We start from the raw sequence: 56202 nt of genomic DNA, 5'->3' as shown, positions 1-56202 counted from the left end.
CGGGACAGTTCCGTGCCGGCAAAGCCAGCCACCGTGAGCGGGTACGCCACCGGCACCTTCTTCAGGAAATCCTGGATATTGCTGGCCGAATCGATACCGATGCCGACGAATTCCACGTTGCGGGGGGCATATTCGCCGTGCAGCGCGGTCAGCTCGGGCATTTCCTCGACGCAGGGGCCACACCAGGGTGCCCAGAAATTGACCACCAGAGTCTTGCCACGGAACTTCGACAGATCGACCTCCGCACCAGCCGGGTCCGGCATCTTGGTATGGAACAGCGTTTCCACTGCCTGATCCGAAACGGCCTTCGGCGCCAGCGCGAAGTGGGCCACCAGCGCGCCGGCGGCCGCTGCGACGATGGCGATGATGATCCACAAGACAAAGGGCGAACGGCGGGTGGGAGCAGATGCGGTCATGTTCGGGCGGCGAAGAGGACAGTTCTAATTAGATAACGGGCGATTGAGGCGATAGGCCAGGGCTGACACCGGGGCCGGATGCTCATTCCCCGGCGTCGGTCGAGGCAATGAGCGTGCGTACGGCGTCGGCATCGGCGCGGGCCACGCGCCCGGAAGCGTCGGCCTTGACCGCGCCGCGTGCATCGTCGGCATCATACAGCGCAAGGTGAATTCCGACTGGGGCACCCAATGTGGCGCGAACTTCTCCTGCGAGCGTGCGGGCCTCGCGAGTGGCCGGCCACTGGCCGCGCCACAGAAAGCTGAGCGTTTCGACATCCCCACGGCCGGCAAAGTGCCGGCTTTCGCTGGTGTCGAAATCCACGCCGGCATTGAGCAGGTGCAGCGCCACATCCTTGGGGCTGTCGCAGAAGCACTGTATATAGACGTCCGAGTGCTCGGTGGCCGTGCCGTTTAGTACCGCGCCCACCAGATAGGGGCGAAATGCGGCCAGGTCGTCCATCGCCAGCAGCGCCAGCTGGCGCATCAGCGCCAGGATGCGCGGCTGGTGGTCGCCGTGGAACAGCGCCTGGTAGGCGCGCACCTCATCTTCGATCATCTCGTTGTCAGGCAGCCATTCGCCGGCCACGCGCACGTCGCCCAGGATCTGGCGGGCGGCCTTGCGTTTGGCCGTGGCGTAGTCGGCGCCATCTTCGGCGATCATGCGGGCTGCGGCCTGGGCGATTTCCTCGCGCAGACGGATGGGGTCGGAAGGCATACGTCGGGACATGCTGCGATGATACCCGCGCGGACGCAGTCGGGGCCTTCGACCCACGCGGTACAATCGGGACCTTGTTCAGTTGCCGCGCCACGCATCGCGCCCGGCGCGGCCCCACGCATTTTCCCGAGCTTCCATGCATATTCATATCCTTGGCATCTGCGGTACGTTCATGGGCGGCCTGGCTGTCCTGGCCCGCCAGGCGGGGCACCGCGTGACTGGCTGCGACGCCAATGTCTATCCGCCCATGAGCACCCAGCTCGAAGCCCAGGGCATCGACCTGATCGAGGGGTTCGACCCCGACCAGCTTTCGCTGAAGCCGGACCTGTTCGTGATCGGCAATGTGGTCTCGCGCGGCAATCCGCTGATGGAAGCGATCCTGAACCGCAACCTGCCGTACGTTTCGGGGCCGCAATGGCTCGGCGAGCACGTGCTCAATGGCAAGTGGACGCTGGCCGTGGCTGGCACGCATGGCAAGACCACGACCACGTCGATGCTGGCGTGGATTCTGGAAGACGCCGGCTACAACCCCGGCTTTCTGGTGGGCGGGGTGCCGCAGAACTTCGGCATTTCGGCGCGCCTGACGGAATCGGACTTCTTCGTTATCGAGGCCGACGAGTACGACACCGCGTTCTTCGACAAGCGCAGCAAGTTCGTCCACTACCGTCCGCGTACGGCGATTCTCAACAACCTTGAGTACGATCACGCCGACATCTTCCCGGATCTGACCGCGATCGAGACCCAATTCCATCATCTGGTGCGTACCGTGCCGGGCGAGGGGCGGCTGGTCGTCAACGGCCAGGAGCCCGCACTGGCACGCGTGCTGGAGCGCGGCTGCTGGAGCGAGGTGGAGCAGTTCGGCGTGGGCGACTGGAGCGAGACCGATCCGAAGACCGCCGCGCCAGAGGGCAAGGATGCCTTCGACATCTGGTTCCGCGAGGCGCTGCAGGGCACGCTGGTCTGGGACCTTCAGGGTACCCACAACCGCCTGAACGCCATTGCCGCGATTGCCGCCGCGCGCCACGTGGGCGTGCCGCCGGCGCAGGCGATCGAGTCGCTTGGCCGTTTCTCCAACGTCAAGCGCCGGATGGAAGTACGCGGCGTGGCGGGTGGTGTGACGGTCTACGACGACTTCGCGCACCATCCCACGGCCATCCAGACCACGGTCGACGGGCTGCGCCGCCGGGTGGGCGACGCACGCATCCTCGCCGTATTGGAGCCGCGTTCGAACACCATGAAGCTTGGCGTGATGGCTGCCCAATTGCCGGCCAGCCTGCGCGAGGCTGACCTTGTGTTCGGATATGGCGCGCCCTCTGGCAAGGACGCGCTGGGGTGGAACCTGGCCGAAGCGCTGGCCCCCCTCGGCGAGAAGGCCGCGGCGTTCCAGGACCTCGGCACGCTGGTGGAAGCCGTGCGCGCTGCCGCCCAGCCCGGCGACCAGGTGCTCGTGATGAGCAACGGCGGCTTCGGCGGGGTACATCAGAAACTGCTCGACGCGCTCGGCGCGAAGTCCTGACCGGGAATCCACATGCTGCTGTACCTGCACGGTTTCCGTTCCTCGCCGCAGTCGTTCAAGTCGCGGGTCGTGCAGGACCGGATGCGCGCCTGGGGCGTGGAGAAGTATTTCGCCTGTCCGATGCTCAATGTCTCGCCCTCGCTGGCGATTGCCCAGGCTGAAGCCGCGATCCGTGGCGCGCGTGCCGGCGGCGAAACCGACATCGCCATCATCGGTTCGTCGCTGGGCGGGTTCTACGCGCGCTGGCTGGCGGAAAAACACGGCTGCCGCGCCGTGCTGCTGAATCCGGCGGTTCACCCGTGGACCGATCTGGAGCGCTATCTGGGCGAGCAGCCGCTTTATCACGGCGGCGGCTCGGTGGTGGTCGAACGCAAGCACCTGCAGGAACTGCTGGACCTGCGGGTGGACGCGATCACCAGACCCGAGCGCTACTACCTGTTGGCCGCCACCGGCGACGAAGTGCTCGACTATCGCGAGATGATCGCGGCCTGTCCGGGCGCGCGCATCCGGGTCATCGAGGGCAGCGATCACGGCATCAGCGAGTTCGAGGAATACGTCGACGACGTACTGGCTTTCTGTGGCTATACCCCCAACGGAAAGACCGTGGCATGAGTGGCGTAACAGGGATGCAAAAGCTGCGTGCGGCATGGCACGCGCATCTGCCGTATGACGCGTCGATTCCGCTGAACCAGCGCCGCTGGATCACTGGTGAAGGCTCACTGACGGCTCGGCTGATGTCGGCGTCCGCCGCCTTCCGCGTGCGGCGACTGGCGCAGGCGCCGCAGTTGCCGCTCGCCGACGAATGGCGGGCGCTCGGCCTGATCCGTCCGCTGCCGGCCATCACGCGCGAAGTGCTGCTGATCTGCGACGAGACGCCAGCCGTATTCGCTCACACGATCGTCGACCCCCGGTATGCGCGGCGCGACTGGCCGTTCTTGCGCGGGCTCGGCAACCGGCCGCTCGGCGGCGCGCTGTTCGTCGATCCGCGCGTGCGGCGCGACCCATTCCAGTTTGCACGGCTGACCCCGTGCCACCCGCTGCGTCAGGCGCTGCAGCGGGTATTGCCGGCGCTGTCGTCGGAGCCGATGTTGCCCGCGCGGCGGTCGGTGTTCCGGCGTGGCGGCGGCGCCATGCTCGTGACGGAGGTCTTCTTGCCGGACCTGCTGACACGGGCAGCGCCTGAGAACACCGGCGCGGGCGGCACCAGACTGCCCCGCCGTATCGACACACATCACACACCATCCAAGCAGGAAGAGAGACCCGAATCATGAAATTGCAGGGACGCGTAGCGATCATCACCGGCGCCGCCGCCGGCATCGGTTTTGCCACCGCCGAACGTTTCGCCGCCGAAGGCGCGAAGCTCATCATGTGCGATGTGCAGGAGGCCCGCGTGCGCGAGGCCGCCGAGCGGCTGGCCGCCAAGGGCGCGCAGGTCGAGGCGCACAAGGTCGACGTCACGCGCCGCGACGAGGTCGATGCCATGGTGGCAGCCACGCTGGCCCGCCACGGTCGCATCGATGTTCTCGTCAACAACGCCGGCATCACCAAGGACGCGCGCCTCGCCAAGATGACCGAGGCACAGTTCGATGCGGTCATCGACGTCAACCTGAAGGGCGTGTTCAACTGCTCACAGGCCGTGGCCAGCATCATGTCCGAGCAGGGCAGCGGCGTGATCCTGAACGCATCGAGCGTGGTTGGCCTGTATGGCAACTTCGGCCAGACCAATTACGCGGCTTCCAAGTTCGGCGTGATCGGCTTCACCAAGACCTGGGCGCGCGAACTGGGTCCGAAGGGCGTGCGCGTGAACGCGGTATGCCCGGGCTTTGTCAATACCGAGATCCTGCAGACCGTGCCGGAGAAGGTGCTCGACGGCATGAAGGAACATTGCTGGATGCGCCGCCTGGCCGAGCCGTCGGAGATCGCCGCGATCTACACGTTCCTGGCCAGCGACGACGCCAGCTACGTCAACGGCACGACGATCGAAGCCAGCGGCGGCATGTCGCTGTAATCTGGCTCCGAAATCGCATTGACCTGAAGCACCCCGTCAGATGCGGCCACGGCGGCCGCGGTGGCGGGGTGCGGTATCATCCCCGGTCGAGTATCCGTCCGGGCATTCCTCATGCCTTGCCCGGCACTTCTGAAAGTCCAATCCAATGCAGTTGCTGTTCGAAGAAGGCGGCGAAATCCGCGCCGGCACCGTGCTCGCCCAGCAGGGCGAGGCCTACCAGGTCGAGTTGCCTGCGGGCAAGCGCACCAAGGTCAAGGCCAAGGATGTGCTGCTGCAGTTCGCCCAACCGTCGGCAATGGAGATGGTGCGGCAGACCGGCGAAATGACCGCCGAGATCGATCTCGACTTCCTCTGGGAATGCGCGCCGGCCGAGGAATTCGGCTTTGCCGAACTGGCCGCCGAATACTATGGCGCCGACGCGGGCCCGGTGCAGCAGGCCGCGCTGGCGATGGCGCTGCATGGCAATCCGATCTATTTCCGCCGCAAGGGACGGGGCCGCTACATGCGCGCGCCGGAAGACCAGCTCAAGGCCGCGCTGGCCGCGGTGGAGCGCAAGAAGCAGCAGGCGCTGGTGCAGGGCGAGTACGAGGAGCAACTCAAGGCGCTGACTCTGCCCGAAGCGTTCCGCGGCAAGGCGCTGCAACTGCTGTTCAAGCCTGACAAGAACAGTCTCGAATACAAGGCCATGGATGCCGCCTGCACCGCGCTCGGCATGACGCCGATGCGGCTGATGGTGGCTGTTGGCGGCGTGGAAAGCCCGCGCGCGCTGCACGAGGCCAAGTTCCTGGCCGATTGTTTCCCGAAGGGCACCGGTTTCCCGGACGTCGATGTGCCGGAGCCGCCCGCCGACCTGCCCGTGGCCGATGTGCAGGCGTTCTCGATCGACGACGTTACGACGACCGAGATCGACGATGCGCTGTCCGTGACGCGTCTGGGCGACGGCAAGCTGCGCGTGGGGATCCATATCGCTGCGCCGGGGCTCGGCATCCGCCGCAGCGAGCCGCTCGACGCCATCGCGCGCCATCGACTGTCCACGGTCTACTTCCCCGGCGACAAGATCACGATGCTGCCCGACAGCGTAGTGGACCGCTACACGCTGCAGGAAGGCCGCACCTGCCCGGCGCTGTCGCTTTACGTGACGATCGACCCGAACGGCGTGGATGGCCTGACAATCGTCGGCAGCGAGACGCGCGCCGAGCAGGTGCCGATTGCCGCGAACCTGCGGCACAACCTGCTCGACGACATCGTGACGGAAGCCGCGCTGGCCGCGGGCACGGGCGACTATCCGTTCCGCGATGAACTGACCGAGCTGTACCGGCTGGCCAACCACCTGCACGACGAGCGTCAGCGCGCGCGTCTTGCCAGCGGCCTGCGCCCGGAGGCGCACAACCGCGCCGATTTCAATTTCTACATCGATCAGATCGAGGGTGGCGGCGAGCGCGTGCGTATCGAGCAGCGCCGCCGTGGCTCGCCGCTGGACCAGATCGTGGCCGAGTTGATGATTCTGGCCAACAGCACGTGGGGCAAGTTGCTGGCGGACCACGGCGTGCCGGGTATCTACCGCACGCAGAAGGCGTGGGGGATGCACCGCACGCGGATGCAGACGTACCCCGCGCCGCACGAGGGCCTGGGCGTCGCGCAGTATGCGTGGAGTACGTCGCCGCTGCGCCGCTACGTCGACCTGGTCAATCAATGGCAGATCATGGCCGTGGCCCAGCATGGCGTGACCGCCAAGCTCGTTGCGCCGTTCAAGCCCAAGGACGCCGACCTGCTGGCGGCCGTGGCCGACTTCGAAGGGACCTATGCGGCCTACGCCGACCACCAGTCGACCATGGAGCGTTACTGGTGCCTGCGCTGGCTCAAGCAGGAGAATCGTGACCGGATGATGGCCACGGTGCTCAAGGATGGCGCGGTGCGCTTTACCGACATCCCGCTGGTCACCCGTGTGCCGGAGTTGATGCAGGCGGTGCGTGGCACGCAGGTGCTGCTGGAGATCGCCACGACGGACGAGATCTCGCTCGAGGTGTCGTGCAGGGTGCTGGAAGTCTTTGCTGGCGAGGGCGCGATGCCCGATGAGGATCTCGACGCCGACGAGGAACTGGACGAGGCTTCCGCGGAAGCGGCCGCCGATGCCGCCGCCGAGGCAGCGGCTGAAGACGCCGTGGAAGGCGCGGCGGAAGGGGCCGATGCTGCGCCGGAGGACGCCGATTCCGAGGCTTCCGAGGGCGATCAGGACGACGAGGCGTCTGCGCCACGCGACACTGGCGCCAATCCGGCTGCCTGAGTCTTCGTTGAGTCTTCGGTAAACAGGTCGACTCCCTTACAATCGAAACCTGTTCCGGCCGCCCCCCGACAGTGGGGTGGCCGGCGTTTCGATCGATTCCTGCCGCCGTCCGCCCATCCCAATCGTGAACGCCGTCCTTCCTGCTCCCCGTCTCCCGCGCCATCCGCGCGAATGGTGGCAATCCAGCAGCACGCTGACCAAGGCCCTGGCCATCTCCGTGGCCGTGCACGCGCTGTTGCTGATGGTGCGGGTTGCAGCGCCCGAGGTGTTCGAGATCAAGCGTTCCGACCCGCAGCTCGACGTCGTGCTGGTCAATTCGAAATCGGCTGTGAAGCCGCGCAATCCGACCGTGCTGGCGCAGGCCAATCTCGACGGTGGCGGCGAGCATGACGCCCAGCGCGCTACCACGCCGCTGCCCGCGCAGACCGAATCGAAGGAGGGCGACCTCATCAAGATGACGCAGCGGCGCGTCGAGCAACTCGAGGAAGAGCAGCGCCGGCTGATGACGCAATCGCGCGAGGCGGCGCCCGCTGTGCGCAGCCAGCCGGTCAAGCCAGGCGAGCAGCGCTCCGACCAGCCCACGCGCGGCCAGGACGACCGCACGTCAAACGATGAAATGGCCCGGCTCGAAGCCGAGATCGGCCGTAATCTCGAGCACTACGCCAAGCGCCCGAAGCGGATGCAGCTGACCGCGACCAGCGCACAGGGCGTTGACTACGCACAGTATTACGACCGCCTGCGCCGCAAGATCGAGACGCGGGGCACGAGCGATTTCCCGCAGCGCAATGGCAAGCCGATCTATGGGCAACTGATCCTCGTGATCAACGTGAATCGCCAGGGCAAGCTTGGCTACAACCGCGACGGCTACAACGTCGAGGCCATCGACGTGGCCAAGAGCTCCGGCGACCCGGCGCTCGACCGCCAGGCCGTGGCCATTGTGCGTGCGGCCGCGCCGTTCGGGGCGTTCACGGCGGAGATGCAGGCGAAGCAGGATATCCTCGAAGTCGTTTCCACTTTCAAGTTCACCCGCAGCGGGCTCGATGTCCGCCTGCAAGGCCGCTGATGACCGCAGACCAGAATTCCCAGCCCAACACCGCCGAACCTGCCGATAGCGTCGACCGCTACGTGGTGGTGGGCAATCCGATTTCGCACAGCCGCTCGCCGGCGATCCATGCCGCCTTCGCGCGCCAGACCGGCGAGGCGGTGCAGTATGACCGGCTCGAAGCCCCGCTCGATGCGTTCGCAGATACGATGCGCGAATTCCTGGCCGGCGGAGGCCATGGCTTCAACGTAACCGTGCCGTTCAAGCTCGAAGCGTATGACCTGGCCGATCGCCTCACGCCGCGTGCCGAGGCTGCCGGCGCCGTCAACACGATGTGGATCGAGGACGGACTGATCCATGGCGACAACACCGACGGCATCGGCCTGGTGCGTGACATTCAGGACAACCTTGATGTGCTGCTCGAAGACAAGCGCATTCTGGTGCTTGGCGCCGGTGGCGCCGCGATGGGCGCGATGCTGCCGCTGATCGAATGCCGCCCGGCGCGCATCGTGGTGGCCAACCGTACCGCCTCGCGCGCCAGCGACATGGTCGAGGAATTCGTGGAAGCGGCGGACCAGTACAACGTGGAGCTGTGGGCCGGTGGCCTCGACGCGCTCGATGCGCTGTCCGAGGACGAGCGCTGCGATGTGGTGATCAATGCGTCGTCCAGCAGCCTGCAAGGCGAAGTGCCGCCCGTGCCCGAGCACCTGCTCGGCGAAGGCGTGCTGGCGTACGACATGATGTACGGCGCGCAGCCGACGGTGTTCCTGGCCTATGCGGCCAAATGCGGCGCGCGCACGGCGGATGGGCTTGGCATGCTGGTCGAACAGGCTGCCGAAGCCTTCTACAACTGGCGCGGCGTGCGGCCCAGCACCGCCCCCGTGCTGGCCGAGCTGCGCGCGGCGCTGCAGGCCGAAGCCGCCCGCTAAGGCGGCGTTGACGCAGCGTGGCCCGCGCATCCGCCAGATCGTCACCACGATCGTCGGCAAGTAGCGCCGGCGGGGCGAACCCGTTGCGCTGGCTGGCCTATCTGGCCGGCTGCCTGATCGTTGGCGTGGTGGCGATGCAGGTCTATTTCTTCCTGCAGATCGCTGCCTGGCAGGTCGTCAATCCGTCGTCCACCACGTTCATGCGTGCCGAGCGCTGGCGGCTGTGCGGCTTCAATTTCTGGAGCTGCCCGGTGCAGCGGCAATGGGTGCGCTACGACGAAATCTCGCGCAACATCAAGCGCGCCGTGATCGCCAGCGAGGATGCCGACTTCGTCAATCATCCCGGCTACGAACTTGATGCGATGCTCGATGCCTGGGAACGCAACAAGCAGCGTGGACGCATCGTGCGCGGCGGTTCCACCATCACGCAGCAACTGGCCAAGAACCTGTTCCTGTCTTCGGAGCAGAACTACCTGCGCAAGGGCCAGGAACTGGCGATCACGTGGATGCTGGAGCTCTGGCTCGACAAGCAGCGGATCTTCGAGATTTACCTGAATTCGGTGGAGTGGGGCGAAGGCGTGTTCGGCGTCGAGGCTGCCGCGCAGCACTACTTCCATACCTCGGCTTCGAAGCTCAGCGTGGGGCAGGCCGCCCGGCTCGCGGCCGCGCTACCGGCGCCCAAGTGCTTCGACAAGAAGCAGTACTGCGCCAACGTGCACGTGAACTTCCGCGTCAAGGCGTCGATCATCGCCAGGCGGATGGGCGCGGCAACGTTGCCGGACTAGGGGCGGTTCCCCCCTCTCATGCTTGTGGGAGAGGGGACCAGGAAGGCTATCAGCTCAGCCAGCCCTTCCTGCGGAAATACACCAGCGGAATCGCCGCGGACACCGCCATCAGCGCAATCGCCCACGGATAGCCGGCGGCCCAGTCGAGCTCGGGCATCACCTTGAAGTTCATGCCGTAGATGCTGGCGATCAGCGTGGGCGGCATCAGCGCCACCGACACCACCGAGAACAGCTTGATGATCTTGTTCTGGTTGATGTTGATGAAACCGACCGTGGCATCCATCAGGAAGTTGATCTTGTCGAACAGGAACGCGGTGTGGTTCTCGATCGAGTCGATATCGCGCAGGATCTGGCGCGCTTCGTCCTGCTGTTCGGCCGATAGCAACTGGCTGCGCATCAGGAACGACACCGCGCGGCGCGTATCCATGACGTTGCGGCGGATGCGGCCGTTCAAGTCTTCCTCGCGCGCGATGGTTTCCAGCACGTCGGCGGCGGCGGCATCGGTCACGTTCTCGGCCAGCACACGGCGGCTGGCTTCCTCCAGGCGTTCGTAGATCTCCTCGATCGAATCGGCCGAATACTCGGCGTCAGTCGCGTAGAGGTCCATCAGCACGTCCTTGGCGTTGCGCACCGATCCCGGACGCATCCGGGCGCGCAGCCGCACCAGCCGGAACACGGGCAGGTCTTCATCGTGGATGGAAAACAGGACGTCGCGCGTGAGCACGAAGGCCACGCGGACGTTGCGCGAGGCGTCGTCCTCGGCCAGCAGGAAGTCCGTGCGGATGTGGATGTTCTCGTCCTCGCCCTCGAAATATCGTGCCGAGGCTTCCAGGTCGCCCAGGTCCTCGAGTTCGGGCAGGACCACGCCATAGGCTTCCTTGATCCACGCGAGTTCCTCGTCGTCGGGGCTTACCACGTCGATCCAGATGGGCTTGTGCTGCAGCAGCTCGTTGCGCTCGTCGACCTGCTCCTGGGCAAGCCGGCCTTTCTGCAGGACGAACAGGTTGATCATCCCTTGGATTCCTTGTTACTTGGCGGCGCCGCCAGGATGCGTCGATGCATCCCGATGGTGCTGCCGATTGCGCTGGGTCTACGTCGGAGACGGGCGCAGGCAAGGCTCACCAGCAGCGTGATCATGGCGCGGCCGGGCAAGCGTGATCGCGCTGCGACTCAAGGGCCGCTACGCGATGGCGTTTGCCTGCGATTTGCCTGGATTTGGCTGGCAAGCCGGGGGAGGGAGGATCCGAACGCGACACGGCAGCCGGTGCGGCGGCCGCTGGGGGAAACGGAAAGACACTCACCCGCAGGTGTCTGCGGGCAAGGACGGCGACGGGCGGGGACTGTGCCCCACACGGATCGACGTTACGCAGCCCGCAGTGACATGGCATTCGACGGTGTCGCAACTTTGTCGCGGCAACTCGAACACCCGATGCTACTGCCCACGTACTTTCTCCGGGATTCTGATGGCCGCGAGTGTAGCCCAACGCGGGGTGGCTTGTTAAGTGAAATCTCGGCGGCGCTGCTGCTCACAAGCGGGTTCACATGCGTCGACGCAACAGCGGCGCCAGCATGACCGAGGACAGCGCCGCGAACATCAGCACGATGGCCACGTAGTCCTGCCAGTGCGGCGTTTCGCCGAGAAACCACATCCCCGAGAACACGCCCACCACGGGAATGAACATGATCGACAGGCTCGAGACTACCGGCGGCAGGCTGCGCGCCAGCGCGAACCAGACCAAATGGCAGTACGCGAAGACCACCACGGCGTTGTAGGCGATGGCGCCCCATTCGATCGCGGTCGGCATGCGCCAGCCGCTCTCGAACAGCAGCGTGCCCGCGCCGAGGAATGGCAGCGTGATGGCCAGCATCCAGAACGTCATGGCGCCGATCGGCACGTCGGTGTGGGTGCGCTTCATGAGCTGGGTGCCGAAACCCCAGCCGGCAGCGGCTACCAGCATCAGCAGCGTGCCGGCCGGGCTGCCGGTCAGCGCGGCAATCTCGCCCGAAAGCAGCAGGACCGTGCCGGCCAGCGCGCAGCCAATGCCAATCCAGGCCGACAAGGCAATACGGTCCCGGAAGATCACCAGGCCCCAGACCACGGCCCAGATCGGCATGGTGTAGCCGAGAATTGCCGCACGGCCCGATGACAGCATCTTGACCGCGCAGATGGCGAACAGATGCCAGATCACCATGTTCGGGATCGCCAGCTTCAGGACCGTGCCCCACGCCGCGCGCGGCACGCGCAGGGAGTCGCCCCGGAAGGTCAGCGCCAGCCCCAGCGCCACCAGCCCGCCGGCCATGCACAGCAGCCGGAAAGCCATGGCGGGAAAGTGCGCCACACCCAGTTTCATGATCGGCCAGTTGATGCCCCAGGCGAGGGTCAGGATGACGAGGAGGATGAGACCGCGGCGGTCGAGATTCATGAATCGGGAGACTGGCGGCGTGCGGACGTCCTGCAACCCAGGCGTCGCCGTCGCTCTTTTTAAGCGGAAGCTGCAAACAATATCACGCCAACAGGTAAAATTGCCGCCAACGCCCCATATGCTGCAGTGCGGAACCTGTCCGGGTGCCGTTGCAGCCAACCGGTCGGCACCTGCCCGCGTTATGCTGTGTAGACACTGGTTCACAGCCGGGCCGCCGGCTTCACCCGAATTCCGAGCATCCCATGACTTTTACCGAGCAGCTGTCCGCCGCGTGGCAGCGTAACGATTCCCTGCTGTGCGTCGGGCTTGATCCCGACCCGGCCAAGCTGCCGCTGTCCATGACCGGTACCGGCGGCGCGATTTTCTCGTTCTGCCGCGAAATCGTCGATGCCACGGCCGACCTGGTCTGCGCGTTCAAGCCGCAGATCGCCTATTTCCACTCGCAGCGCGCCGAAGACCAGCTCGAACAGTTGGTCGAGTACATCCATGACGCGCACCCCGGCGTCCCCGTGATCCTCGATGCGAAGCGCGGCGATATCGGCTCCACGGCGGAGCACTATGCAATCGAGGCCTTCGAGCGCTACAAGGCCGATGCCGTGACCGTCAGCCCGTACATGGGCTTCGATTCGATGTCGCCGTATCTGGCGTATCCGGGCAAGGGCGTGATCGTGCTGTGCCGCACGTCGAATCCCGGTGGGTCTGACGTGCAGTTCCTGCAGGTCGACGGCAAGCCGCTGTACCAGGTGGTGGCCGAAGCCGCACGCGAACGCTGGAATACCAACGGGCAGATGGGTCTGGTGGTGGGCGCGACGTTCCCGAACGAGATCGCCAAGGTCCGGCAGATCGTCGGCGACATGCCACTGCTGATTCCGGGCATCGGCGCCCAGGGCGGCGACATCGAGGCTACGGTCAAGGCCGGCCGTACGGCCGACGGCACGGGCATGATGATCAATTCGTCGCGGGCCATCCTGTACGCCAGCCGCGAGAAGGACTTTGCGCTGGCTGCGCGAAACGTGGCGTTGCAGACGCGCGAGACGATCAACCGCTATCGTCACGGCTGATCCGCGTGAACGGTTTTCCCTTTCCCAGTCGTGGGAGAGGGGGGCAGATTCAGGCTTCGTTGCGAATCAGTTCCAGCAGACCGCGCATCGCGTGTTCGGCAGCCTGGCGGCGGATCTGGGCGCGGTCACCCTTGAAGCGCTGCGTTTCCGTATGCGTGGTGATGCGGTTGCTCCAGCCGAAGCAGACCATGCCAACCGGTTTCTCGGGGGTGCCGCCGCCCGGGCCGGCTACCCCGGTGATGGCCAGCGATACCTGGGCGCGGCTGTTCAGCAGCGCGCCTTCGGCCATCGCCCGCGCCACTTCCTCGCTGACCGCGCCATGGTCTCGGATCAGTTTGGCCGGCACCCCGACCATCGTCGTCTTGGCTTCGTTCGAATAGGTCACGAAGCCGCGCTCGAACCATCCCGAAGACCCAGAAACATCCGTGATCGCGGCCGCGACTAGCCCGCCAGTGCAGGACTCCGCGGTGGCAAGCATAAGCGAGCTTTCCGATAGAGCGGCGCCGGCCTGGATGGCAAGCTGGTCGAGCAGTCGGCTGACGGACATAACGGCGGTTCCTGAAATTCCCGGGGTGTTTCGGTGTTTCTGCGTGTCAGATCGAACGCCACAAGGCGAACACGAGCAGCGTGTAGAACGCCGCGAAGATGTCATCGAACATTACGCCGAAGGCGCCGGTAAAGCCCGGGCCCTTGAGCGTGCGATCGTAGTAGCGGATCGGTGCCGGCTTGACGATGTCGAAGAACCGGAACCACACGAACGCGGCGAACTGGCCCCAGAAGCCCGTTGGCATCACGAACAGCAGCACCAGCCAGAACGCCACGATCTCGTCCCAGACCATGCTGCCGTGGTCGTACACGCCCATGTCGCGTGCCGTACGCAGGCAAGCCCAGATGCCGATCACGAAGCCGCCGGCGATGATCCACAGCCAAGTGGTCGGATCGATCCACTTCGAAATCACGATGAACGACAGCCAGCCGAGCAGCGTGCCGACGGTGCCGGGGCTGACCGGCGACAGGCCAGAGCCGAATCCAAGCGCAATCAGACGGGCCGGGTGGCCCAGCATGAACCGGCCGGTTGGCCGCGTGACCTTGGCGGTCTGGCCGGCTTCCAGCGTGACGGGGTCAACGGGGTCGCTAGGCGCGGCCCCCGGGGGATAGGCGGACATCAAGGATTGGCTCGTCAGTCTTATAGGTTTCGGGGCGCACTTTCAGATATTTCTCCCGTGCGCATGGGGGATCATGACATGGGTTGCGTGCCGCGTGTCAGGGCGCGGCGAAATGATCGAACGAGGCGCCCTTGAACACGTAGGGATTGCCTTCGCGATCCACCAGCCGCAGGCCCGCCTCCGGTGTGATGGATCCGACATGCGTGAGCGGCAGGTGAAGCCGGCGCGCGATGCCGGCAATGGTTTCGCGCGCGCCCACCGGCGCCGTGAAACAGAGTTCGTAGTCGTCGCCACCGGCCAGCACGCAGGCGCGCTGGCATTCCTCCGGCTGGGCGTCAAGAATCTCCGAGCGCGGCAAGGCATCGACATCGACAATTGCGCCGACCGATGAGCGTTCAAGGATATGACCGAGATCGCCGATCAGCCCGTCCGAAATGTCGAGTGCCGCATGAGCCACGCCGCGCAGTGCCAGGCCCAGCGCCACGCGGGGCGTCGGCATTTCCATCCGGGGACGGATCAGTGTGAAGTCGGGCTCGGGCAGCAGCCATTCGCCGCGGCAGTCGCCCAGGGCCAGGCGCGCGTCCCCGAGCGTGCCGGAGATCCAGATATCGTCGCCGGGGCGCGCCGCGTCGCGCCGCAGCGCCTGACGCGGGGGCACGTCGCCGAACACCGTGATCGACAGCGTCAGCGGACCCTTGGTGGTGTCGCCGCCGATCAGTTCGCAGCCGTGGTCGTCGGCCAGCGCCAACATGCCGGCCGCGAATTCGGCAAGCCAGCCGGCATCCGCCTCGGGCAGCGCCAGCGCCAGCGTGAATGCGCGGGGTTCGGCGCCCATTGCCGCCAGATCGGACAGGTTCACGGCCAGGGCCTTGTGGCCCAGCGCGCGCGGTGAAACGTCCGGGAAAAAGTGCCGACCGCTGACCAGCATGTCGGTGCTGATGGCGAGCTGGTGGCCCGGCCGCGCCTCGATCAGCGCGCAGTCATCGCCCACGCCCAGCGCGGCCTTGTGGACCGGGCGCGTGAAATAGCGTCGGATCAGGTCAAACTCGGAAAGCGCGGGGGAGGATTCGGGCATGACGGGGCGGGGAACCTGGGAGGAAACATGCCGCGGAAATTCTGCTGGAGACTCGGCTGGTAAAGCCCATCGGCATGGGGCATATTGTACCGAAACGCAAAGGTGCCCCAAACAAAAGGCTTATTGTGAAATACTATTTCACAATATAAAATGCACACTTCCAAAAGCGCCTACAGCGGAGACAGCGGGTTCGTGGAGCCGGCCCGCGCTCAATCGCCAGCGTTATTCAGTGCGGCTCCACCGATCGGAAGATGCGCAGATGACAAGCCCTCAGCAGTCCCCGTCCCAAGACGATCTGAAACAGCAGCAGCGTGAGGCGCTGCGCAAGGCCGCGCTCGAGTACCACGAGTTTCCCACCCCCGGAAAGATCTCGGTCACCCCGACCAAGCCGCTGTCGAACCAGCGCGACCTGGCTCTGGCCTATTCGCCGGGTGTGGCGGCAGCGTGTGAGGAAATCGTGGCCAACCAGGCCAATTCGTTCCGCTACACGGCGCGTGGCAACCTGGTGGCCGTGATCACCAACGGCACCGCCGTGCTGGGTCTGGGCGATATCGGCGCGGCCGCGTCGAAGCCGGTGATGGAAGGCAAGGCCGGCCTGTTCAAGAAGTTCGCCGGTATCGATGTGTTCGATATCGAAGTCGACGAGAAAGACCCCGAGAAGCTGGTCGACATCATCGCCTCGCTCGAGCCGACGTTCGGCGGTATCAACCTCGAGGACATCAAGGCGCCGGAGTGCTTCTACGTGGAGCGCAAGCTGCGCGAGCGGATGAAGATCCCCGTCTTCCACGATGACCAGCACGGTACCGCGATCGTCGTGGGCGCCGCCGTGATCAACGGCATGCAGGTGGTGGGCAAGGACATCTCGAAGGTGAAGCTGGTGGCCTCGGGCGCCGGCGCCGCCGCGCTGGCCTGCCTGGACCTGCTCGTCGACCTGGGCCTGCCCATCGAGAACATCTGGGTGACGGACCTGGCCGGCGTGGTCTACGAAGGCCGTACCGAACTGATGGACCCGGAAAAGGCGCGCTTCTCGCAGAAGACCGACAAGCGCAAGCTGGCCGAGGTCATCGAAGGCGCCGACATTTTCCTGGGCCTGTCCGCTGCGGGCGTGCTGAAGCCCGAGATGGTGCAGAAGATGGCCGACAAGCCGCTGGTGATGGCACTGGCCAACCCGAATCCGGAAATCATGCCGGAACTGGTCAAGGAAGTCCGTCCGGACGCCGTGATCGCCACGGGCCGCACCGACTATCCGAACCAGGTCAACAACGTCCTCTGCTTCCCGTTCATCTTCCGTGGCGCGCTCGATTGCGGCGCCACGACGATCACGCGTGAAATGGAAATCGCCGCGGCAAACGCGGTGGCGGAGCTGGCGCGCCAGGAGCAGAGCGATATCGTCGCGTCGGCCTATGGCATCCAGGACCTGTCGTTCGGCCCCGAATACCTGATTCCGAAGCCGTTCGATCCGCGCCTGATCGTCAAGATCGCCCCGGCCGTGGCCGAGGCCGCCGCCAAATCGGGCGTGGCATCGCGCCCGATCGAGGACATGGACGCGTACCGTCTGCAATTGCAGCAGTTCGTGTACCACTCGGGTACGCTGATGAAGCCGATCTACGCGGCCGCCCGCAAGGTGCAGAAGGAGAAGAAGCGCATCGTCTTCGCCGAGGGCGAGGAAGAGCGCGTGCTGCGTGCGGTGCAGGTGATCGTCGACGAGAAGCTGGCCAACCCGATCCTGATCGGCCGCCCGGCCGTGCTGGCTCACCGCATCGAGCGTTTCGGCCTGCGCCTGCGCATGGGCGAGGACTTCACGGTGGTGAACCCAGAGCACGACGAGCGTTTCCGCGAATACTCGGACGCGTACTACCGCATGATGGCGCGTGAAGGCATCACGCCGCAGTACGCCAAGCTGGAAATGCGCCGCCGTACCACGCTGATCGGCGCGATGCTGGTCGAGAAGGGCGAAGCCGACGGCATGATCTGCGGTACGGTTAGCACCACCGCCGCCCACCTGCGCTATATCGACCAGGTCATCGGTGGCACAAATTGCGTGTACGCCGCAATGAACGGTCTGGTTCTGCCCGGCCGCCAGATCTTCCTGGTGGACACGCACGTCAACGTCGATCCCACCGCCGAGCAACTGGCCGAGATCACGATCATGGCTGCGGAGGAGCTCAAGCGTTTCGGTATCGAGCCGAAGGTGGGTCTGCTGTCGCACTCGAACTTCGGTACGTCGGAAGCGCCGTCGGCACGCAAGATGCGCGACACGCTGAAGATCCTGCGCGACCGCGCGCCGGACCTCGAGGTGGATGGCGAAATGCATGGCGACAGCGCGCTCGACGAAAAGCTGCGCGATTCGCTGGTGCCGGACAGCGCGCTCAAGGGCGAAGCCAATCTGCTCGTGTGCCCGAACATCGATGCCGCCAACATCTCGTACAACCTGCTCAAGGTGGCGGCTGGCAACAACGTGGCGATCGGCCCGATCCTGCTGGGCGTGAAGGCGCCGGTCCATATCCTGACGCCTTCGGCAACGGTGCGCCGTATCGTCAATATGACCGCGCTGGTGGTCGTGGACGCGGCAGCCAAGGTCTGAGCGGACGAAGCGTTTCAGCCTTCTTGATGCAGTGCCAAAAAAGCCGGGTTCGCCCGGCTTTTTTCATGCCCGCGTGATCTCGCTGCTTGTGAGGTTAGTATGCGCACACATATCGATAACATGTTGAAACAATTGAAGAAAACTGGCGGGCAAAGGCGCGGGGATTGATTAATGATGGACATGCGCGTAACCTTACGCCTTTGAATGCGGGCGTTCGCCTGAAGCGTGCGCCGGGCCTGCGAGGGGTGATTAACAGGTGCCGGAGTGACCCGCAAATAACATTTCGCCAACTTTTCGATAACGTGGGTTCCCGGATTTTGTCGAGTCAGTCGCAGCGGCAGTCACATTGGCAGTCCCTGAGCCTGGCCCGAAGCCTGGGCCACGTGCTGGCGGGCGCGGCGATATCCATCGCGCTGACTTTGGCGCCGCAAGGCGCCATGGCCAGGCAGTCGCCCGACGACGTGCAGGGGGTGGTGGGAACCATCGCCGCACAGCAACTGCCCAACGAGGCACGGCAGACGCTGGAGCGTATCGAGGCCGGTGGGCCGTTCCCGTATGACAAGGACGGTTCGCGCTTTGGCAACTACGAGCGCAGCCTGCCGCAGCAATCTCGCGGGTATTACCGCGAGTACACCGTCAAGAACAGCAATAGCCGGAACCGGGGAGCCAAGCGGATCGTTTGCGGTGGTGATCAACGCGCCGCCAACGACTGTTATTACACGGAAGACCACTACAACAGCTTCAAACGGATAACCAAATGATGACTGACATTTTCGGATTGGGCGACGCCCTTGCCGCCCGCGAGGAGCGCGGCGCCGGAGATGGCTGGCAAAGGGCCCACCATCAGGCCCAGAACCTATACGACAATGTGCTGATGATGCCGCGCCAGGATCTGCCGCATCGACTTCCGCCCGCATGCGCGCCCGCCATGGTGGCTTGCGATGACAACGGCACCAATGAGGGAGCCATGAACCTGTTCAAGACGGTGCGTCCAAACATCGTCCAGTCGATCCGCGCGTTCCGCGTGCCGGAGCTGGCCCAGGCAGCCGCCGCACTGAATCAGCACTTCCTCTATGCGAACTGCGCGGATTGCGCCAGCAAGGCCGAGATCCTCGAGCGCATTGCCACCGAATTCACCTTCCCGAAGCATTTCGGCAAGAATTTCGATGCATTGTCCGATTGCCTGACGGACATGATTTACAAGGCCGGACCGCAACCGGGCTTTGTGATCGTGCTGGAAGGCCTGCCGATCGCGCAGAAGTTCGACAAGGAAGCGCGCGAGGTACTGCTCGACGTGTTCCGCGATGCCGCCGAGTTCTGGGGCGAGCGCAAGGTGCAGTTCCGGGTGTTCTACTCGTTCGCCTGAACGGATCTGGCGGTGCTCCAGGCGCACGATCGGCGCCGTGTTCCGGTCAAAAAAATGCCCGCTGTAAAAGCGGGCATTTTTGTTTGCGGTGCCGATGTTACGCAGCCGGCGGTACCGCTCCATGCGGCGTCAGCCGGTCGATCACCTCGGGCAGGCCTTCGCTGAGGCTTGAAGCCACGTCGTCGGCCGACAGCCCGGTTTTCTCCGCGAGCGACTGGAGCGCACCCGTACCGCCCAGCGCGGAAGACAAATCCGACGCGCTCACGGCCTGGTTCGCGCCCGTGCCAATCCACGAATCGACCTGTTGACCCAGACCCGCTTGCGCCAGGACGTCTCGCAAGGCGCCGATGCCGCCTGCGGCGGCACCCATTGCTTGCGCCGAATCGCCCGCGCCGCCTTGACCGCCAAGCAGGCCGCCGAGCAGCGAGCCGAGATCCAGTCCACCCGCGGCCGAGGCACCGCCACCGGCAGCGCCAGCGCCACCAAGCAATCCGCCCAGCACGCCACCAAGTCCACCGAGGCCGCCCAGGCCACCGGCACCCGCATCCGCACCGGCGGACGCCGCGCCACCGTCTGCCTCCTGACCTTTGTGGCGCATTGCCATCATCGCCAGCAGGCCCAGCGCCATCATCATCTTGGGATTCAGGCCGCCTCCGGCCTGTTCGCCGTGCTGGCCGCCGCCCAGTTGGCCGAGCACACCGCCCAGCACGCTATCGAGTAGTCCCATGTTTGACTCCTTCTAGGTCAAAACCCGCCAAGGATGGCGTTCAGTGTCGCCAGGCAGGTCAGCCCGGCGGTTTCCGTTCGCAGAATGCGCGGTCCCAATGACACGCCGATAAAACCGGCTCGGCGTGCGCGATCTTCTTCTTCCGGCGACAAGCCGCCCTCGGGCCCGATCAGCAACGTCACGCCGCCGGCGCGCCATGCCTCGCGCTCGGCTTGCGCCAGTTCGGGCAGCGATGCCGATGCGCGTGGCGAGAGCGCCAGCCTTGCAGCAGTGGCCGGCACGCTGGTCAGCCATGACTCCAAGTTAGCCACGGGCGCCAACGCCGGCAAGCGATTACGGCCGCATTGTTCGCAGGCGGCCTCGATCAGTGCCTGCCAGTGCGCCTGGCGCTTGGTGGCGCGCTCGCCGGAAAGCCGGACGACGGATCTGGCAGCCTGAAGTGGCTGGATGGCGGATACACCGAGTTCCACTGCCTTCTCGATCAGCCAGTCCATCTTGTCGCCCCCGGCAAGCCCCTGGGCGAGCGTGACGGCGAACGGGGTTTCGGCTTCCGAGGCGTCGTGGGTGCCAAGCGTCGCACTAGCGTGGCGCTTGCCGATCTCGGTCAGCGTGGCCGGGTGGCTCCCGCCCTGACCGTTGAACAGGGTGATGGCGTCACCGGGCGCCAGGCGCAACACCTGGACATGGCGCACGACGGCGTCGGGTAATTCCAATACGGTGTCCGCGGCGAGCGCCGCATCGACAAAAAATCTGGGTGGCATCAGGGAGTGGGTTTGGAATCCGGGGTCTTGGGCAGCGGCGTCGCAAAGCCCCAGCGGTAGCCATCGGGATCTTCGACCATGCAGTACCGGTCGCCCCAGAACTGGTCGGCAGGCGGCGTGACGCTTGCGGCGCCGGCGGCCAAGGCCCTTTGGTACATCGCATCCACGTCGCCGCAGTAGACATAGAACGTTTGCGGGGCTTCCACGCCTAGCGACCGGGGTGTGCGTGCCGTGCTGCCCCACGCGCCCTCGGGCGCAAACATGACCACCAGTTGGCCTTCGTAATGCATCTCGGCGTGCATGGGCACGCCGTTTTCATCGACGACATGGCCGGCCGCAAAGCCGAAAGCCCGCGCATAGAAATCCAGTGCGGCGCGACCGCTGGCGACCGTCAGATAGGGCGTAAGCCAGGGCGTGTTGGGCGGTCTGGACATGATGATCTCCCGGATGGAACGAATCTCGTCCCCGCGCTGCGTGGCGCGAGGCGCGTCCGTGCATGTTACGCGGGACGGCTGCCGCTGTCGAAGATCGCCTGCACGTGCCGCGGATGGACGAACAGGGCAGGGTGCAGGTACGCGTGATAGGCCCGCAGCTTGTGTTCGAGTTGCCACTGCTGCAGACGCGTTGCGATCTTGTCAGCGGGCTGCGCGGCGATATCGAGCGCGTCGCTGGCCAGCGCAATGCCCCACAGCGCGCCATAGGCCGGGACGAAGGTCGTCAGTGGCGCGACATGCCGGAACACATGCCGTAGCCGTGCCAGCAGCCGCCGCGCCGTTTCCGGCCGATGCAGCGGGGGCCCCAGGTGCAGCGACATCGCGCCGCCGGGCGCCAGGCAGCGGCGCGCGGTATGCAGGCCATGCGGGGAGAACAGGGCGGCGGCGGGGCTGCCGTCGTCAGCTTCGGTCAGGTCATAGACGATCAGGTCGAACTGGCGTCCGGCGCGCGCGAAGGCTTCCATCAGGCCGAGTCCTTCGCCGATCGCCAGGCTCAGGCGCGGGTCGCCTGGTTCGTCGAGCGCGCCCTGGTGGATGCCGCGCAACCACTCGCGCGCCAGCCGCACCACCTCGCCGTCGAGTTCGGCCACCACTACCTCTCGCATGGTGGGGATACGCAGCAGTTCGAATGCCGATCCGCCGTCGCCGCCGCCCACCACCAGCGCGCTGCGCGGCGCGCCATGGGTGGCCGCCATTGGGGCCACCATCAGCTCGTGCTGGATCCAGGCGTCGGCTTCGGTGCTCATCACGCGGCCATCGAGCCGGAAGATCCGGCCAAAATGTGCGCTTTCCCCGATTTCTATCTGCTGATAGGGGCTGCACGCGGCCGCTAGCAATGTGATTTCGCCTAGCGTGGTGCCGACGCCGGGTATCAACCATTCGGTCCAGGCCTGAGTCCCCCTTCGGAGTGCCGGATCCGTCCCGGGAATTCCCCCTGCTTCTGCTAAAATTGCGGTTTTCCCGCCGTCAGGTTCTCGCATGTCTGCCCTCGCCCATCCCGCCACAAGTCCTTACGCCAACCAACCCGTCAAACTGATGGCGGATGCCATCCGCGTGCTTGCCATGGACGCTGTCCAGCAAGCCAACTCCGGTCACCCCGGTGCGCCGATGGGTATGGCCGATATGGCCGTGGCGCTGTGGGGCCGGCATCTGAAGCATAACCCCGTCAATCCGCACTGGCCTGACCGCGACCGCTTCGTGCTGTCCAACGGCCACGGATCGATGCTGATCTACGCGCTGCTGCACCTGACCGGCTATGACCTGCCGATCGAGGAACTGAAGAACTTCCGCCAGTTGCACAGCAAGACCGCCGGCCACCCGGAGTATGGCATTACCCCGGGCGTGGAAACCACGACCGGCCCGCTGGGCCAGGGCATCACCAATGCCGTCGGCATGGCGCTGGCCGAGCGCCTGCTGGGCGAGGAATTCAACCGCCCGGGTTTCGACATCGTCAACCACCACACGTACGTGTTCATGGGCGATGGCTGCCTGATGGAAGGCATCAGCCATGAAGCCTGCTCGCTGGCCGGCACGCTCAAGCTGAACAAGCTGATCGGCTTCTGGGATGACAACGGCATCTCCATCGATGGCGACGTGGTGCACTGGTTTGCCGACGATACGCCGAAGCGTTTCGAAGCCTATGGCTGGAACGTGATCCGCGCCGTGGACGGCCACGACGTGGCTGCCGTCGACAACGCCATCGCGCTGGCCAAGGCCAGCGACAAGCCGACCCTGATCTGCTGCCGCACCGTCATCGGCAAGGGTGCGCCGAACAAGGCCGGCGGCCACGACGTGCATGGCGCGCCGCTGGGCGGCGCCGAAGTGCTGGCCACCCGCGAAGCGCTGGGCTGGACCCACGCCCCGTTCGAAGTGCCGCAGGACGCGTACCTCGCCTGGGACGCGAAGCCGAACGGCCACGCGCTGGAAAAGGCCTGGGACGCACTGTTCGACGCCTACGCCGAAGTGCATCCGTACGAAGCCGGTGAGTTCAAGCGCCGCGTGCGCGGCGAGCTGCCGGGCGCGTTCGATGCGGCCGTGGACGCCTACATCGCCAAGTGCGAGGAGAAGGCCGAGACGATCGCTACCCGCAAGGCCAGCCAGAACTCGATCGAGGCACTGGCGCCGGTACTGCCGGAACTGCTGGGCGGCTCGGCCGACCTGACCGGTTCGAACCTGACCAACTGGTCGGGCACGCAGGCCGTTCGCTTCGACTCGTGGGGCAACCACATCAACTACGGTGTGCGTGAGTTCGGCATGAGCGCGATCATGAACGGCATCGCGCTGCATGGTGGCTACATCCCCTACGGCGCCACGTTCCTGACGTTCTCGGACTACAGTCGCAACGCGTTGCGCATGGCCGCGCTGATGAAGATCCGCTCGCTGTTTGTGTTCACGCATGATTCGATCGGCCTGGGCGAAGACGGTCCGACCCACCAGTCGATCGAGCACGTGGCCAGCCTGCGTCTGATCCCGAACATGGATGTCTGGCGTACCGCCGACACCACCGAGACTGCAGTGGCCTGGGCGCAGTCGATCCGCCGCGAGAACGGTCCGAGCTGCCTGATTTTCAGCCGCCAGAACTTGCCGTTCCAGAAGCGTGACGATGTCACGCGCGCCAATATCGCGCGCGGTGGCTACGTGCTGCGCGATGGCACGAATCCGCGCAAGAAGCGCCCGGATGCCGTGATTATCGCCACCGGCTCGGAAGTCGGCCTGGCCGTGGGCGCCGCCGATGCGCTGGCCGTGGAAGGCGTGCACGTGCGCGTGGTGTCGGTTCCGTCGACCTCCGTCTTTGACAAGCAGGACGCCGCCTACAAGGCCAGCGTGCTGCCGGCAGGCGTGCCGCGCATCGCCGTGGAAGCGGGCGTCACCGATTTCTGGTGGAAGTACCAGGTTCAGGCCGTCGTCGGTATCGACACGTTCGGCGAATCGGCCCCGGCAGGCGTGCTGTTCAAGCACTTCGGCTTCACCGTGGAAAACGTGGCCGATACGGTGCGCGCCACGCTCGCCCAGTAATTCTCGCCAGCGCGGTATGCCGGCGCGAGGCGCCGGCTGCGGCGCCGGCCCCAGCTTTATCGCGATTGCACTCTAGGAGATAGACATGACCATCAAGATCGGCATCAACGGCTTTGGCCGCATCGGGCGCATGGTGTTCCGCGCCGCCGCCGCGAACTTCAAGGACATTGAAGTCGTCGCCATCAACGACCTGCTGGAACCGGACTACCTGGCGTACATGCTGAAGTACGACTCGGTCCACGGCCGCTTCGACGGCGAAGTGTCGGTGGAAGGCAACACGCTCGTGGTCAACGGCAAGAAGATCCGCCTGACCGCCGTCAAGGATCCGTCCGAGCTGAAGTGGGGCGAAGTCGGCGCCGACGTGGTGATCGAGTCGACCGGCATCTTCCTGACGAAGGAAGGCGCGCAGAAGCACATCGACGCGGGCGCCAAGAAGGTGATCATGTCGGCCCCGTCGAAGGACGACACCCCGATGTTCGTGTTCGGCGTGAACCACGAGACGTACAAGGGCGAAGCGATCATCTCGAACGCAAGCTGCACGACCAACTGCCTGGCCCCGGTGGCAAAGGTCCTGAACGACAAGTGGGGCATCAAGCGCGGCCTGATGACGACCGTGCACGCTGCCACCGCCACGCAGAAGACCGTGGATGGTCCGTCGAACAAGGACTGGCGCGGTGGCCGTGGCATCCTGGAAAACATCATCCCGTCGTCGACTGGCGCCGCCAAGGCCGTTGGCGTGGTGATTCCGCAGCTGAACAAGAAGCTGACCGGTATGTCGTTCCGCGTGCCGACCTCGGACGTTTCGGTGGTCGACCTGACCGTCGAACTGGAAAACCCGGCCAAGTACGAAGAAATCTGCGCCGAGATGAAGGCCCAGAGCCAGGGCGCGCTGAAGGGCGTGCTGGGCTACACCGAAGACAAGGTTGTGGCCACGGACTTCCGCGGTGATGCCCGCACCTCGATTTTCGATGCTGAAGCCGGTATCGCGCTGGACGGCACGTTCATCAAGGTCGTGAGCTGGTACGACAACGAGTGGGGCTATTCGAACAAGTGCCTGGAAATGGCACGCGTCGTGGCCAAGTAAGCCATCCTCGCTGAACAAAAAACGCGCCCTCGGGCGCGTTTTTTGTTGCTCAGGCGGCAGGTGGGGTGACTGGTGGCGTTAGCGGCCGCGCATCGATAGCATCGCCATCGACGAGGAAGTGGCCACCCGCGACATGGTGGATCGTGCGCAGGTCGTCTTGGCCGGTAAAGTGCCAGCGGCCATTGCTGAAGACGCGGCCGTCGGCGTGGGCTGCGACCACTTCGCCGAGAAACAGATCGTAGCTGTTCTGGATCGCGGGTTCGGGCAATAGCCTGCATTCCAGCCACGCCGCGCAGCCTTCGAGCAGCGGAGCGCCGATCACGCTGCCAGCGAAGGTCTGCAAGCCGTACGCGGCGAACTTGTCGATGCCTTGCTTTTCCGTCAGGGCCCGTCCCGAACTGGAGCCCAGTGCCTGCGTGATATCGACCTGGGCGGCGGTGGGAACCTGCAACGCGAATTCGCCGCTTGCTTCAAGCAACTGGCGCGTCCAGGTGGACTTGTCCAGCACCACGGCCACCTTCGGCGGCGCGAAATCGAGCGGCATGGCCCATGCCGCCGCCATGATATTGCGTTGTCCATTGTGCGCGGCACTGACCAGAACGGTCGGACCGTGATTCAGCAGGCGATAGGCTTTGGCGAGATCAACGTCGAGTCGGTGGGAAGCCATGGTTTGATCTGAAACAAGACGGGGCGGGCTGCGAGGCAGAATTGGGACGCCTTCAGGCACTATAGCGGGTCATGGAATTCAATGAACGGCGATTTTTGACATTATCTGTCTCAAAGCTGTCAAAAATCCGCGAAAGTTCGCGTTCAGTAATGCGAGAAATGCTGAATTTGCTTTTCGCTCCTGTTATTTTCTCTTACACTCGGAAGGATCTATTAATGTCTGATGTGCAGCCAGTGAAAGTGGTGGGGCCATCGAAGCGTAAGACATAACAAACCGGGCCTGATCATGGTGAACGTGGATACCAAGCTGCTCGTGATCTTCACCGAGTTGCTCAGCAAGCGTAACGCCACTTATGTGGCGGAAAAGATGCACATGACCGCGCCGGCCGTTTCTCACTCGCTCGGCCGACTGCGCGAAATCTTCGACGATCCCCTATTCATTCGGGTGCCTCATGGTCTCACGCCAACGCCGCGCGCGCTGGAACTGGGCCCGAAGATCCGGGACATGCTCGACCTCTGGTCGTCGATCAACGAGGGGGATGCCGATAATTTCGATCCGGCCATCGCCACCGGCACGCTGAATATCGGTTTTGCCGCCGAACTTGGTGACACGGTTTTCAACCGCTTTGTCCTGCGCATCAAGCAACTGGCTCCGGACCTGCATATCCGCCTGGTCGAATCGCATTCGTGGGAAGCCGACGTCGCGTCGATGCGTGCAAACGAACTCGATCTGGCCTTTTCGCCGTTCCCGACCCGCCATCCCGAAATCGTTGAGGAAGTGGTGACGTCGCTGAACCTGTGGGTTTGCGCACGCAAGAATCATCCGCTCCTGAAGAACGATTGCACGCTCGAGCAATACCTCGACTGCAGCCATATCTTTATGGCGCATTCCGGTGGCGCGGGCCGTCCGGCACCGGCACTGATTCCGTTGGACTACGCGCTGCAGCAGCGGGGCCTGAAGCGGAATGCCACGCTGACCGTTCATTCGTGGCGCGCCCAGGCCGAACTGGCTTCCCAGACCGACATGATCTTCACGGTCAACGCGCTGACCAAGGACATGGCCTGTGAAACGTATGGCCTGAAGGCCTACCCGCTGCCGGCGGAGCTCAATACGATGCTGGGCCTGAATATGTTCTGGCACCGCAGCCGCAATACCCATCCGATGCTGGTTTGGGCACGTGGTCTCTTCCGTCAGGTGGTTGGCGAGTTTCTGGGCCTGCCTGCGGCAGCCGCTGCCGTGCCGCGTAGCCTGCGCGTCGTGGCCGAGCAGGATCTGACGCAGGAATAACGCTGTGTCGACCCAATAAAAAACCGGCGCCTTGGCGCCGGTTTTTTATTGCCTGCTGCTGGGCGGGTACCGCAGCGGGGTTATCGTCTCGGTCTGTGGGGGCAATCGTCCTTGGTGCAGTTGCCATAGAGCGACAGGGCATGTTCCTGTAGTGCAAAGCCGCGCTCGCGGGCGATGCTCTGTTGCCGCTGTTCGATATCAGCATCGAAAAATTCCTCGACGCGCCCGCAATCCAGGCACACCAGGTGATCGTGGTGCTTGCCTTCGTTCAGTTCGAAAATCGCCTTGCCCGACTCGAAGTTGTTCCGCGAGAGCAGGCCAGCCTGTTCGAACTGCGTGAGAACGCGATAGACCGTGGCGAGGCCGATATCCATATGCTCGTTGAGCAGGATGCGATAGACATCTTCCGCGCTTAGATGGCGCTGTTCGCTGGTCTGGAAGATCTCAAGGATCTTCAGGCGGGGGACGGTCGCCTTGAGGCCGATATTTTTGAGGTCCGCCGGACTCGGCATGGGCGTGACTCCCTAGAGTACAATGTCTGGATAGTTGAATCATAAGGGTTTTGGCGGCAAATGTCGCCCCGGTGCCATGACGCGTACACGCCGCTCTCCGCGGAGTGACCAGAATGCGCCTGGCCGTGCCGGATGCCTCCGCAGTCTTTGGGGTGTGCCGGTGCCGGTATCTACCCATTCCCGTCTGGAAGCGAGATACATGCGTTCATTCCGTTCGTCCGCCATGCGCCCCGCGCTGGTGTCTTCCCTGCTGGCGGCGGCACTGCTGGCCGGTGCCTGTTCCGCCTACGACAGCACCTCGCGCAAGGTGGCCGATGCCATCACGCCGTATCGGATCAACATCGTCCAGGGCAACTTCGTGTCGCGCGAGGCCGTGTCGCAATTGCGCGAAGGCATGACGCGCGATCAGGTGCGCTTCCTGCTCGGCACCCCGCTGCTGACGGACGTCTTTCACGCGGATCGATGGGACTATTACTTCTCTTTCCGTCGCGGCAGCCGGCCGGTCGTGCAATCGCGCCAGTTCACCGTGTACTTCGAGGGTGACAAGCTTGTGCGGTGGGTGGGCAACGAGTTGCCGTCCGAATACGAGCTTATCGCCGAAATTGACGGCATGAAGGCGGCGCAGAAGAATCAGACGCCAGGCAAGATTGTCTTTGGCGGCGAGCCAGCGCCAGCATCCGCGCCGGCGGCAATGCCGGCATCGGCGCCGGCTGCCATGCCCGTCGCGGCAGCGAGCGAACCGGCAGCCGCGCCGGCAGCCGTGGCACCTGCTGCCGCCGAGGCAGCTCAGCAAAAGCCGGCCGAGGCGCCAGCCAGCGCGGCTTCGGACGTTCCGGCCAAACCTGCCAGCTAAACGCGGCGGCGAGTCCATTTCAGACACCCAAGCCGTCCGGTCGAATGCCGGACGGTTTTCATTCCGACATACCCAATCATGAAAATCGCCATTGCAGGGGCTTCCGGCCGCATGGGTCGCATGTTGATCGAAACGGTGCTCAATACCGACGGCGTGACGCTGGCCGGCGCGCTCGACGTGCCAGGTGCTGCGGCGCTGGGCCAGGATGCCGGGCTGTTTCTGGGCCGCGAGACGGGCATCAAGATCTCCTCTGACATCGAGGCCGTGCTCTCGGCCGCCGATTGCCTGATTGATTTCACCCGCCCCGAGGGCACGCTGGCGCACCTGGCGGTGGCCAAGCGCCTCGGCAAGAAGATGGTGATTGGTACCACCGGTTTCGATGCCGCCGGCAAGCAGGCACTGGCCGATGCCGCCAAGTCGATCGGCGTGGTGTTTGCCGCGAACATGAGCGTCGGCGTCAATGCCACGTTCAAGCTGCTGGAAGTGGCGGCCAAGCTGCTTTCCACGGGCTACGACATCGAGATCATCGAAGCGCACCATCGCCACAAGGTCGACGCGCCGTCGGGCACGGCGCTGGCGATGGGCGAAGTGGTCGCCAAGGCCATCGGCCGCGATCTCGACGAATGCGCGGTCTACGCGCGCGAAGGCCATACCGGCCCGCGAGACGCGAAGTCGATTGGCTTCGCGACGGTCCGTGGCGGCGATATCGTCGGCGATCACACGGTGATGTTCGCCGGCATCGGCGAGCGCATCGAGATCAGCCACAAGTCGTCCAGCCGCCAGTCGTATGCCGATGGTGCGGTGCGTGCGGCGCGTTTCCTGGCCGACAAGCCGAGCGGCATGTTTGACATGCAGGATGTGCTGGGCCTGAAGTAAGCCCGCAAGCACGCCCGGCGCGGCCCAGAAGCGGGCCGTTCCAGCCTTTCCGTGCGAACCGTGGCGGACATACGCCACGGTTATAATCGTCTCTTTCGCATTTCCGATCCCTCCCGGTCGCCCGGCGCGCCAGTCGCCCGCGGACCGCTGCCCAGACCGTCGTCCCGACCATGCAAGACAAATATCTTCCGTCCGCCGTTGAACAAGCCGCCCAGCAGCACTGGCAAGCGATCGATGCCTACAAGGTGTCGGAGCACGCGGTCGGGCCCGACGGCAAGGAAAAGTCCAAGTTCTACGCCTGCTCGATGCTGCCCTACCCGTCGGGCAAGCTCCACATGGGCCACGTGCGCAACTACACGATCAACGACGTGATGGCGCGCTACCTGCGCATGAACGGCCGTAACGTGCTGATGCCGATGGGCTGGGATGCGTTCGGGATGCCGGCGGAGAACGCCGCGCTGAACAACGGCGTGGCACCGGCCGCCTGGACCTACGACAACATCGCTTACATGAAGAAGCAGATGCAGTCGATGGGCCTGGCGATCGACTGGTCGCGCGAAGTGGCGACCTGCAGCCCCGAGTACTACCGCTGGAACCAGTGGCTGTTCCTGAAGATGCTGGAAAAGGGCATCGCCTATCGCAAGACCGGTACCGTGAACTGGGATCCGGTGGACCAGACCGTGCTGGCCAACGAGCAGGTTATCGACGGCCGTGGCTGGCGTTCGGGCGCGGTGGTCGAAAAGCGTGAAATCCCCATGTACTACCTGCGCATCACCGATTACGCGCAGGAATTGCTTGGCGACCTCGAAGGCCTCGGCTGGCCCGAGCGCGTCAAGATCATGCAGCAGAACTGGATCGGCCGCAGTGAAGGTGTGCGATTCGCCTTCCCGCATGAGATCAAGGGCGCGGATGGCAAGCTGATCAACGACGGCAAGCTCTACGTGTTCACCACGCGTGCCGACACGATCATGGGCGTGACGTTCTGCGCCGTGGCCGCCGAGCATCCGCTGGCCACGCACGCCGCCGAGAGCAACCCGGCGCTGGCCGCGTTCATCGAGGAATGCAAGCACGGTTCCGTCATGGAAGCCGACATGGCGACCATGGAGAAGAAGGGGATGCCGACCGGCCTCAAGGTCACGCACCCGCTGACCGGCGAACAGGTCGACGTCTGGGTCGGCAACTACGTGCTGATGACCTATGGCGACGGCGCCGTGATGGGCGTGCCGGCGCATGACGAGCGCGACTTCGCGTTCGCGCTCAAGTACAACCTGCCGATCAAGCAGGTCATCGACGTCAAGGGTCAGGCCTATTCGACCGACGCGTGGCTCGAATGGTACGGCGACAAGGAACACGGCCTCTGCATCCATAGCGGCAAGTACGACGGTCTCGGCTACAAGGCCGCCGTCGACGCCATCGCCGCCGATCTCGCCGCCAAGGGCCTGGGCGAGAAGAAGGTGACCTGGCGCCTGCGCGACTGGGGCATCTCGCGCCAGCGTTACTGGGGCACGCCGATTCCGCTGATCCACTGCGACAGCTGCGGTGTGGTGCCGGTGCCGGAGAAGGATCTGCCGGTGGTGCTGCCCGAGGACCTCGTGCCGGACGGCACGGGCAACCCGCTGGCCAAGGACCCGCGTTTCCTGGAGTGCACCTGCCCGTCGTGCGGCAAGCCAGCGCGCCGCGAGACCGATACGATGGATACGTTCATCGACTCGTGCTGGTATTACATGCGCTATACGTGCCCCGACGCTGGCACGATGGTCGATGCGCGCAACGATTACTGGATGCCGATGGACCAGTACATCGGCGGTATCGAACACGCGATTCTGCACCTGTTGTACGCACGCTTCTGGACCAAGGTCATGCGCGACATGGGCCTGGTCAAGTTCGACGAGCCGTTCACGAACCTGCTCACGCAGGGTATGGTGCTCAACGAGACGTTCTATCGCGAGGACGCCTCCGGCAAGAAGACCTGGTACAACCCGGCCGATGTGGACGTGCAGACCGACGAGCGTGGCCGCCCGGCTGGCGCCACGGCGAAGGCCGACGGTCAGCCGGTGGTGATTGGCGGCATCGAGAAGATGTCGAAGTCGAAGAACAACGGCATCGACCCGCAAGCGCTGATCGACCAGTACGGCGCCGATACCGCACGCCTGTTCGTGATGTTCGCCGCGCCGCCAGAGCAGCAACTCGAATGGAGCGGTTCGGGCGTGGAGGGCGCGTCGCGCTTCCTGCGCCGTGTGTGGAACTACGGCTACGCGAACGCCCAGGCGATCCGCGATGGCGCCGGCACCGCGCCGACGGCCGATGACGCCGCGCTGCGCCGCGAGATCCACACCGTGCTCAAGCAGGCCAACTACGATTACGAGCGCATCCAGTACAACACCGTGGTGTCCGCTACGATGAAGATGCTGAACGCGCTGGAAGATGCGAAGACCGCTTCGCCGGCCGGGCGCCGTGAAGGCTTCAGCGTGCTGCTGCGCGTGCTGTACCCGGTGGTGCCGCACATCGCCCACGGGCTGTGGCAGGAACTCGGCTACGCCGCTGAGACGGTCGACATTCTCGACGCCGCATGGCCGCAAGTCGACGAAGCCGCGCTGGTGCGCAGCGAGATCGAACTGGTGCTGCAGGTCAACGGCAAGGTGCGTGGCAGCCTGACGGTGCCGGCCGATGCTGACCGCGCCGCGATCGAGGCCACCGCGGCCGCCAGCGAGATCGTGGCCAAGTTCGCCGCCGGTGCCGCACCGAAGAAGATCGTGGTGGTGCCGGGCCGTCTCGTCAACGTCGTGCTCTGAAGCACGCGGACTGGAATCAGCAGACAGGGATAACGAATGGATCGACCGAACATGGGACGCCGCGGTTTCTTCGCCATCGGCGCCGCGGCAGCGGCGGCGGCATTGCTGGGTGGCTGCGGCTTCCATATGCGCGGTAACGCCGATTTCGCGTTCAAGCGGCTCTACATCGGCATTCCCGCGAATTCGCTGATGGGTGCGGATTTGCGCCGCAACATCCGCAATGGCTCGGACACGCAGATCGTTACCGACCCGAAGGAAGCGGACGCACTGCTCGACGTGCTGGCCGATACGCGGGCCAAGTCGATCCTCTCGATTACCACCGAGGGTGTGGTGCGGGAATACCGTCTGACCTACCGCTTTACCTTCCGCCTGCGCGATGCCAGTGGCAAGGAGCTGATCCCACCGTCGACGCTGCTGCTGACGCGCGACCTGACGTACAACGAAGCCAGCACGCTGGCCAAGGATTACGAAGAGCAGCAGCTCTATCGCGACATGCAGCGCGATGTTGTGAATCAGCTCATGCGCCGGCTGGCCTCGGTCAAGACGATCTGACGCGCCGGGTATCGGCGCGACTCAGGCCGACACAGGAAACATAGGGCGACAATGCAGCTCAAGCTCGACGGACTCGAGGCACATCTGAGGCAGGCGCAGGCCAAGGGCCTGGCGCCGCTTTACGTCGTTCACGGCGACGAGCACCTGCTGGTGCTGGAGGCGGTAGATCGCCTGCGCCGCGCTGCGCGAGAGGCCGGTTTCTCCGAACGCGACGTGCTGGTGGCCGAACGTGGCTTCCAGTGGGGGCAGGTCATCGAGGCCCAGCAGTCGATGTCGCTGTTCGGCGACCGCAAGATCGTCGAGTTGCGTATTCCATCGGGCAAGCCGGGCAAGGACGGCGGCGAGGCGTTGCGCGCCGTGGCCGCCCAGCCGTCGCCGGATGTGGTGATGCTGGTCACACTGCCGCGCCTGGATTTCGCCACGACGAAATCGGCCTGGTTCCAGGCATTGGAGTCGGCGGGGGTGTCGATCAAGGTCGATGCCGTGGACCGCACGCGGCTGCCCGCCTGGGTGGGCGAACGACTCGGCCTGCAGCAGCAGCGGGTGGAGCCGGGCGAGCCAGGGCGGCGCGCGCTGCAGTTCATCGCCGAAAAGGTCGAGGGCAACCTGCTGGCCGCGCATCAGGAAATCCAGAAGCTCGGCCTGCTTTATCCGCCCGGCGCGCTGACCTTCGACCAGGTTCAGGACGCGGTGCTGAACGTGGCCCGCTACGACGTGTTCAAACTGTCCGAAGCCATGCTCGGCGGCGACGTGCCGCGCCTGGTGCGTATGCTCGAAGGGCTGCGTGGCGAGGGCGAGGCTACGGTGCTGGTGCTGTGGGCGCTGACCGAGGAAATTCGCGTATTATCCAAGGTCCGGCAAGGCTTGGCGGGCGGCAAGCCGGCGGGCGTGCTGATGCGCGAACTGCGCGTCTGGGGCCCGCGCGAGCGGCTCGTACCACAGGCCGCGCAACGGCTGTCGATGCCGCAACTGGAAGCCGCGCTTGCCATGGCCGCGCGGCTGGACCGGCAGGTCAAGGGCCTGTCCGACCTGCCAGGCGCTGGCGGAGCGGCCGGTGCGTTACCAGCCGAGCCATGGGACGGCCTGATGCAGCTCGCGCTGATGATCGCCAGACCCGCATGAGGCCTCCGGGCCCCCGGGGTCCGGACAGGTGACCGGACCACCGAACCAGAACAATCGCCGGCAGCCGCGCCGGCGCATCGACATCGCGGCACTCATAGCAGACCGGGCACAGGCCCGGACACCATCATGACCGAGTTCGATCTCCACACTTACATGACCCGCGTTGGCCAGCAGGCCCGCGCGGCATCGCGCGCCATGGCGCGCGCTTCCACGGCCGACAAGAACCGTGCGCTGCTGACGATTGCCGCGGCCATCCGCCGCGATGCGGACAAGCTCAAGGCCGTCAACGCCCGCGACGTCGAACGCGCCCGCACCAACGGCCAGGACGCCGCCTTCATTGATCGCCTGACACTGTCGGACAAGGCGATCGCCACGATGGCAGCCGGCCTCGAGCAGATAGCCGCGCTGGCGGACCCGATCGGTGAAATCTCGAACATGAAGTTCCGTCCCACCGGCATTCAGGTGGGCCAGATGCGCGTGCCGCTCGGCGTGATCGGCATCATCTATGAATCGCGTCCGAACGTGACCATCGATGCGGCGGCGCTGTGCCTGAAGTCGGGCAACGCCACGATTTTGCGTGGCGGCTCCGAGGCGATCGAATCGAATACCGCCCTGGCCGCGCTCGTGGCCGAGGGACTGGCCGCGGCGGGGCTGCCCTCCGAAGCCGTGCAGGTGATCGAAACCACGGATCGCGCCGCGGTTGGTCGCCTGATCACGATGACCGAGTATGTCGACGTGATCGTGCCGCGCGGCGGCAAGAGCCTGATCGCCCGCTTGATGGAAGAGGCGCGCGTGCCGATGATCAAGCACCTGGACGGCATCTGCCACGTCTATATCGATGACGACGCCGACCTGGAAAAGGCCGTGCGCGTGTGCGACAACGCCAAGACGCAGCGCTACGCACCGTGCAACACGATGGAAACGCTGCTCGTGTCGCGCGAGATAGCTGCGAAGGCGCTGCCGCCGCTGTGCCGTATCTACCAGGAAAAAGGTGTCGAGTTGCGCGTCTGCCCGGCAACGCGCGCCACGCTGGAAGCCGCCGGCTTCTCGGGCCTGGTCGACGCCACCGAGGAGGACTGGCGTCTCGAGTACCTGGCGCCGGTGCTGGCGATCCGCACGGTGGACGGACTGGACGCCGCCATCGCGCACATCAACACCTACGGGTCGGCGCATACCGATTCGATCATCACCGAGAACTACACCACCGGGATGCGTTTTCTGCGTGAAGTCGATTCGGCCAGCGTGATGATCAATGCCTCGACGCGCTTTGCCGACGGCTTCGAGTACGGCCTCGGCGCGGAGATCGGCATCTCCAACGACAAGCTCCACGCTCGCGGCCCGGTGGGCCTGGAGGGGCTGACCTCGCTCAAGTACGTCGTGTTCGGTCACGGCGAGATTCGTACGTAACCGGAGGCGGATCAGCACATGCTCTGGGTCAAGGCGTTCCATATCCTGTTCGTGACTTCGTGGTTCGCGGGGTTGTTCTACCTGCCGCGCATTTTCGTCAATCTGGCGATGGAGACCGATGCGGCCAGCGTGAAACGCCTGCTGCTGATGGCGCGCAAGCTGTTCCGCTTCATGACGATGCTGGCCGTTCCGGCTGTCGTATTCGGCCTCTGGCTGTTCCTGGGCTATGGCATCGGCCGTGGCGCGGGGCAGGGGTGGATGCATGCCAAGCTGGCGCTGGTGCTGGTGCTGATCGGCTACCACCACGGTTGCGGCGTGCTCCTGCGCAAATTCGAACGCGGCGCCAACACGCGCTCGCACACCTTCTACCGCTGGTTCAACGAACTGCCGGTGCTGGTATTGCTGGCGGTTGTCATCCTGGTTGTCGTAAAGCCGTTTTAAGCTGACGTTCCAATCCGTTCTACCGTGAGGTCGTGATGAGCAAGCAGGTCGAGTATTTTCTGGCGCCGCCTTCCCCGTTTGTCTATCTGGGACACGCGCGCTTTGTCGAGATTGCCAACCGTCACAAGGCCCAGGTGCTGCTGAAGCCCTGCGATATCGGCAAGGTTTTCGCGGTGTCGGGCGGCCTGCCACTGGCGCAGCGCCCGCCACAGCGTCAGGCTTACCGGCTGGTCGAACTGGAACGCTGGAGCAAGTTCCTTGGCATCCCGCTCAACTTGCACCCAACGTTCTTCCCGGTTTCAGGTGATACCGCGGCACGCCTGATCATCGCCGCCCAACTGGCCAACGGCACAGCGCGCGCGCTGGAACTGACCGGCGCGATCTCGCGCGCGGTGTGGGCCGAGCAGCGCAATATCGCCGATGCCGCCACGCTTTCGCTGATCGCCGAGGAATGCGGTCTCGACGGCGCGAGCCTGCTCAAGGCCAGCGAGGGGCAGGCGGTGCAGGCCGCATATGCGCAGAACACCCAGGACGCTATCTCCGCCAACGTGTTCGGCGCGCCGTGGTTCGTTTTTGACGGCCAGCCATACTGGGGCCAGGACCGACTCGATTTCCTCGACCGCGCGCTCGCAGCGGGCTGATCGGGGGACGGTCACCGATACCTTCCGTCCGCCATGGCGGACGTTTTTGTTTGCAGGATTTTCACGCCATGACCCAAGCTTTCTTTGTTCCTTGCCCGCGCGGCCTGGAACCCGCCCTTGCCGAGGAACTACGCGAAATCGCGCGGTATCCGGCCGTGGTGGCCGCCGCGCCGTTCGAAGTGCATCGGGAGGTGCCGGGCGGTGTGACGTTCTCGGGGGAGATGGCGGCCGCCTATGCCGTCAACCTCCACTCGCGCATCGCCAGCCGTGTGCTGCTGCGCGTGGCGCAGCGTGGCTACCGGCACGAGGACGACATCTACTCGCTGGTGCGCCAGCAGCGCTGGGAACAGTGGTTCTCGCCAGACGAGACGCTGCGTGTCGACGTCACGGCGCACAAGTCGCCGCTGCGCAGCCTGAATTTCACGGCACTGCGCGTCAAGGACGGCGTCTGCGACGCAATGCGCGAGCGGCTGGGCGCGCGTCCCAGCGTCGATACGGTGAGCCCGGATGTCCGCATCTACGCGCACCTGACCGAAACCGATTGCACCGTCTATCTCGACACCACCGGCGAGCCGCTGTTCAAGCGCGGCTGGCGTATGGAAAAGGGCGAGGCGCCGCTCAAGGAGAACCTGGCCGCCGGCATTCTGCGTCTGGCCGGCTGGACGGCGGGTCAGACCGATCGTCCGTTCTTCGACCCGATGTGCGGCAGCGGCACGTTCCTCGTCGAGGCCGCGCAGGTGGCGCTGGGCCTCGCGCCGGGCGCCGCTCGCACATTTGCGTTCGAGTGGCTGAAGGGCTGCGACACCAAGGCATGGCAGGCGCTGCGTGCCGATGCACAGCGCGCGCGTGAGCAAGCTGCCGGCCGCGCCACGAATCTGAAGATCGCCGGGTCGGATATTTCCACGGACATGCTGTCGATGACCCAGGCCAACTGGCAACGCGCCGGCCTGCCGGGCGATGTGCAACTGAAGCAGGTGGATGCGCGCTTCGTCCAACCGCCTTTTGCCGATGCAGGACTGATGCTGATGAACCCGCCCTACGGCGAACGGATTGCCGTGCGTGGCGATCGCCGGGGCGCCATGGAGGACGCGCCGCGCGACGAGGCAGAGGAAGCCGCCGCCAACCAGTTCGCCGCGGCGTTTGCGACGACGCTGAAACAGAGTTTCTCGGGCTGGCAGGCGTGGGTATTCACTGGCGATCTGACGATGCCGAAGCGACTACGCCTGAAAGAATCGCGCCGCACGCCGCTCTACAACGGCAATATCGAGTGCAGGTTGTTCCGGTTCGATATGGTGCGGGGCGGGAATCGGGAACAGAAGAAGGATTGAGCGATGGCTCTACGCCTCTCTCCCGCGTGTGGGGGAGGGGCGACAACAATTGGTGCTTCCAATGTTGTCGAATCAGTCGCGCTTGTTCCGCCCCGTCATCAATTCCGGATTCCGCGTGAATTCCGCCAGAAAGCTCTGCAGGCTGACCACGGGTTCCTGCAGCATGTGGCGGGGCAGGTCGAACAGCGCGTAGAAGTACTCTTCGTGACCTTCGCAACGCTCGGCGGGCAGGCAGTACTGTTCCCAGTCCACGCAGGCCGGCGTGTACATGCCGTTGCCGGGCCAGAAGAACGGCACGATGCGGCCCTCGCGCAGGCCTTCGATCAGCGCGGCCGGCGCCTCGTAGGCCTCTGCAGACTCCACCTGGCTCATCAGCCCCGCGCGCGTTTCGATCACCATCAGCGTGGCATGACCCTGGGCGGTCAGCAGCAGCATGCCCACCGGATTCGGATACAGGTAGTACTCGACAAAGCCATAGCGTGCGGCCGTCTGGCGCACGCGGTCGGCCATCGCCGGGTCGGACAGGAACGAGTACGAATGGCGGGTCAGCAGGTCGCGCAGCGTGCGCGAGATCGAAGCGAAGTACTGCTGCTGCAGCGCGTCGATTTCCTCGTTGAGCCGCGCCACCATATTCGGATCGTGCTTCTTTACGTAGCGGTCGATCAATCCGTGGTTGAAGCCCTGCACAGCGATGCTTTCGTCGGCCGTGCCGGTCAGCAGGATGGTCTTGCAGGGCAGGCCTTCCAGTGCCTGGCAGAACTCGAGACCGTCCATCTGGGGCATCGAGTAGTCGACAACGATCACGCCGGGCTGCAGGAAGCGCTTCACATCGTGAATCTGGCGATGAATGCGATCGACGTCGAGCTGCACCGTGCGGCGCTCGGACAGGAAAGTCAGGTCATCATGGGTGACGTGCACCGGCAGGAACGCCGGGTGCCGTGTGGCATACGCTTCTCGAATCCATGCGAGTGCCTCGCGCGGGTCGGTGAAGCTGACCACCGCGCGGGACGCATCCATCTGGAACGCCAGGCTGTCGATGAACGATTTGCTGTCGTCCACCAGCACCGTCAGCACGGGGTGATGGAAGACCGACAGATTCCTGTCATGCGAACTGAATGTCATGGTGCGATCAAATCTGCCATCGGCGGTGGATGGTCTGCGTGGGAGGCCGGGGCTAGGCGAGTATAGCGCCGAACCCGCGCGCAGGAATCGAAATCCGGAAAACGAAACGGCCGGCGTTGGTTGCCGGCCGCACTCGTTCGATTTCGTTGATTTCAGGTCTGCGCGTTGTTTTATTCACTTCGCGGACCTGCCGCAGCTCGGAAGCTTAACGGCAGATTAGTCGACCGCCTTGAACATGTCCTCGACCACCTTCTTGGCGTCGCCGAACACCATCATCGTCTTGTCCATGTAGAACAGTTCGTTGTCCAGACCCGCGTAGCCGGCTGCCATCGAACGCTTGTTCACAATGATCGTCTTGGCCTTGTACGCCTCCAGGATCGGCATTCCGGCGATCGGCGATTTCGGGTCGGTCTTGGCGGCCGGATTGACCACGTCGTTGGCCCCCAGCACCAGCACCACGTCGGCCTGGCCAAACTCGCTGTTGATGTCCTCCATCTCGAAGACCTGGTCGTACGGCACCTCGGCTTCGGCCAGCAGCACGTTCATGTGACCTGGCATTCGGCCCGCCACGGGGTGGATCGCATACTTCACCGTCACGCCGTGCTCGGTCAGCTTCTCGGTCAATTCTTTAAGCGCATGCTGGGCACGGGCCACAGCCAGGCCGTAGCCGGGCACGATGATCACGGTTTCCGCATTGCTCATCACGAAGGCCGCGTCATCCGCCGATCCGGACTTCACATTGCGCTGCGCCTGCGCGCCCGCCGTTGCGCCGGCCGATGCATCCGCGCCGAAGCCGCCCAGGATCACGTTGAAGAACGAGCGGTTCATCGCCTTGCACATGATGTACGAGAGGATCGCGCCGGATGAGCCCACCAGCGAGCCCGCGATGATCAGCATCGGGTTGTTCAGCGAGAAGCCGATGCCGGCCGCTGCCCAGCCCGAGTACGAGTTCAGCATCGACACCACCACGGGCATGTCGGCGCCGCCGATCGGAATGATGATCAGCACACCGAGCACGAACGCGATGGCCAGCATGATCAGGAACGGCAGCCACGACTGCGACAGGAAGAAGATCACGCCGAAGCCGATCATGCCGATGGCCAGCAGCAGGTTCAGCCAGTGCTGGCCCGGGAACACCACCGGCGCGCCCTGGAACAGCCGGAACTTGTAGCGGCCAGACAGCTTGCCGAATGCGATCACCGAACCGGAGAACGTAATCGCACCGACGAAGCAGCCGATGAACAGTTCGATGCGGTTGCCGAGCGGGATCAGGTGCGAGCCAGCCGGCGTGATGCCGAACGCGGCGGGCTCCGCCACGGCGGCCACGGCGATGAACACGGCGGCCAGACCGATCAGCGAGTGCATCGCGGCCACCAGCTCGGGCATCTTGGTCATTTCGACCTTCTTCGCCACATAGGCGCCGATGCCGCCGCCGACCACCAGCGCGCCGAAGATCAGTGCCAGACCCGTACCAACCGACGACTGCGCCGCGCCTACCGCCAGGAACTCGTGCTTGATCTTGACGATCAGCGCCAGCGTGGTCACCACGGCGATGGCCATGCCGATCATGCCGAACGCATTGCCCTTGCGGGCCGATGCCGGGTGAGAGAGGCCTTTCAGCGCCTGGATGAAGCAGACCGATGCCACCAGGTACAGCAGCGTCACAAGGTTCATGCTGATGGCTTCCATCACGCACCTCCCTTGTTGTCAGCCTTCGCCTTCGGTTCCTTCTTCTTGAACATCTCCAGCATGCGCTGGGTCACCAGGAAGCCACCGAACACGTTCACCGCGGCCAGTGCCACGGCCACCGTGCCCATGACGCGGCCTACGCCGCCTTCGGTGAGGCCGGCCGCCAGCATGGCGCCGACGATGATGATGGCCGAGATCGCATTGGTCACGGCCATGAGCGGGGTGTGCAGCGCGGGCGTCACCGTCCAGACCACGTGGTATCCCACGTAGATCGCCAGCACAAAGATGATCAGGTTGATCACCGTGTGGTTAACCATCTCCATCGACTTCTCCTCCGTTGCTTTTGAATACTTGCTGATGCGCTTCGCTTCGCGTTGCGTCGGATCGAGGCTGCGAGATCTGGGTCCGCCGATGGCGGGTTGCAGTGCGGGTGGCTCCCCGCGCCGCTGCAAGGTCATCGGCGGACGGGCGCCAGGGCGTGATGGCCTGGCGCCGGTGTCGGATCAGGCTGCCTCGCGGATGACCTGCCCGTCCTTGCACATCAGGCAGGCGGCGACGATGTCGTCCTCGAGATTCAGCGTATAGCGGGCATCCTTGTCGATGATCAGCTTGAGGAAGTCCAGCACGTTGCGCGCGTACAGCGCGGACGCATCGGCGGCAACCATGCCGGCGAGGTTCGTGTGACCGATCAGGGTGACGCCGTGGCGCTCGACCACTTCGTCGGCGACGGTCAGCGGGCAGTTGCCGCCCTGTGCTGCGGCGAGGTCGACGACGACCGAGCCGGGCTTCATCTGCTTGACAGTCTCTTCCTGCAGCAGCACCGGCGCGCGGCGGCCCGGGATCAGCGCGGTGGTGATGACGATGTCGGCCTGCGTGGCGCGCTGGTGCACCAGTTCGGCCTGGCGCCGCATCCAGTCGGCGGGCATCGGACGGGCATAGCCGCCCACGCCTTGCGCGATCTCGCGTTCTTCGTCAGTCAGGAACGGCACGTCGAGGAATTTCGCGCCGAGCGATTCGATCTGCTCCTTCACGGCGGGGCGCACATCGGAGGCTTCGATCACGGCGCCCAGTCGCTTGGCCGTGGCGATAGCCTGCAGGCCCGCCACGCCAGCGCCGAGGATCAGCACGCGCGCAGCCTTGACCGTGCCCGCTGCCGTCATCAGCATCGGCATGAAGCGCTGGTAGTGGTGCGCGGCCTCCAGCACGGCCTTGTAGCCGGCGATGTTGGCCTGCGAGGACAGCACGTCCATGCTCTGCGCACGCGTGGTACGCGGCGCGGCTTCAAGCGCGAACGCCGTGATCGCGGCGCTGGCCATGCGCGCGTTGTTTTCGATATCGAAGGGATTGAGCATGCCGACCAGCACGGCACCCGGCTTGATCTGGGCACGTTCGGCATCGTCCGGCGCGCGGACCTTCAGCAGGAGTTCCGCGCCGAGCGCATCGGCCGCGGAGCCGATGCGCGCGCCTGCCGCTTCGAACGCTGCGTCGGGAATACTGGCGCGGATACCGGCGCCGGCTTGCACCGTTACCTGATGGCCCTGCGCAACGTACTTCTTGACGGTCTCCGGGGTGGCGGCGACTCGCGCCTCACCTGCCCGCGTCTCGAGCGGGATGCCGATATGCATCGTCCATTTCTCCTTTTGATGGCGTCGTATCTGATTGGTCGGGCAGACGTCCTCGCCCTTGGTGTACCGCGTGCGGCGCACCATTTTTTGCGCAGCTTACCCGAAACTTACATTCGGTGGTGACTGGCCGGTCGGGGATTTGTGGCGTCACAGAGACTCATTCTTGCGCCTCATGAAATGACTTCTTTCATCGAGCGGCGATTGCTTCGCAATTCACCTTGATGGATTTGCTTCAGTGGCCTGCCCATTCTTGATGCCGATTTGACGCGCGGCTGCGTATCGTGGCGTTCACGTCTCTTTCGAGGCGTCTCTCCAAACGCACAACTGATTCCTCATGATCGCAACACGTCTGCTTACTTCGGCGCCGGCGGGCTTGGCCGCTGCCGTGCTGTTCGCCATGCCGTTTTCGCCGGCCTTTGCGCAGGAAGCCTCTGCGCCCGTGGCCGAACCTTCCACTCCCCATACGTTCACGGCCAATGTGTCGCTGGTGTCCGACTACCGCTATCGCGGCATCAGCCAGACCAATCTGCGCCCGGCCATCCAGGGCGGATTCGACTATTCCCACGCCAGCGGCTTTTACGTCGGCAACTGGAACTCGAGCATCAGCTGGCTTGAGGACGCCGATTCGTCGGTGTCATCGCCCGTGGAAATGGATTTCTATGGTGGCTTCAGGAACACGTTCAAGCTGTCGGACCTCGAGTTCAACTACGACGTTGGCGTGCTGGAGTACTACTACCCAGGTGGGTACACCACTACGCGCCCGTACACCACGGAGGTGTACGCAGGCATCGGCTATGGCCCGGTGTTCCTGAAGTACTCGCATGCGGTGACCAATCTGTTCGGTATTGATGACAGCAAGAACAGTTACTACGTCGACCTGTCGGCGAATGTGCCGCTGAACGTCTGGGGTCTCACGTTCAATGCGCACGTGGGCTACCAGGGCGTGGCCCATCACAGCGATGCGTCGTACACGGACTGGAAACTCGGCCTGACCAAGGACCTGGGCAAGGGCTTCTCGCTGGCGGTGGCCTATGTGGATACCAACGCGAAGGCGTCGTTCTACACCAGCGCCAATCGTGGGCGATATCTCGGCAAGGCAGCGGCGTGGGCGTCGATCACCAAGACGTTTTGAGCCCATCATCTTTACGCGATGTTGATGACCCGCTCGCGGAATGCTGCGCCAAATTGAGATCGCTATCCCTAGCATGGATGTCATGTTCAACAGACGGTCCGCCAGACGCGGATCATCGCGACATGCGACAGTCTTCGAATCTCGCCGTGGCCTATGCGTCGGTGCCCCGACGCCGGATCGCTTCGAACGTGCAGTGGATTCGCCTGCGGCTTGCCGTGTCATCGGCGCAGGTCTTCATGCTGCGCCAGACATTGCATCGTGCTATCGGCAATCTTGCGCGCGTCTATGTGGTGGAGGTGGATCATCGCCACGGCGAGACCACACTGCACGTGGAGGTGGAGCGCGAAGACCGCGAGGCAGCCATGCACGCCATCATGGCCGCGCTGCCCGCCGCCGAGTTTGGCGTGACGACGATGCTCGGAGACGACCATGCCACGCATTGAGTTCGCTCGCCCGCGCATCGTCGATGGGCTATGGCTGCCGATGGTCACGCCGCTGCATCACGGCCAGGTGGATTTCGACGGCGTGCAACGGCTTGCCGCGCACTACGCGGATGCTGGCGTCGACGGTTTGATCGTGCTCGGCACGACCGGGGAGGGTGGCCTGCTGACCGACGTGGAGCGCCTTCAGGTCGCCGCCGCCACCCTCGAGGCCGTGCAAGGCACCGTGCCCGTGATCGCCGGGGTTGGCGGCGTGGCAACCCATGCGGTCTGCGAGCAGGTGCGTCGGCTCGAACGGCTTGATCTTGCTGGCTATCTCGTGCCGCCACCGTACTACTTGCGCGTGTCCGATGAAGGGATCGCGTGGCATATGCGCAGCGTCGCCAGTCATACGGCCAGACCGCTGATGTTGTACAACGTGCCGAAGCGCACGGGCTGCACGATCTCGCCTGACCTCACGTGGCGTTTGGCCGCGCATCCGCAGATCGTGGCGCTCAAGGAGTGCGATGCGGCGGGAATGCGCGCGCTGGCAGGGCAGGATCGCCTTGACGTGTTCTGCGGCGATGACGCTGCCATGCTCGACCATCTGCTGCGCGGTGGCGCGGGAATCGTGCCGGCCTCGGCCCATATCCGGCCCGATCTGTTCGTGCGGCTGATTCAACTTGCGCGCACAGGGCGCGAGGAAGCGGCGCGCGCGCTGTTCCGGCAACTGTCGCCGCTGATCGGAATGCTGTTCGACGAGCCCAACCCAGCCCCGGTGAAGGCGGCGCTGGCGCTGTGTGGTCTGGCGCGTCCGGAGGTACGTCGACCGCTGATGCCGGCGTCGAAGTCACTTGTGGCGAGGCTCGACGCGGCGATTGCGCTGCTGCCGCCTGTCGTCGCACGGGAAGCCGCCTGAGCGGGCGCTGACCGGCGGGGGAAACTGGCAGACGCCTGGGCCGAGGTGGCCCGAAAGAACCATCGCGCGATGCACGTTCGCACGGCAACCGGTAAAATGCCGGATTGCTTAAAAAATGTGCACCATGTCACGTGATTGGAATGCCAGCGTCACTGTAGCCGCCGTTATCGAACGGGGTGGCCGCTTCCTGCTGGTGGAAGAGGAAACCGCGGATGGTCTGCGTCTGAACCAGCCCGCCGGCCATCTGGAAGCGGGCGAGAGCCTGATTCGCGCCGTCGTGCGCGAAACGCTCGAGGAAACCGCGCATTCGTTCGAACCGCGCGCGCTGCTGGGCGTCTACACGAGCCGCGGCCGTTCGTCGCGCGACCAGGGCGACACCACCTATATCCGCTTCGCCTTTACCGGCGATATCGGCACACTCGACGCCGGGCGCCAGCTGGATACCGGCATCGTCCGTACCGTGTGGATGACCGCCGAGGAACTGCGCGGCTGCCCCGAGCGCCATCGCTCGCCGCTGCTGATGGCTTGCGTCGACGACTACCTGGCCGGCAAGCGCTTCGCGCTCGACATGATCCATACGCATCCGAGCACCGTGGCCGCGTCGATCGCGCCGGGCGACACCGCCGCACCGACGAATCCGCCGGCGCAGGCAGGAGCGGCATCATGAGCGGCAAGCGAGTGGTGGTGGGCTTGTCCGGTGGCGTCGATTCGTCGGTCACCGCATGGTTGCTGAAGCAGCAGGGTTATGAAGTCATCGGCTTGTTCATGAAGAACTGGGAAGACGATGACGACAGCGAATACTGCTCGACGCGCCAGGACTGGCTCGACGTGGCGTCCGTGGCCGACGTGATCGGCGTGGACGTGGAAGCCGTCAACTTCGCCGCCGAGTACAAGGACCGCGTGTTCGCCGATTTCCTGCGCGAATACTCTGCCGGCCGCACGCCGAATCCGGACGTGCTGTGCAACGCCGAGATCAAGTTCAAGGCCTTCCTCGATCACGCGATGTCGCTGGGCGCCGATACGATTGCCACGGGCCACTACGCGCGCGTGCGACAGGCGGCCAACGGCAAGTTCGAATTGCTCAAGGCGTTCGATCACACCAAGGACCAGAGCTACTTCCTGCACCGCCTGAACCAGGCACAGCTCTCGCGCACGCTGTTCCCGCTAGGCGAGATCCCGAAGACACGCGTGCGCGAAATCGCCGCGGAAATCGGCCTGCCGAACGCGAAGAAGAAGGACTCCACCGGTATCTGCTTTATCGGTGAACGTCCGTTCCGCGACTTCCTGAACCGCTATCTGCCGACCCAACCGGGCCCGATGAAGACACCCGAAGGCAAGGTGGTGGGCGAACACATCGGCCTGGCGTTCTACACGCTGGGCCAGCGCAAGGGCATCGGGCTGGGCGGCAGCCGTGATGGCAGTGGCGATGCCTGGTACGTGGCGCGCAAGGACATGGCCAGCAACACGCTCTACGTGGTGCAGGGCCACGACCATCCGTGGCTGCTGACGTCGGAACTGAACGCTGCGGATCTGTCGTGGGTGGCCGGCGAGCCGCCAGCGGCGGGTGCCACGATGGCCGCCAAGACGCGGTATCGGCAGAGCGATGCCCCTTGCACAGTGGTGGCAGCCGAAGGCGATGCGTTGAAGCTGTCGTTCGCGGAGCCGCAGTGGGCGGTGACGCCGGGGCAGTCGGCCGTGCTGTATGACGGGGATGTCTGCCTGGGTGGCGGCATTATCCAGTAAGGCGGGAAGGGTGCCGGCAGATTGGGCGGCACCGGAATGCAACACGGCGCTTCACACTTGGTGTGAAGCGCCGTGCAAGATCACATGCAAACAGCCGTGTGAGGGCGATCAGCCTCGCGGCGGCTCGGTGTCGATAAACGACTGGCGCTTTTCGATCTTCTCCTGGAACGCCACCAGATTCGGATGGCGGTCGCGCCATGCGATGTCCGGGAAACGGAAGTCCAGGTAGGCCAGCGCGCAGCCAACGGCCACGTCGGCCAGCGTGTAGTGGGTGCCGGTGCACCAGGTCTTGTCGGCCAGGCCGGTCGACATCGCCGTCAGCGCGGCGTCGATCTTGCTGCGCTGGCGCTGCACCCAGCTTTCGCTGCGTTCGCTTTCCTTGCGCTGCGTGACCTCCAGGCGCGCCAGCAGTGCGGCGTCCAGCAGGCCATCGGCCAGGGCTTCCCAGCAGCGGACTTCCAGCCTCTCACGGCTGCCCTGCGGAATCAGGCGGCTGACTGGCGAGAGCGTGTCGGCATACTCGGCGATCACGCGCGAATCGAAGACCGCGCCGCCGTCTTCCATGACCAGGCAGGGCACTTTGCCGAGCGGATTGAACCGACCGATCGTGGTGTCTGGCGACCAGACGTTCTCCTCGATCATCTCGTAGTCAATTTTCTTCTCCGCCAGCACCACGCGCACTTTCCGCGCGTACGGACTGGTTTGGGACGCATACAGCTTCATGTTCTCCCCTTGAGCTTGTTATGAAGTGCATCGGCGCTCCTTGGCAGGCGGATTTCCACGCTGGCAGACGGGCCGCTTGCCCGATGCACTTCATAACAGGCTAATGGATGAGCGAGCGCGAGTATACCCGCGCCGGGCGCCGGATGCGCCACCAATGCGGCCTGGCGCACGGATGGCGGGACATTGGTCATGGCGTGCAGCACAGCGCCATGGTCCGATGATAAAATCGCGCGTTACGCTTTCCGCGGCCCCGTGCACACCAACGTTGCCCGGTGATCGCACAAATCGCGCCGTGCGGCGCATTGATCGCTTCGCACGTGCCTCGCCCCCGCACCCGCCATGTGCGGAACGCGCCCATACCTCCCTTACTTCTGGTTGCCAGCATGTCCACGTCTTCCCTTTCGCCGCTTACCGCCCTGTCTCCCATCGATGGCCGCTATGCCGCCAAAGCCGATGCATTGCGCGAGTGGCTGTCCGAGGCGGCCTTCATGCGCAACCGCGTCAAGGTGGAGGTCAACTGGCTGATCGCGCTGGCCCAGGCCGGCCTGCCGGACGTGCCGAAGTTCTCGGCCGCATCGGAGGCAAAGCTGCTCTCGCTGGTGGAGAATTTCACCGAGGCCGACGCCGCCCGGATCAAGGAAATCGAGGCCGTCACGAACCACGACGTGAAGGCCGTCGAGTACTGGCTCAAGGAGCAGGTCAAGGGCAACGCGGAGCTCGAGGCCGCCAGCGAGTTCATTCACTTCGCCTGCACGTCGGAAGACATCAACAACACGTCGCACGGCATGATGCTCAAGGGCGCCCGCGACGGCGTGATCGTGCCGGCGCTCAAGCGCGTGCATGCGCGTCTGGTCGAACTGGCGAAGCTGAACGCCGCCCAGCCGATGCTGTCGCGTACGCACGGCCAGCCGGCCAGCCCGACCACGCTCGGCAAGGAAATGGCCAACGTGGCCGCGCGTCTGGCCCGCGCCATCGAGCGTGTGGAACGCGTGGAACTGCTCGGCAAGATGAACGGCGCCGTGGGTAACTACAACGCGCACCTGTCCGCCTATCCGACGTTCGACTGGGAGTCGTTCTCGAAGCAGGTGATCGAGACGCGCCTGGGCCTGACGTTCAACCCGTACACGATCCAGATCGAACCGCACGACTACATGGCCGAGCTGTTCGATGCCGTCGCCCGCGCCAACACGATCCTGCTGGACCTGAACCGCGACGTCTGGGGCTATATCTCGGTGGGCTACTTCAAGCAGAAGACCAAGGCTGGCGAGATCGGCTCGTCGACCATGCCGCACAAGGTCAACCCGATCGACTTCGAAAACTCGGAGGGCAATGTCGGCCTGGCCAACGCCGTGCTGCGCCACCTGTCCGAGAAGCTGCCTGTGTCCCGCTGGCAGCGTGACCTGACCGATTCGACCGTGCTGCGCAACATGGGTGTGGCGTTTGGTTACAGCCTGCTGGCTTACGAGGCCTGCCTGCGTGGCCTGGGCAAGCTGGAAACCAATCCCGAACGCCTCAACGAAGACCTCGACAACTGCTGGGAAGTGCTGGCGGAGCCGGTGCAGACCGTGATGCGCCGCTTTGGCGTGCCCAATCCGTACGAGCAATTGAAGGAGCTGACCCGCGGCAAGGGCATCTCGCGCGAGGCGCTCCAGACCTTCGTGCAGGGTCTGGCGATTCCCGACGATGCCAAGGCGCTGCTGCTGGCGATGACGCCCGCCAGCTACATCGGCCGCGCGGTGGAACTGGCGAATCGCATCTGACGCTCGAGACGCGTCAGGAAACAAAAGGGCTGGCCTGGTGCCAGCCCTTTTTGTTGTTGCCGGTCGCCAGGGTTGAGGCAGAAATTACCGCCGTGCGGCCAATTGCCGCCACATGTGACCCGGATGGCGGGTTACGATCACCGGCATTGCGGCGGGTGCGACATCTGGTCGCTTCAAATGATTTGAACAACTTAATGAAGTTCGGCCATTCCCAGCTAATGGGCGGGCCCCAATAATGCGAGGATTCGCTGCGACGGGACTGGCCGGATCTGCAACATTCACGTCGCGCGCACAACGAATGCATCAACGAAGGGATTGATAGACATGAGTTCCAAAGGCTCCATTCCGGCCGGCCGGCCCGCCGGATACACGGCCACCGCCATCGGTCTGCACTGGCTGATCGCCTTCGGCATCTTCGCAGCGTTCGGCCTGGGCCTCTATATGACCGGGATTCCCGGCCTGACGCCGACCAAGCTGAAGTTGTTCTCGTGGCACAAGTGGATCGGCGTGACGATCTTCATCGTGGCCGTGCTGCGCGTGATCTGGCGCGCCACCCATGCCGCGCCGCCCGTGGCGCCCGGCACGCCGGCCTGGCAGGCCAAGGCTGCCGCTGGCGCGCATCATTTGCTGTACCTGCTGATCCTGATCGTGCCGATTACGGGCTATCTCTACAGCTCCTCGGCGGGCGTGCCCGTGGTGTACCTGGGCCTGTGGAAGCTGCCGCCGCTGATCGAGGCCAGCGACACGCTCAAGCCGATCCTGAAGTTTGCCCATATCTGGCTGAATTACCTGATGGCGGCGATCGTCGTCGTCCACGCAGCCGCCGCGATCAAGCACCAGGTGATCGACCGCGATGGCACGCTCGGACGCATGATCCCGTTCCTGCGCTAACCGCTTGATCCATCTATTCGCACTGGAGTCAAAGATGAAACGCATGTCTCGCCCTGGCGTGATGCTCGTGTCGGCCGCACTGGTCACCGCCGGGCTGGCCGCCAATATCGGCTGGGCCCAGATCGACACCGCCAAGAGCTCGGTCACCGCAACCGCTCGCCAGATCGGCGTGCCGATGGAGGGCAAGTTCAAGAAGTTCGACGCCACGGTCGACTTCGATCCCGCCAAGCTGGCAACGTCGGCGGCCAAGGTCGAGATCGACGTGTCGAGCTTCGAGATCGGCGACGCGGAAACGACCAAGGAGGTCAAGGGTCGCGAATGGTTCGACGCTGCGAAATTTCCGAAAGCCGTTTTCCAGTCCACCAGCATCAAGGCTGGCGCTGCGGGCAAGTATGACGTTGCCGGCAAGCTGACCATCAAGGGCAAGACCGTGGACGTGGTGGTGCCGGCCTCGTACAAGCAGGACGCCGGCGGCCAGGTCTTCGAAGGCGTGCTGCCGATCAAGCGCACAGTGTTCAACATCGGCGACGGCGAATGGAAGGACACTTCCGTGGTCGCCGACGACGTGCAGATCAAGTTCCGTATCGTTACCCCGGTCAAGAAGGGGTGAGGCGACAGCGGTCCCCGGACCGCCCGGTTCACCTGAAGTCATCCTTTTGCCGGTTTTATCAGACCTTCCTATCCAACCCCCAGACGGGAGACCTTATATGAAGATGCGCACCCTTTTCGCCGCTGTCGCGGCTGCTTCCGCCACGCTCGCCGCCGGTACCGCACTGGCCAATGCGTCGACGTACAACATCGATCCGACCCACACCTACCCGAGCTTCGAGGCTGACCACATGGGCGGTCTGTCGACGTGGCGCGGCAAGTTCGAGAAGTCGTCGGGCGTCGTGACACTGGACCGTGCCGGCAAGACGGGCTCCGTGGATATCAAGATCGACGCGTCGTCGATCGATTTCGGTAACGGCAAGCTCAACGAGCACGCAAAGGGCCCCGAAATGTTCGACGTGCAGGCCTTCCCGGAAGCCACGTACAAGGGCAAGTTCTCCAAGTTCAAGGGCGATGTCCCGACCGAAGTCGACGGCGTGCTGACGCTGCACGGCGTGTCGAAGCCGGTCAAGCTGGAAATTCGCGAGTTCAAGTGCATGCAGCACCCGATGCTCAAGCGTGAAGCCTGCGGCGCCGATGCCGTGGCCCAGATCAACCGCGCCGATTTCGGCATCGACTACGGCGTCAAGTACGGCTTCAAGCAGGACGTGAAGCTTGCCATCCAGGTGGAAGCCGTCAAGGCGGACTGAGCCTGCTGCAGTAGCGATGAACGTACAAGGGGACATTTCCGGCCCCATCTGAATGAGCCAGCCATGTGCTGGCTCATTTTTTTTGGGGATTGCATACCCTACTCAAATACCGCAGGTGCACAGTTGTACGGTTTCGGGCAGCCACAGTACAATGGTTCGCCGCAGTCCCACCCCCGGGACGGCGTTCGCATCGGCCTGCGCCGATCGAGCCCGTCCCCGCAACAGGTCACGCGCATCGCTATGAGCATTGGCTGCATTCCCTGAGTTGGTTGTCCGCCGCAAGGCCCCTTGCCTGAGCTGTACCCGGCCGGTGCCCATTGGCGCCACGGTGCGCAGCGTTTTTCGGATTTCCCCTGGCGCGATACCGTGTACTCCAAAACCCAAATCGATCCGGTAGTTAGCTTCCGCAACTCGCAGGGCGAGCAGGTGCGAGGCACGATCATCAATCTCCAGCGCAAGTCGCTGGTGATGGAAATCTACAATCCTTATTCCATCGTTCAGGTCAGCGAGGTATTGAGCGAACTGAGCGTGCGCATGGGCGCGAAAAATGCGTACCTGGGCAAGGCCGTGGTCATGAGTCTGGTGAATACCGGCCTGACCGCGGTGGTGTCCCTGACGCTGATCGACGAGTGGCGCGAGCTCACCGACGTCAACGATGCGCCCAAATCGGTGGCGCGCGAGGCCGAGCTGTTCGTGCAGGATTGGGACACACGTTTCAATATCCGGCGCGACTACCAGATCGTGGTCAACGAGATGCGCGCGTATCTCTCGGAAGTCTCCCGATGGGTCGAGCAGGTGGACCTGACCGAGTCGCTGCCGAAGCGGGAAGGACGCCTGCGCGAGGACGTGTTCTACGAACTGGCCACGCCGCTGATGGGCAAGGTGAAGGTCTATCTGGACTGGCTCGAGGACGAGGCGCAACGCGTCGATCCCGAACTGGCGCCGGTCCACCGCACCTATGCGCAGGCCGCGCTGCACCCGCTGCTGCTGCGCGCGCCGTTCGTCTATCGTACGTTCACCAAGCCGCTCGGTTATGCCGGCGACTATGAAATGGTGAACCAGATCCTCAGTGATCCGCAGCAGGGGCCCACCACTTACTTCCAGATCGTCAACACGGCGTTCCTGAAGGCGGCCGTGGCCACTGCGCACCGCAACCGGATCGACCTGCTGGTCGATTTCCTGACGCGCCAGGCCGAACGCGCACGTGCCGAGGGCCGCCCGTTCCGCGTGCTCAACGTCGGCTGCGGCCCCGCGTTCGAGATCCAGCGCTTCGTACGGGAGTATGCGAATCCGGAGCTGCTGTCGTTCCAGCTCGTGGACTTCAGCGCGGAGACGCTCGAGTACACGCGGGGTTCGATCGAACGGTCCGCCGCGTCGGCCGGGCACAAGGTATCGGTCGAGATGGTGCACCAGTCCGTGCACGACCTGCTCAAGCGTCGCATCACCGCGGACGACCCGAGCGTGCGCGAATTCGACGCCGTGTATTGCGCCGGTCTGTTCGACTATCTCTCCGACAAGGTCTGCTCGCGCCTGCTGTCGTACTTCGCCTCGCGCACGAGGCCGGGCGGTCATCTGCTCGTTACCAACGTCCACTCCGACAACCCCGAGAAGTTCGGGATGGAGCATCTGCTGGAGTGGTACCTGATCTATCGCGACGAGGCCGGTATGGCCTCGCTGTTGCCGGAGAACTCGCATGCCCACCGACTCTATGTCGATGAAACCGGCGTCAATGTCTTCGCCGAAGCCGCTATCCGTTGAGGATTCGGCCGCCCAACCGGCGAAGGCGATGAGTTCGAACCAGCTATACGCCGGATACCAGTCCGAACTGGCCGATTTCCGCCTGGCATTCAGCCGGGGCGGCGCGTACACGGCTATCGTGCTGGTGCTGCTCGGGGTTGGGCTCGACTACGGCCAGTATCCGCAGTGGCAAGTGCCATTCGCTGCGGCGCGCATCGTCGTTTCGCTGCTGATCGCAGGCGTGGTGGTCGCGCTCTACAGCCAGGCTGGCCGCCGCTTCGCGCCGTGGCTCACCATGACGTGGCTGCTGCTGCCGCAGATCATGATCGCCTGGATGATCTCGCAGACCGAAGGCGTCGAATCGCCGTACTACGTCGGGCTGAATCTCGCGATCTTCGCCTCGGGCATCGCCTTGCCGTTTGGGCTGTGGCAAAACCTGGTGTTCGGCGTCCTGTCGTATGTGCTTTATGCCGCCGCGTGCCTGCTGCACCCGGGCGGCATCGAGCCCGTGGGGACGTTCATCGTCAATTCGCTGTTCCTGCTGTTTGCCGCGGCAGCGAGTGGCGTGTACACGTTCTTCAATGAACGCGCGCGCTTCATGCTGTTCCGCTTGAAGGCCGAGGTGGCGGACAAGAACGCGGAGCTCGAGGTCATCAATCGCAAGCTGGTCGACATCAAGGGCCAGATGCTTCAGCAGGAGAAGATGGCGGCCATCGGCACGTTGGCGGCGGGCCTGCTGCACGAGGTGAACAATCCGGTCAACTTCTGCCTGATGGCGATCGAAGTGGCCATGGAGGAACCGGCCGCGAAGTCCGAACCGGGCATCCAGGAGTGTCTGGTCGATGCCAAACAGGGTATGCAGCGCATCCAGCATATCGTCTCCGACCTCAAGACATTCGCCTACCGCAAGCCGGGCGCCGAGGTGGAAGGCACCCCGTTCCTGTTCGAGAAGGCACTTGATTCGTCGCAACGGCTGACTGCGCACGAACTGCGTGGGGTCAAGATGACGCGCGAGATGCCAGACGACACCCTCGTCCTTGGCGACGAGGCCGCGATCATCGGCGTGCTGATCAACCTGTTCTCGAACGCCGCGCTGGCGATGCGCAAGGCGGGTACGCAGAATCCGGCGATCCATACGACGGTGCGGTGGGAGGACAAACGCCTGCGCGTGACCGTGCGCGACAACGGTCCTGGCATCGCGCAGGAGCATCTCGCCCGCGTGTTCGAGCCGTTCTTCACCACGCGGGAAGTGGGCCAGGGCCTGGGTCTTGGCCTGTCGATCAGCTACGCCGTGATCGAACGTCATGGCGGCGTGCTGTATGCCGAGAGCGAAGTGGGCCAGTGGGCCGCCTTCAGCTTCGACCTGCCGCGTGCGGAGTAAGCCGTGACGACCGATACGAGCCAGCCGCGCGCGACCATTCTCTACGTCGATGACGAGGAGATGGCGTGCAAGTATTTCGCGCGCGCGGCCGGCAGCGAACACGAAGTACTTTCCGCCACCGGCGCGGATGAGGCGATAGCCATCCTGCAGGAGCATCAAGCGAAGATCTCGGTGCTGGTCACCGACTATCGGATGCCGGGCCGCGATGGTGGCGACCTGCTGCGACAGGTGGCGCTGGAGTATCCGCAGATCGTGCGGATACTGGTCACGGCCTATGCCGACAAGGACATGCTGCTCGAGACCGTCAATAGCGGCGAAGTCTTCAAGATTCTCGAGAAGCCGATCACCGTGACCGATGTGCGCGAGGTGCTGCGCCTGGCCGGAGAGCGTTATCGCGAACGCGCGGTGCGTCAGCAAAGGCTGATGGCGATCGACGAGACGCTGGCCTTTCTGGCCCATGAACTGAATACGCCGCTGGCGGCGATTGCCAACTTCGCACGCGGGATCGAGGCGCGCGTGGCTGGCGAGTACAACCAGCAGCGTAATGCCGAGATCGGCCGCGCGGCCGGTGCCATGCATGACAACGCCCAGTACTGCCTTGCAGTGCTGTCGTCGTTCCTGCAGTCCGTGCGCAGCAGCGCGGGCGGTGCCAAGCCGAAGCCGGGTCCGGGCAATGACGTCAGTGCGGGGGCATTGGTGGCATCCCTGCTGGATAGCTATCCGTTTGCCGATAACCAACGTAACTGGGTGCAAGTCGAGTTGCACGACGATTTTCCCGTGCCGACGCTGCCGAACTGCGTGGCGCTGGTGCTGTCGTCGGTGATGAGCAATGCGCTGCGCGCGCTGGCCGATGTGGACAACCCGTCGCTGCGCTTTGTCGTGGTGGCTGGAGATCGGCCGGAAATCCGCATCGCGGACAACGGGCCCGGCATTCCGCCGGAGGTGATGGATCGTCTGCTCGTCGACCCCGTCACCACGCACGCCTCGGCGGGCGGCAGCGGGATGGGCATGATCTTCTGTAACCGCGTCATGCAATCTTTTGGTGGCGGCATCCGGATCGCTTCGGCTTCGGGCGCAGGCACCACCGTAACCCTCGATTTCCCCAATATGAAGAATCGTATGAACAGGAGTGATCGATGAGCGAACCGAATACCACGCAGGCACCCCCGGCAATTCTGTTCGTCGATGACGAGGCCACGGCCGTCAAGTATTTCCAGCGCGCCATTGGCCAGCTTGCCCCGGTGGTGACCGGGGGATCCGTTGAAGAAGGCAAGGCGCTGCTCGACGCCCATGGCGACAGCCTGGCCGTGCTGGTGTCCGACCAACGCATGCCGGGCGAATATGGCAACGAGTTGCTGCGTTACGCGCGCGAGCGCTATCCGCATATCGTACGGATTCTGACCACGGCGTACTCGGAACTCGACCAGACCGTCGAGGCCGTGAACCAGGGCCAGATCCATCGCTACATCAAGAAGCCGTGGGACATTACCGCGCTGCGCATGGAGATGAAGCAGGCGCTGGAGTTGTCTGGTCTGCGCAGGGAGCGTGATCAACTGGTGCGTGAAAAGCTCATGGTGCTGCAGAAGCAGACCGTGGCCACGCGCGTTGGCATGGTCCACGCGATCTGCGCCAGCCTGATCGGCCCGGGGCGATTCCAGCCGGTGGAGACCTATCTGGCTGGCACGTCGCTGGCGGGTGCGCGCAATGCCGAGCCCGACTGGCAGCGTCTGGACTATGCGGATCTGGTCGGCGCGGAAAGCCAGCGCTGCGGCGTGTACGGCCATGCGGTTGGCAC

General features: G+C 64.5%; 55 protein-coding genes (2 of these 55 running past the window's edge). 37 read left to right on the top strand and 18 right to left on the bottom strand.

Annotated features, from left to right (window positions below):
- Together WD006_RS21035 and WD006_RS21030 are read right to left on the bottom strand one after the other, a co-directional pair.
- Positions 1-416, bottom strand: the 5' portion of a protein-coding gene (locus WD006_RS21035; RefSeq protein WP_008645582.1) for a TlpA family protein disulfide reductase. Its footprint begins 127 nt before the window's first position; 416 of the gene's 543 nt are visible here — the first part of the coding sequence; the start codon lies at positions 414-416; the stop codon falls past the left edge of the window.
- An 82-nt stretch (positions 417-498) separates the two neighbouring features.
- Entirely contained in the window at positions 499-1182 is a 684-nt protein-coding gene (locus WD006_RS21030; protein WP_011517562.1) for a hypothetical protein, read from the bottom strand.
- 124 nt (positions 1183-1306) lie between these two features.
- On the opposite strand from WD006_RS21030, the gene mpl reads away from it, so the two are divergent.
- The 8 genes from mpl to mtgA all read left to right on the top strand — a co-directional run bounded on the left by mpl (position 1307) and on the right by mtgA (position 9734).
- Complete coding sequence (gene mpl, locus WD006_RS21025; protein WP_029307162.1) at positions 1307-2686, top strand: UDP-N-acetylmuramate:L-alanyl-gamma-D-glutamyl-meso-diaminopimelate ligase; 1380 nt, start codon at positions 1307-1309, stop codon at positions 2684-2686.
- A 12-nt stretch (positions 2687-2698) separates the two neighbouring features.
- Complete coding sequence (locus WD006_RS21020) at positions 2699-3298, top strand: YqiA/YcfP family alpha/beta fold hydrolase (RefSeq protein ID WP_011517560.1); 600 nt, start codon at positions 2699-2701, stop codon at positions 3296-3298.
- Positions 3299-3312: 14 nt separating this feature from the next.
- Complete coding sequence (locus WD006_RS21015; protein ID WP_029307163.1) at positions 3313-3957, top strand: chorismate--pyruvate lyase family protein; 645 nt, start codon at positions 3313-3315, stop codon at positions 3955-3957.
- Positions 3954-4694, top strand: coding sequence for a 3-oxoacyl-ACP reductase FabG (gene fabG, locus WD006_RS21010; RefSeq protein ID WP_008645603.1), 741 nt, complete (start codon positions 3954-3956; stop codon positions 4692-4694). The genes WD006_RS21015 and fabG overlap by 4 nt, the downstream gene beginning before the upstream one ends.
- Before the next feature lie 145 nt (positions 4695-4839).
- Positions 4840-6978, top strand: a complete 2139-nt coding sequence (locus WD006_RS21005) for a ribonuclease catalytic domain-containing protein (protein WP_011517558.1) — start codon at positions 4840-4842, stop codon at positions 6976-6978.
- A gap of 124 nt (positions 6979-7102) precedes the next feature.
- Positions 7103-8041, top strand: a complete 939-nt coding sequence (locus WD006_RS21000; protein WP_029307164.1) for an energy transducer TonB family protein — start codon at positions 7103-7105, stop codon at positions 8039-8041.
- Entirely contained in the window at positions 8041-8949 is a 909-nt protein-coding gene (gene aroE / locus WD006_RS20995) for a shikimate dehydrogenase (protein WP_011517556.1), read from the top strand. The genes WD006_RS21000 and aroE overlap by 1 nt, the downstream gene beginning before the upstream one ends.
- Positions 8950-9032: 83 nt before the next feature.
- The gene (gene mtgA / locus WD006_RS20990) at positions 9033-9734 is read left to right on the top strand and encodes a monofunctional biosynthetic peptidoglycan transglycosylase (RefSeq protein ID WP_011517555.1); all 702 of its coding nucleotides are present in this window, start codon (positions 9033-9035) and stop codon (positions 9732-9734) included.
- Positions 9735-9783: 49 nt separating this feature from the next.
- Here mtgA and corA read toward each other — a convergent pair whose 3' ends face one another.
- Together corA and WD006_RS20980 are read right to left on the bottom strand one after the other, a co-directional pair.
- Entirely contained in the window at positions 9784-10746 is a 963-nt protein-coding gene (corA, locus tag WD006_RS20985; RefSeq protein ID WP_008645609.1) for a magnesium/cobalt transporter CorA, read from the bottom strand.
- 526 nt (positions 10747-11272) lie between these two features.
- The gene (locus WD006_RS20980) at positions 11273-12157 is read right to left on the bottom strand and encodes a DMT family transporter (protein ID WP_011517554.1); all 885 of its coding nucleotides are present in this window, start codon (positions 12155-12157) and stop codon (positions 11273-11275) included.
- A 242-nt stretch (positions 12158-12399) separates the two neighbouring features.
- On the opposite strand from WD006_RS20980, the gene pyrF reads away from it, so the two are divergent.
- Positions 12400-13218, top strand: coding sequence for an orotidine-5'-phosphate decarboxylase (gene pyrF / locus WD006_RS20975; RefSeq protein WP_011517553.1), 819 nt, complete (start codon positions 12400-12402; stop codon positions 13216-13218).
- A gap of 49 nt (positions 13219-13267) precedes the next feature.
- Here pyrF and WD006_RS20970 read toward each other — a convergent pair whose 3' ends face one another.
- The 3 genes from WD006_RS20970 to thiL form a co-directional block, all read right to left on the bottom strand.
- Positions 13268-13765 (bottom strand): CinA family protein, encoded by a 498-nt coding sequence (locus tag WD006_RS20970; RefSeq protein WP_011517552.1) that lies wholly within the window; start codon positions 13763-13765, stop codon positions 13268-13270.
- Between the two features lie 46 nt (positions 13766-13811).
- Entirely contained in the window at positions 13812-14384 is a 573-nt protein-coding gene (locus WD006_RS20965; RefSeq protein WP_011517551.1) for a phosphatidylglycerophosphatase A family protein, read from the bottom strand.
- Positions 14385-14481: 97 nt separating this feature from the next.
- Positions 14482-15459: a thiamine-phosphate kinase gene (gene thiL / locus WD006_RS20960; RefSeq protein WP_011517550.1), complete on the bottom strand. Its 978-nt coding sequence runs from the start codon at positions 15457-15459 to the stop codon at positions 14482-14484.
- A gap of 259 nt (positions 15460-15718) precedes the next feature.
- Between thiL and WD006_RS20955 the strand changes: the two genes are divergently transcribed.
- The 3 genes from WD006_RS20955 to WD006_RS20945 all read left to right on the top strand — a co-directional run bounded on the left by WD006_RS20955 (position 15719) and on the right by WD006_RS20945 (position 19409).
- The gene (locus tag WD006_RS20955) at positions 15719-18043 is read left to right on the top strand and encodes an NADP-dependent malic enzyme (protein ID WP_029307165.1); all 2325 of its coding nucleotides are present in this window, start codon (positions 15719-15721) and stop codon (positions 18041-18043) included.
- Positions 18044-18426: 383 nt separating this feature from the next.
- Entirely contained in the window at positions 18427-18804 is a 378-nt protein-coding gene (locus WD006_RS20950) for a ribonuclease domain-containing protein (RefSeq protein WP_017511794.1), read from the top strand.
- A complete protein-coding gene (locus WD006_RS20945; protein ID WP_011517519.1) occupies positions 18801-19409 on the top strand; it encodes a barstar family protein in 609 nt (202 codons plus the stop codon). Before WD006_RS20950 ends, WD006_RS20945 begins: the two co-directional genes overlap by 4 nt.
- A gap of 97 nt (positions 19410-19506) precedes the next feature.
- Here WD006_RS20945 and WD006_RS20940 read toward each other — a convergent pair whose 3' ends face one another.
- The 4 genes from WD006_RS20940 to WD006_RS20925 all read right to left on the bottom strand — a co-directional run bounded on the left by WD006_RS20940 (position 19507) and on the right by WD006_RS20925 (position 22227).
- Positions 19507-20136: a YidB family protein gene (locus WD006_RS20940; RefSeq protein ID WP_011517518.1), complete on the bottom strand. Its 630-nt coding sequence runs from the start codon at positions 20134-20136 to the stop codon at positions 19507-19509.
- Between the two features lie 17 nt (positions 20137-20153).
- A complete protein-coding gene (locus WD006_RS20935; RefSeq protein WP_011517517.1) occupies positions 20154-20897 on the bottom strand; it encodes a 16S rRNA (uracil(1498)-N(3))-methyltransferase in 744 nt (247 codons plus the stop codon).
- Positions 20897-21331 (bottom strand): VOC family protein, encoded by a 435-nt coding sequence (locus WD006_RS20930; protein WP_011517516.1) that lies wholly within the window; start codon positions 21329-21331, stop codon positions 20897-20899. Before WD006_RS20930 ends, WD006_RS20935 begins: the two co-directional genes overlap by 1 nt.
- Before the next feature lie 65 nt (positions 21332-21396).
- A complete protein-coding gene (locus tag WD006_RS20925; RefSeq protein WP_232310525.1) occupies positions 21397-22227 on the bottom strand; it encodes a spermidine synthase in 831 nt (276 codons plus the stop codon).
- A gap of 142 nt (positions 22228-22369) precedes the next feature.
- Between WD006_RS20925 and tkt the strand changes: the two genes are divergently transcribed.
- Complete coding sequence (gene tkt / locus WD006_RS20920; protein ID WP_029307166.1) at positions 22370-24406, top strand: transketolase; 2037 nt, start codon at positions 22370-22372, stop codon at positions 24404-24406.
- 85 nt (positions 24407-24491) lie between these two features.
- Positions 24492-25490: a type I glyceraldehyde-3-phosphate dehydrogenase gene (gene gap / locus WD006_RS20915; protein WP_008648578.1), complete on the top strand. Its 999-nt coding sequence runs from the start codon at positions 24492-24494 to the stop codon at positions 25488-25490.
- 49 nt (positions 25491-25539) lie between these two features.
- Here gap and WD006_RS20910 read toward each other — a convergent pair whose 3' ends face one another.
- A complete protein-coding gene (locus WD006_RS20910; RefSeq protein ID WP_011517513.1) occupies positions 25540-26157 on the bottom strand; it encodes a flavin reductase family protein in 618 nt (205 codons plus the stop codon).
- Between the two features lie 285 nt (positions 26158-26442).
- Between WD006_RS20910 and WD006_RS20905 the strand changes: the two genes are divergently transcribed.
- On the top strand, positions 26443-27444 hold the full coding sequence (locus WD006_RS20905) for a LysR family transcriptional regulator (protein WP_011517511.1): 1002 nt from the start codon (positions 26443-26445) through the stop codon (positions 27442-27444).
- A gap of 80 nt (positions 27445-27524) precedes the next feature.
- Here the strand turns inward: WD006_RS20905 and fur are convergent, their stop codons facing one another.
- Positions 27525-27956: a ferric iron uptake transcriptional regulator gene (fur, locus tag WD006_RS20900; protein WP_008648581.1), complete on the bottom strand. Its 432-nt coding sequence runs from the start codon at positions 27954-27956 to the stop codon at positions 27525-27527.
- A 199-nt stretch (positions 27957-28155) separates the two neighbouring features.
- Here fur and WD006_RS20895 point away from each other — a divergent pair, with 199 nt between their 5' ends.
- The 9 genes from WD006_RS20895 (at position 28156) to WD006_RS20855 (ending at position 37968) form a co-directional block, all read left to right on the top strand.
- On the top strand, positions 28156-28809 hold the full coding sequence (locus WD006_RS20895; RefSeq protein WP_029307167.1) for an outer membrane protein assembly factor BamE: 654 nt from the start codon (positions 28156-28158) through the stop codon (positions 28807-28809).
- 78 nt (positions 28810-28887) lie between these two features.
- Positions 28888-29685 (top strand): 4-hydroxy-tetrahydrodipicolinate reductase, encoded by a 798-nt coding sequence (gene dapB / locus WD006_RS20890; protein WP_011517509.1) that lies wholly within the window; start codon positions 28888-28890, stop codon positions 29683-29685.
- Positions 29686-29855: 170 nt separating this feature from the next.
- The gene (leuS, locus tag WD006_RS20885; RefSeq protein ID WP_017514837.1) at positions 29856-32477 is read left to right on the top strand and encodes a leucine--tRNA ligase; all 2622 of its coding nucleotides are present in this window, start codon (positions 29856-29858) and stop codon (positions 32475-32477) included.
- A gap of 36 nt (positions 32478-32513) precedes the next feature.
- Positions 32514-33029 carry an LPS assembly lipoprotein LptE gene (gene lptE / locus WD006_RS20880; protein ID WP_060784822.1) on the top strand — a complete coding sequence of 172 codons (516 nt, stop codon included), beginning with the start codon at positions 32514-32516 and terminating at the stop codon, positions 33027-33029.
- 51 nt (positions 33030-33080) lie between these two features.
- Complete coding sequence (holA, locus tag WD006_RS20875; protein WP_011517507.1) at positions 33081-34151, top strand: DNA polymerase III subunit delta; 1071 nt, start codon at positions 33081-33083, stop codon at positions 34149-34151.
- A 126-nt stretch (positions 34152-34277) separates the two neighbouring features.
- On the top strand, positions 34278-35558 hold the full coding sequence (locus WD006_RS20870; protein WP_375199005.1) for a glutamate-5-semialdehyde dehydrogenase: 1281 nt from the start codon (positions 34278-34280) through the stop codon (positions 35556-35558).
- Positions 35559-35576: 18 nt separating this feature from the next.
- Positions 35577-35999 (top strand): CopD family protein, encoded by a 423-nt coding sequence (locus WD006_RS20865; protein ID WP_011517505.1) that lies wholly within the window; start codon positions 35577-35579, stop codon positions 35997-35999.
- A 35-nt stretch (positions 36000-36034) separates the two neighbouring features.
- On the top strand, positions 36035-36640 hold the full coding sequence (locus WD006_RS20860) for a 2-hydroxychromene-2-carboxylate isomerase (RefSeq protein WP_060784824.1): 606 nt from the start codon (positions 36035-36037) through the stop codon (positions 36638-36640).
- A 68-nt stretch (positions 36641-36708) separates the two neighbouring features.
- On the top strand, positions 36709-37968 hold the full coding sequence (locus WD006_RS20855; protein WP_060784825.1) for a THUMP domain-containing class I SAM-dependent RNA methyltransferase: 1260 nt from the start codon (positions 36709-36711) through the stop codon (positions 37966-37968).
- Between the two features lie 72 nt (positions 37969-38040).
- Here WD006_RS20855 and WD006_RS20850 read toward each other — a convergent pair whose 3' ends face one another.
- From WD006_RS20850 to WD006_RS20835, 4 genes are all read right to left on the bottom strand, one after another.
- On the bottom strand, positions 38041-39090 hold the full coding sequence (locus WD006_RS20850) for a response regulator (protein ID WP_011517502.1): 1050 nt from the start codon (positions 39088-39090) through the stop codon (positions 38041-38043).
- 216 nt (positions 39091-39306) lie between these two features.
- Entirely contained in the window at positions 39307-40779 is a 1473-nt protein-coding gene (locus WD006_RS20845; RefSeq protein ID WP_017513121.1) for an NAD(P)(+) transhydrogenase (Re/Si-specific) subunit beta, read from the bottom strand.
- Entirely contained in the window at positions 40779-41102 is a 324-nt protein-coding gene (locus WD006_RS20840) for an NAD(P) transhydrogenase subunit alpha (protein WP_008641884.1), read from the bottom strand. The genes WD006_RS20845 and WD006_RS20840 overlap by 1 nt, the downstream gene beginning before the upstream one ends.
- A 180-nt stretch (positions 41103-41282) precedes the next feature.
- Positions 41283-42404: a Re/Si-specific NAD(P)(+) transhydrogenase subunit alpha gene (locus WD006_RS20835; RefSeq protein WP_029307168.1), complete on the bottom strand. Its 1122-nt coding sequence runs from the start codon at positions 42402-42404 to the stop codon at positions 41283-41285.
- 334 nt (positions 42405-42738) lie between these two features.
- Here WD006_RS20835 and WD006_RS20830 point away from each other — a divergent pair, with 334 nt between their 5' ends.
- From WD006_RS20830 to mnmA, 5 genes are all read left to right on the top strand, one after another.
- Positions 42739-43536, top strand: coding sequence for a TorF family putative porin (locus WD006_RS20830; RefSeq protein ID WP_060784826.1), 798 nt, complete (start codon positions 42739-42741; stop codon positions 43534-43536).
- A gap of 122 nt (positions 43537-43658) precedes the next feature.
- Positions 43659-43979 carry a hypothetical protein gene (locus tag WD006_RS20825; protein WP_011517497.1) on the top strand — a complete coding sequence of 107 codons (321 nt, stop codon included), beginning with the start codon at positions 43659-43661 and terminating at the stop codon, positions 43977-43979.
- Entirely contained in the window at positions 43966-44874 is a 909-nt protein-coding gene (gene dapA / locus WD006_RS20820) for a 4-hydroxy-tetrahydrodipicolinate synthase (protein ID WP_060784827.1), read from the top strand. The genes WD006_RS20825 and dapA overlap by 14 nt, the downstream gene beginning before the upstream one ends.
- Positions 44875-44989: 115 nt before the next feature.
- A complete protein-coding gene (locus WD006_RS20815) occupies positions 44990-45541 on the top strand; it encodes an NUDIX hydrolase (RefSeq protein WP_008641895.1) in 552 nt (183 codons plus the stop codon).
- Entirely contained in the window at positions 45538-46617 is a 1080-nt protein-coding gene (gene mnmA / locus WD006_RS20810; protein ID WP_060784828.1) for a tRNA 2-thiouridine(34) synthase MnmA, read from the top strand. The genes WD006_RS20815 and mnmA overlap by 4 nt, the downstream gene beginning before the upstream one ends.
- A gap of 108 nt (positions 46618-46725) precedes the next feature.
- On the opposite strand, the gene WD006_RS20805 is transcribed toward mnmA, so the two are convergent.
- Positions 46726-47340, bottom strand: coding sequence for a glutathione S-transferase (locus WD006_RS20805; RefSeq protein ID WP_011517495.1), 615 nt, complete (start codon positions 47338-47340; stop codon positions 46726-46728).
- A 383-nt stretch (positions 47341-47723) separates the two neighbouring features.
- On the opposite strand from WD006_RS20805, the gene purB reads away from it, so the two are divergent.
- The 8 genes from purB to WD006_RS20765 form a co-directional block, all read left to right on the top strand.
- Complete coding sequence (gene purB, locus WD006_RS20800) at positions 47724-49100, top strand: adenylosuccinate lyase (protein ID WP_008641901.1); 1377 nt, start codon at positions 47724-47726, stop codon at positions 49098-49100.
- A 324-nt stretch (positions 49101-49424) separates the two neighbouring features.
- Positions 49425-49991 (top strand): cytochrome b, encoded by a 567-nt coding sequence (locus WD006_RS20795; protein ID WP_011517494.1) that lies wholly within the window; start codon positions 49425-49427, stop codon positions 49989-49991.
- Between the two features lie 34 nt (positions 49992-50025).
- Entirely contained in the window at positions 50026-50601 is a 576-nt protein-coding gene (locus WD006_RS20790) for a YceI family protein (RefSeq protein ID WP_008641904.1), read from the top strand.
- Positions 50602-50698: 97 nt separating this feature from the next.
- The gene (locus WD006_RS20785; RefSeq protein WP_011517493.1) at positions 50699-51289 is read left to right on the top strand and encodes a YceI family protein; all 591 of its coding nucleotides are present in this window, start codon (positions 50699-50701) and stop codon (positions 51287-51289) included.
- 366 nt (positions 51290-51655) lie between these two features.
- Complete coding sequence (locus tag WD006_RS20780) at positions 51656-53047, top strand: class I SAM-dependent methyltransferase (protein WP_008641906.1); 1392 nt, start codon at positions 51656-51658, stop codon at positions 53045-53047.
- Positions 53048-53075: 28 nt separating this feature from the next.
- Positions 53076-54407, top strand: coding sequence for a sensor histidine kinase (locus WD006_RS20775; protein ID WP_060784877.1), 1332 nt, complete (start codon positions 53076-53078; stop codon positions 54405-54407).
- 3 nt (positions 54408-54410) lie between these two features.
- Positions 54411-55547 (top strand): hybrid sensor histidine kinase/response regulator, encoded by a 1137-nt coding sequence (locus WD006_RS20770; protein ID WP_011517490.1) that lies wholly within the window; start codon positions 54411-54413, stop codon positions 55545-55547.
- A protein-coding gene (locus WD006_RS20765) for a response regulator (RefSeq protein ID WP_011517489.1) crosses the window boundary here: on the top strand, positions 55544-56202 show its 5' portion. It continues 340 nt past the right edge of the window; only the first 659 of its 999 coding nucleotides appear in the window; the start codon lies at positions 55544-55546; the stop codon falls past the right edge of the window. Before WD006_RS20770 ends, WD006_RS20765 begins: the two co-directional genes overlap by 4 nt.

The organism is Cupriavidus sp. Met-2, from assembly GCF_049843575.1.
Classification (GTDB): domain Bacteria; phylum Pseudomonadota; class Gammaproteobacteria; order Burkholderiales; family Burkholderiaceae; genus Cupriavidus; species Cupriavidus metallidurans.
Note: the sequence above shows the minus strand (reverse complement) of the source record. Positions and strands in the feature narration are given on the sequence as shown.

What these genes read in the sequence shown, in the direction of transcription:
- WD006_RS20940 (WP_011517518.1), bottom strand. Translation starts at nt 20,136, where the DNA reads ATGGGACTACTCGATAGCGTGCTGGGCGGTGTGCTCGGCCAACTGGGC.
- WD006_RS20850 (WP_011517502.1), bottom strand. Translation starts at nt 39,090, where the DNA reads ATGACATTCAGTTCGCATGACAGGAATCTGTCGGTCTTCCATCACCCC.
- pyrF (WP_011517553.1), top strand. Translation starts at nt 12,400, where the DNA reads ATGACTTTTACCGAGCAGCTGTCCGCCGCGTGGCAGCGTAACGATTCC.
- WD006_RS20905 (WP_011517511.1), top strand. Translation starts at nt 26,443, where the DNA reads ATGGTGAACGTGGATACCAAGCTGCTCGTGATCTTCACCGAGTTGCTC.
- WD006_RS20945 (WP_011517519.1), top strand. Translation starts at nt 18,801, where the DNA reads ATGATGACTGACATTTTCGGATTGGGCGACGCCCTTGCCGCCCGCGAG.
- mpl (WP_029307162.1), top strand. Translation starts at nt 1,307, where the DNA reads ATGCATATTCATATCCTTGGCATCTGCGGTACGTTCATGGGCGGCCTG.
- thiL (WP_011517550.1), bottom strand. Translation starts at nt 15,459, where the DNA reads ATGCCCGAATCCTCCCCCGCGCTTTCCGAGTTTGACCTGATCCGACGC.
- WD006_RS21005 (WP_011517558.1), top strand. Translation starts at nt 4,840, where the DNA reads ATGCAGTTGCTGTTCGAAGAAGGCGGCGAAATCCGCGCCGGCACCGTG.
- WD006_RS20795 (WP_011517494.1), top strand. Translation starts at nt 49,425, where the DNA reads ATGAGTTCCAAAGGCTCCATTCCGGCCGGCCGGCCCGCCGGATACACG.
- WD006_RS20970 (WP_011517552.1), bottom strand. Translation starts at nt 13,765, where the DNA reads ATGTCCGTCAGCCGACTGCTCGACCAGCTTGCCATCCAGGCCGGCGCC.
- corA (WP_008645609.1), bottom strand. Translation starts at nt 10,746, where the DNA reads ATGATCAACCTGTTCGTCCTGCAGAAAGGCCGGCTTGCCCAGGAGCAG.
- lptE (WP_060784822.1), top strand. Translation starts at nt 32,514, where the DNA reads ATGGATCGACCGAACATGGGACGCCGCGGTTTCTTCGCCATCGGCGCC.
- mnmA (WP_060784828.1), top strand. Translation starts at nt 45,538, where the DNA reads ATGAGCGGCAAGCGAGTGGTGGTGGGCTTGTCCGGTGGCGTCGATTCG.
- WD006_RS21015 (WP_029307163.1), top strand. Translation starts at nt 3,313, where the DNA reads ATGCAAAAGCTGCGTGCGGCATGGCACGCGCATCTGCCGTATGACGCG.
- aroE (WP_011517556.1), top strand. Translation starts at nt 8,041, where the DNA reads ATGACCGCAGACCAGAATTCCCAGCCCAACACCGCCGAACCTGCCGAT.
- gap (WP_008648578.1), top strand. Translation starts at nt 24,492, where the DNA reads ATGACCATCAAGATCGGCATCAACGGCTTTGGCCGCATCGGGCGCATG.
- WD006_RS20830 (WP_060784826.1), top strand. Translation starts at nt 42,739, where the DNA reads ATGATCGCAACACGTCTGCTTACTTCGGCGCCGGCGGGCTTGGCCGCT.
- WD006_RS20955 (WP_029307165.1), top strand. Translation starts at nt 15,719, where the DNA reads ATGACAAGCCCTCAGCAGTCCCCGTCCCAAGACGATCTGAAACAGCAG.
- WD006_RS20840 (WP_008641884.1), bottom strand. Translation starts at nt 41,102, where the DNA reads ATGGAGATGGTTAACCACACGGTGATCAACCTGATCATCTTTGTGCTG.
- WD006_RS20980 (WP_011517554.1), bottom strand. Translation starts at nt 12,157, where the DNA reads ATGAATCTCGACCGCCGCGGTCTCATCCTCCTCGTCATCCTGACCCTC.
- WD006_RS20860 (WP_060784824.1), top strand. Translation starts at nt 36,035, where the DNA reads ATGAGCAAGCAGGTCGAGTATTTTCTGGCGCCGCCTTCCCCGTTTGTC.
- WD006_RS20790 (WP_008641904.1), top strand. Translation starts at nt 50,026, where the DNA reads ATGAAACGCATGTCTCGCCCTGGCGTGATGCTCGTGTCGGCCGCACTG.
- WD006_RS20895 (WP_029307167.1), top strand. Translation starts at nt 28,156, where the DNA reads ATGCGTTCATTCCGTTCGTCCGCCATGCGCCCCGCGCTGGTGTCTTCC.
- WD006_RS21020 (WP_011517560.1), top strand. Translation starts at nt 2,699, where the DNA reads ATGCTGCTGTACCTGCACGGTTTCCGTTCCTCGCCGCAGTCGTTCAAG.
- fabG (WP_008645603.1), top strand. Translation starts at nt 3,954, where the DNA reads ATGAAATTGCAGGGACGCGTAGCGATCATCACCGGCGCCGCCGCCGGC.
- WD006_RS20935 (WP_011517517.1), bottom strand. Translation starts at nt 20,897, where the DNA reads ATGCCACCCAGATTTTTTGTCGATGCGGCGCTCGCCGCGGACACCGTA.
- WD006_RS20845 (WP_017513121.1), bottom strand. Translation starts at nt 40,779, where the DNA reads ATGGAAGCCATCAGCATGAACCTTGTGACGCTGCTGTACCTGGTGGCA.
- WD006_RS20815 (WP_008641895.1), top strand. Translation starts at nt 44,990, where the DNA reads ATGTGCACCATGTCACGTGATTGGAATGCCAGCGTCACTGTAGCCGCC.
- WD006_RS20835 (WP_029307168.1), bottom strand. Translation starts at nt 42,404, where the DNA reads ATGCATATCGGCATCCCGCTCGAGACGCGGGCAGGTGAGGCGCGAGTC.
- leuS (WP_017514837.1), top strand. Translation starts at nt 29,856, where the DNA reads ATGCAAGACAAATATCTTCCGTCCGCCGTTGAACAAGCCGCCCAGCAG.
- WD006_RS20865 (WP_011517505.1), top strand. Translation starts at nt 35,577, where the DNA reads ATGCTCTGGGTCAAGGCGTTCCATATCCTGTTCGTGACTTCGTGGTTC.
- WD006_RS20775 (WP_060784877.1), top strand. Translation starts at nt 53,076, where the DNA reads ATGAGTTCGAACCAGCTATACGCCGGATACCAGTCCGAACTGGCCGAT.
- dapB (WP_011517509.1), top strand. Translation starts at nt 28,888, where the DNA reads ATGAAAATCGCCATTGCAGGGGCTTCCGGCCGCATGGGTCGCATGTTG.
- WD006_RS21030 (WP_011517562.1), bottom strand. Translation starts at nt 1,182, where the DNA reads ATGTCCCGACGTATGCCTTCCGACCCCATCCGTCTGCGCGAGGAAATC.
- purB (WP_008641901.1), top strand. Translation starts at nt 47,724, where the DNA reads ATGTCCACGTCTTCCCTTTCGCCGCTTACCGCCCTGTCTCCCATCGAT.
- WD006_RS20805 (WP_011517495.1), bottom strand. Translation starts at nt 47,340, where the DNA reads ATGAAGCTGTATGCGTCCCAAACCAGTCCGTACGCGCGGAAAGTGCGC.
- fur (WP_008648581.1), bottom strand. Translation starts at nt 27,956, where the DNA reads ATGCCGAGTCCGGCGGACCTCAAAAATATCGGCCTCAAGGCGACCGTC.
- WD006_RS20855 (WP_060784825.1), top strand. Translation starts at nt 36,709, where the DNA reads ATGACCCAAGCTTTCTTTGTTCCTTGCCCGCGCGGCCTGGAACCCGCC.
- WD006_RS20910 (WP_011517513.1), bottom strand. Translation starts at nt 26,157, where the DNA reads ATGGCTTCCCACCGACTCGACGTTGATCTCGCCAAAGCCTATCGCCTG.
- WD006_RS20965 (WP_011517551.1), bottom strand. Translation starts at nt 14,384, where the DNA reads ATGTCCGCCTATCCCCCGGGGGCCGCGCCTAGCGACCCCGTTGACCCC.
- dapA (WP_060784827.1), top strand. Translation starts at nt 43,966, where the DNA reads ATGCCACGCATTGAGTTCGCTCGCCCGCGCATCGTCGATGGGCTATGG.
- WD006_RS20930 (WP_011517516.1), bottom strand. Translation starts at nt 21,331, where the DNA reads ATGTCCAGACCGCCCAACACGCCCTGGCTTACGCCCTATCTGACGGTC.
- WD006_RS20870 (WP_375199005.1), top strand. Translation starts at nt 34,278, where the DNA reads ATGACCGAGTTCGATCTCCACACTTACATGACCCGCGTTGGCCAGCAG.
- WD006_RS20825 (WP_011517497.1), top strand. Translation starts at nt 43,659, where the DNA reads ATGCGACAGTCTTCGAATCTCGCCGTGGCCTATGCGTCGGTGCCCCGA.
- tkt (WP_029307166.1), top strand. Translation starts at nt 22,370, where the DNA reads ATGTCTGCCCTCGCCCATCCCGCCACAAGTCCTTACGCCAACCAACCC.
- WD006_RS20785 (WP_011517493.1), top strand. Translation starts at nt 50,699, where the DNA reads ATGAAGATGCGCACCCTTTTCGCCGCTGTCGCGGCTGCTTCCGCCACG.
- holA (WP_011517507.1), top strand. Translation starts at nt 33,081, where the DNA reads ATGCAGCTCAAGCTCGACGGACTCGAGGCACATCTGAGGCAGGCGCAG.